The organism is Westiellopsis prolifica IICB1 (genome assembly GCF_004323185.1).
Lineage (GTDB): Bacteria > Cyanobacteriota > Cyanobacteriia > Cyanobacteriales > Nostocaceae > Pelatocladus > Pelatocladus prolificus_A.
Map to the genome: position 1 here is coordinate 234,515 of NZ_NAPS01000003.1, position 57,671 is coordinate 292,185.

At 36.4% G+C, this 57,671-nt stretch carries 28 protein-coding genes (2 of these 28 running past the window's edge); 8 read left to right on the forward strand and 20 right to left on the reverse strand.

Annotation, left to right across the window (positions count from 1 at the left end; all coding sequences use genetic code 11):
* The 7 genes from B4U84_RS26480 to B4U84_RS26510 form a co-directional block, all read left to right on the forward strand.
* A protein-coding gene (locus B4U84_RS26480; protein WP_131121167.1) for a type I polyketide synthase crosses the window boundary here: on the forward strand, positions 1-3,830 show its 3' portion. Its footprint begins 202 nt before the window's first position; only the last 3,830 of its 4,032 coding nucleotides appear in the window; its start codon lies off the left edge, out of view; it ends in the stop codon at positions 3,828-3,830.
* A gap of 216 nt (positions 3,831-4,046) precedes the next feature.
* Positions 4,047-4,856 carry an SDR family oxidoreductase gene (locus B4U84_RS26485; RefSeq protein ID WP_131121168.1) on the forward strand — a complete coding sequence of 270 codons (810 nt, stop codon included), beginning with the start codon at positions 4,047-4,049 and terminating at the stop codon, positions 4,854-4,856.
* A gap of 117 nt (positions 4,857-4,973) precedes the next feature.
* Positions 4,974-5,732, forward strand: coding sequence for a thioesterase II family protein (locus B4U84_RS26490; RefSeq protein ID WP_131121169.1), 759 nt, complete (start codon positions 4,974-4,976; stop codon positions 5,730-5,732).
* 133 nt (positions 5,733-5,865) lie between these two features.
* Entirely contained in the window at positions 5,866-7,203 is a 1,338-nt protein-coding gene (locus tag B4U84_RS26495; RefSeq protein ID WP_131121170.1) for a phthiocerol/phthiodiolone dimycocerosyl transferase family protein, read from the forward strand.
* Between the two features lie 585 nt (positions 7,204-7,788).
* Positions 7,789-9,162: a cytochrome P450 gene (locus B4U84_RS26500; RefSeq protein WP_131121313.1), complete on the forward strand. Its 1,374-nt coding sequence runs from the start codon at positions 7,789-7,791 to the stop codon at positions 9,160-9,162.
* 80 nt (positions 9,163-9,242) lie between these two features.
* Positions 9,243-9,560 carry an acyl carrier protein gene (locus tag B4U84_RS26505; protein WP_131121171.1) on the forward strand — a complete coding sequence of 106 codons (318 nt, stop codon included), beginning with the start codon at positions 9,243-9,245 and terminating at the stop codon, positions 9,558-9,560.
* A 286-nt stretch (positions 9,561-9,846) separates the two neighbouring features.
* On the forward strand, positions 9,847-11,241 hold the full coding sequence (locus tag B4U84_RS26510; RefSeq protein WP_131121172.1) for a hypothetical protein: 1,395 nt from the start codon (positions 9,847-9,849) through the stop codon (positions 11,239-11,241).
* A gap of 168 nt (positions 11,242-11,409) precedes the next feature.
* Here the strand turns inward: B4U84_RS26510 and B4U84_RS26515 are convergent, their stop codons facing one another.
* A complete protein-coding gene (locus tag B4U84_RS26515; protein WP_131121173.1) occupies positions 11,410-11,745 on the reverse strand; it encodes a transposase in 336 nt (111 codons plus the stop codon).
* 99 nt (positions 11,746-11,844) lie between these two features.
* Here B4U84_RS26515 and B4U84_RS26520 point away from each other — a divergent pair, with 99 nt between their 5' ends.
* Positions 11,845-13,653 (forward strand): fatty acyl-AMP ligase, encoded by a 1,809-nt coding sequence (locus tag B4U84_RS26520; protein WP_131121174.1) that lies wholly within the window; start codon positions 11,845-11,847, stop codon positions 13,651-13,653.
* A gap of 512 nt (positions 13,654-14,165) precedes the next feature.
* Here the strand turns inward: B4U84_RS26520 and B4U84_RS26525 are convergent.
* The 19 genes from B4U84_RS26525 to B4U84_RS26615 all read right to left on the reverse strand — a co-directional run.
* Complete coding sequence (locus B4U84_RS26525) at positions 14,166-15,041, reverse strand: oxidoreductase (RefSeq protein WP_026081710.1); 876 nt, start codon at positions 15,039-15,041, stop codon at positions 14,166-14,168.
* 17 nt (positions 15,042-15,058) lie between these two features.
* Positions 15,059-15,286 (reverse strand): MbtH family protein, encoded by a 228-nt coding sequence (locus B4U84_RS26530; protein ID WP_017308742.1) that lies wholly within the window; start codon positions 15,284-15,286, stop codon positions 15,059-15,061.
* A 38-nt stretch (positions 15,287-15,324) separates the two neighbouring features.
* Positions 15,325-16,698, reverse strand: a complete 1,374-nt coding sequence (locus B4U84_RS26535) for an MATE family efflux transporter (RefSeq protein WP_131121175.1) — start codon at positions 16,696-16,698, stop codon at positions 15,325-15,327.
* 52 nt (positions 16,699-16,750) lie between these two features.
* Entirely contained in the window at positions 16,751-17,638 is an 888-nt protein-coding gene (locus B4U84_RS26540) for an SDR family NAD(P)-dependent oxidoreductase (RefSeq protein WP_044448099.1), read from the reverse strand.
* A 171-nt stretch (positions 17,639-17,809) separates the two neighbouring features.
* Positions 17,810-19,162 carry a cytochrome P450 gene (locus B4U84_RS26545; RefSeq protein WP_131121176.1) on the reverse strand — a complete coding sequence of 451 codons (1,353 nt, stop codon included), beginning with the start codon at positions 19,160-19,162 and terminating at the stop codon, positions 17,810-17,812.
* Between the two features lie 74 nt (positions 19,163-19,236).
* Positions 19,237-20,616 (reverse strand): cytochrome P450, encoded by a 1,380-nt coding sequence (locus B4U84_RS26550; RefSeq protein ID WP_131121177.1) that lies wholly within the window; start codon positions 20,614-20,616, stop codon positions 19,237-19,239.
* Between the two features lie 18 nt (positions 20,617-20,634).
* Positions 20,635-24,741 (reverse strand): non-ribosomal peptide synthetase, encoded by a 4,107-nt coding sequence (locus B4U84_RS26555; protein WP_131121178.1) that lies wholly within the window; start codon positions 24,739-24,741, stop codon positions 20,635-20,637.
* Between the two features lie 150 nt (positions 24,742-24,891).
* Entirely contained in the window at positions 24,892-25,650 is a 759-nt protein-coding gene (locus tag B4U84_RS26560) for a class I SAM-dependent methyltransferase (protein ID WP_131121179.1), read from the reverse strand.
* Between the two features lie 56 nt (positions 25,651-25,706).
* A complete protein-coding gene (locus B4U84_RS26565; RefSeq protein ID WP_131121180.1) occupies positions 25,707-30,323 on the reverse strand; it encodes a type I polyketide synthase in 4,617 nt (1,538 codons plus the stop codon).
* A gap of 33 nt (positions 30,324-30,356) precedes the next feature.
* Positions 30,357-34,760, reverse strand: a complete 4,404-nt coding sequence (locus B4U84_RS26570) for a type I polyketide synthase (protein WP_131121181.1) — start codon at positions 34,758-34,760, stop codon at positions 30,357-30,359.
* A gap of 29 nt (positions 34,761-34,789) precedes the next feature.
* Positions 34,790-36,469: a pyridoxal-dependent aspartate 1-decarboxylase PanP gene (panP, locus tag B4U84_RS26575; RefSeq protein WP_131121182.1), complete on the reverse strand. Its 1,680-nt coding sequence runs from the start codon at positions 36,467-36,469 to the stop codon at positions 34,790-34,792.
* A 34-nt stretch (positions 36,470-36,503) separates the two neighbouring features.
* Positions 36,504-41,153 carry a type I polyketide synthase gene (locus tag B4U84_RS26580; RefSeq protein ID WP_131121183.1) on the reverse strand — a complete coding sequence of 1,550 codons (4,650 nt, stop codon included), beginning with the start codon at positions 41,151-41,153 and terminating at the stop codon, positions 36,504-36,506.
* 21 nt (positions 41,154-41,174) lie between these two features.
* Positions 41,175-43,940: a non-ribosomal peptide synthetase gene (locus B4U84_RS26585; RefSeq protein ID WP_131121184.1), complete on the reverse strand. Its 2,766-nt coding sequence runs from the start codon at positions 43,938-43,940 to the stop codon at positions 41,175-41,177.
* Between the two features lie 48 nt (positions 43,941-43,988).
* Positions 43,989-45,245: a diaminobutyrate--2-oxoglutarate transaminase gene (ectB, locus tag B4U84_RS26590; RefSeq protein ID WP_026081708.1), complete on the reverse strand. Its 1,257-nt coding sequence runs from the start codon at positions 45,243-45,245 to the stop codon at positions 43,989-43,991.
* A 59-nt stretch (positions 45,246-45,304) separates the two neighbouring features.
* Positions 45,305-46,186, reverse strand: a complete 882-nt coding sequence (locus B4U84_RS26595; protein ID WP_131121185.1) for a cupin-like domain-containing protein — start codon at positions 46,184-46,186, stop codon at positions 45,305-45,307.
* 11 nt (positions 46,187-46,197) lie between these two features.
* A complete protein-coding gene (locus tag B4U84_RS26600; RefSeq protein ID WP_131121186.1) occupies positions 46,198-47,607 on the reverse strand; it encodes a condensation domain-containing protein in 1,410 nt (469 codons plus the stop codon).
* A gap of 5 nt (positions 47,608-47,612) precedes the next feature.
* Positions 47,613-53,666, reverse strand: coding sequence for a type I polyketide synthase (locus B4U84_RS26605; protein ID WP_131121187.1), 6,054 nt, complete (start codon positions 53,664-53,666; stop codon positions 47,613-47,615).
* A gap of 13 nt (positions 53,667-53,679) precedes the next feature.
* Positions 53,680-56,904: a non-ribosomal peptide synthetase gene (locus B4U84_RS26610; protein ID WP_242677719.1), complete on the reverse strand. Its 3,225-nt coding sequence runs from the start codon at positions 56,902-56,904 to the stop codon at positions 53,680-53,682.
* Between the two features lie 115 nt (positions 56,905-57,019).
* On the reverse strand, positions 57,020-57,671 hold the 3' portion of the coding sequence (locus B4U84_RS26615) for a TauD/TfdA family dioxygenase (protein ID WP_131121189.1). Its footprint extends 365 nt past the window's final position; the window shows 652 of its 1,017 coding nt (coding positions 366-1,017); its start codon lies beyond the right edge, outside the window; its stop codon occupies positions 57,020-57,022.

A 57,671-nucleotide genomic window follows, 5' to 3' on the forward strand; every position in this document is an offset into this window, starting at 1 on the left:
TCAAAGCCAGCTCCATCTTGTCAGATATTGATCTGTTTGATGCTTCCTTCTTCGACTTCAATCCCAGAAAAGCTGAAATCATGGATCCTCAACATCGACTTTTTCTGGAGTGTGCTTGGGATGTGCTGGAAAATGCAGGTTACGACAGTGAAAATTACGAAGGAGCTATTGGTGTTTATGCTGGTGTAGGTATGAACACTTATTTACTTAACAATCTTTATCCAAACCGCAATTTGTTGGAGTCACTAGGCGATTTCCAGCTCATGATCGGGAATGATAAAGATTTTCTGGCTACTTGTGTCTCCTACAAGCTGAACTTAAAGGGACCAAGTATTAATGTTCAAACTGCCTGTTCTACTTCACTAGTAGCAGTTCATTTGGCTTGTCAAAGCTTACTGAATGGTGAATGTGATATGGCTTTAGCTGGTGGGGTTACAATTCGCGTTCCTGAAAAGGTTGGCTATTTTTATCGAGAGGGGATGATTTTTTCAGCCGATGGACACTGCCGTGCCTTTGATGCCCAAGCTCAGGGTACAGTTGGCGGCAGTGGTCTGGGTATTGTCGTCCTAAAAAGACTAGAAGATGCCTTGACAGATGGCGACTGCATTCACGCGGTCATCAAAGGTTCAGCTATCAATAACGACGGTTTGATCAAAGTAGGCTATACAGCACCTAGCGTAGATGGGCAGGCAGCAGTGATCGCCGAGGCTCAAGCTATAGCGGGGGTAGAGGCTGAGAAAATTTCCTATATAGAAACTCACGGCACCGGTACGTCTCTAGGAGACCCCATTGAAATTGCTGCCCTCACCCAAGCTTTTGAAGCAACAACTGATAAGAAGGGCTTCTGTGCGATCGGTTCTGTAAAAACCAATGTCGGTCATCTAGATACCGCAGCTGGGGTAGTGGGTCTAATCAAAACTGTCCTGGCACTTAAACATAAGTTAATACCACCAAGTTTACACTTTAAAAAGCCTAATCCCAAGATCGATTTTGTCAACAGTCCTTTCTACGTCAATACCAACCTCTCCGAATGGAAAACAGATGGAACTCCCCGTCGATCTGGAATTAGTTCTTTTGGGATTGGGGGTACTAATGCCCATGTTGTCCTAGAAGAAGCACCTGCTCTCGAACCCTCCGGATCATCTCGCCCTTGGCAATTGATCGTCCTCTCAGCCAAAACTAGCTCTGCCCTAGATGCTGCAACTGTCAATCTGGGCAAACATTTACAGCAGCATCCCAATCTTAACCTCGCTGATGTTGCTTACACGCTCAGTCAAGGGCGCAGAGCTTTCAACTGTCGCCGGATGCTGCTGTGCCAGAATCAAAATGAGGCAGCTGCTACCCTAAGTTCTTCTAGTTCGCCACAAGTTTTTACTAGCTATCGAGAGGCTGGAACACGGCCGATCACGTTTATGTTTTCCGGTCAAGGCGCGCAGTACGTAAATATGGCTCTGGAACTATACCAGACTGAGCCAGTATTTCGCGCACGGATTGACCAATGTGCGGAAATACTCAAACCCCTACTAGGACGAGACCTGCGTCACGTACTTTACCCTGATGCGGAAGGAGTTGCAGCAGCAACGCAGCAACTGCAAGAGACTGAAATTGCACAGCCGGCGCTTTTTGTCCTTGAATATGCTTTAGCCCAGTTATGGATGCACTGGGGAGTGCATCCCCAAACGATGATCGGTCACAGCATCGGCGAATATGTCGTCGCCTGTCTGGCTGGCGTATTCTCCCTGGAAGAAGCTCTGGCCTTAGTTGCCGCCCGAGGGCAGTTGATGCAGCAATTGCCGGTAGGAAAAATGCTAGCTGTTCCATTGTCAGCGACGGAAGTTCAATCTCTTCTAAGCCAAACACTCGATCTGGCAGCAATCAATGGACCATCCTTGTGTGTGGTTTCAGGTCTTGCAGAGGCAGTGGAAATGTTTCAGAAGCAACTGGCCGAGCAAGGCGTAGAGTGTCGGTACTTACATACTTCTCACGCCTTTCATTCCCACATGATGGAGCCGATTTTAATTCCGTTTGCCCAACGAGTCAAGCAAGTTAGCTTAAAACCTCCCCAAATTCCTTACTTGTCCAACGTCACCGGCACCTGGATTACGGCAGCTGAAGTTACCAGTTCAGAGTATTGGGTTAGGCATTTGCGTGAGACGGTGCATTTTTACGAGAGCCTACAGCAGTTATTAACAGATCCAGAACAAATTCTTCTCGAGGTGGGGCCAGGAGAGGCTTTGAGTACTTTAGCTAAACGCCATCCCGATAAGGTACCTGATCAGGTAGTATTATCTTCAATACGCCATCCGCAACAGAGCCAATCTGATGTAGCTTTTTTATTGACAACTTTGGGCCAGTTGTGGTTGACGGGAGTGGATGTGAATTGGGCGAAATTTTATGCTCAGGAGCAACGCTATCGCGTGCCTTTGCCGACTTATCCCTTTGAGCGCCAGCGTTACTGGATTGAACCAGCCAGGAGCGATCAGCAGCTATTACCAAACGACTTGCTTTCTCCGCAAGAAATCAGCGATCGCCTCGTATCCGAGTTAGATCGATTGACCAATCAGTATAATATTCGATATGTGGACAAGCCTGTCAGCGATCACCACTCCCAAAGTTCATCTTCGCAGACTTCTGAAGCTACAGAATGCTCTGAAAAATCTGAAAACAGCGATTCAAGCTGTCTCTACCCAAGACCAAATTTGCAGAATGGTTATGTTGCTCCTCGCAATCAGTTCGAACAAACTATTGCCGACATTTGGCAAAAATTCCTGGGTATCGAGCAGGTGGGAATCGAAGATGATTTCTTCGAGTTGGGGGGAGATTCTCTATTAGCGATTCAGCTCATTTCCAAGTTACGTGAAACTTTTCAAACTAACTTCTCTTCAGGCAACTTCTTGAAGAAACCTACTATTGCAGTACTGGCTACATCAATCGAAGAAACAATTTCGATTATCAAGCTTCCCAATCAAAAACTACAGTCAGTTCTCCCCTCCTCGCTCATAGAAATTCAGCCTGGTAGTAGTTTGAAAAAACCTTTGTTTCTGGTGCATCCGGCTGATGGACAAATTTATTTGTTTCGCGATCTTGTACGTCAGTTAGATTCAGATTTACCAATTTATGTGTTCCAAGATCCGGGTCTAGAAGGAGAAATCGAACCTTTTATCCGAGTTGAGGAAATGGCTGCTTACTACATCAAAGCCCTGCGTGTTCTTCAGCCTGAAGGTCCATATTTTTTGGGGGGGTCTTCCTTTGGAGGTTGTGTTGCTTTCGAGATATCACAACAACTTCACTCGCTGGGTCAAAAAGTGGCGTTTTTAGCCCTGATGGATACCCCAGGTCCAAACCAAATATCAGCACAAATGGTAGATAAGATAGTCATCCCTACTGACGCGAGCAACAGCCAGTTCAAAAACTATTCCATTTCTCTGGACGCCTTTCAGGATCTAAGTGCCGAAGCACAAATGATTAACGCTTTGAAACAAGTTAAGTTTGTTAATCGCCTCTTTTCTGAGATTGAGCAACGTCAAGCTCTCCAATTTCTCCGCGTCTTCAAAGCGAATTTGCAGGCTCTGTCTAACTATGTACCGCGGTCTTATCCTGGTCGAATAACTTTTTTCAAAGCCAGAGAACAGTGGATGGAATTCTCTCCATCAAATCCAGAATTACCCTGGATTGATGTAGCTGCTGGTGGGATAGAAATACACCTCGTCCCCGGAAACCACATTACTATGAACTTTGCTCCCCACGTTCAATTCTTAGCTGAACGGCTGAAAAATTGCATCGAAAAAGCGCAGGTAGAGGAAGAAAAAACTGTCAGGATGACAATATGAAATTTGAGTTAAAGTCGTGTTTTTTAATGTCAACCCACACAATCATTACATTATGTTTATTGAACCACATATTGCAACTTTGACCCAAAAATCGCAGCATTGATTGGATTGAGTTAATGAAAAAAATAGGTCTATCTAAATTTTTACTAATATGACCTCTCAAACTCAATTTTCGATCTCCGAATCGTGACTTAACAAAAAGAATGGAGGGAGAGTATGGCAGACACGTCACAGAAAACGGTTCTCATCACAGGGAGTAACAGTGGGATTGGTGCTGCGACGGCCAAGTTCTTTATCGATAAAGGCTGGAACGTAGCTGCCACAATGCGGAATCTCCAGAAAGCTCCGTCTTGGATGAATTGCGCAAACTGCGCGACTTTTCGTCTTGATGTCACTAATGAAACGAGCATCACTGAAGCCATTTCCCAAGTGATCGAGCGCTTCAGAAACATTGATGTCTTAGTGAACAATGCCGGCTATGGTCTCAAAGGTCCACTTGAGGGCATTACCCCTGAGCAACTTGAGCGCCAATTCGCAACTAATGTTTTTGGACTCATCAATGTTACCAAGCACGTAACCGCCATCATGCGCGAGCAAAAAGGTGGTACAATTGTTAATATTTCCTCTATTGGTGGACGCATTGCTTTTCCTTTTACTAGTGCGTATCATGCTACTAAATTTGCCATTGAAGGTCTATCTGAATCTCTGCGTTTCGAACTGAAGCCATTCAACATTCGGATCAAACTCATCGAGCCTGGCGGTATTAAGACGGATTTTGTAACGCGATCTCAGGAATGGGCGAAGCACCCTGCATATGAACCACAGCTGTCCAAGATGATCCATCTAACAACACGATTAAACAACACTCTCCCAGGACCGGAAGGTGTTGCTAAGGTCATCTACAAGGCAAGCACTGATTCTTCGAATAAGCTACGCTATTTGGTTAAAACGGGACCGTATTTAAAGGTGAATAGTGTTCTTCCTGACGCTATATGGCGATCGCTCGTGGGTTCTGTACTCAGGTGAACCGAGACTTCGTATTCTACAGGAGGTTTCATTTAACAATTATGGCATCTGATTGTAACCAAACAGTTCAAGCATTTGAGTACTTTGGTCTAAACATAATAATCTACTTATAAAATCATGCCAACTTTTCTCCACTCTGGAACTTGGGTAAGTTGCCCACTGCCCAATCCGCAAGCAAATCTGCGCCTTTTTTGCTTTCCTTACGCCGGAGCTAGCACCAGAGCATTTTTCTCATGGGCTGAACATCTGCCATCAACCGTGGAGCTTTGTCCGATTGAACTACCAGGACATGGCCCACGCTTAAAGGAAAAAGCCTTTACTCAACTGCAACCTTTAGTAGAGGCGATCGCCATGGCTATTTTACCTTACCTAGATAAACCTTTTGCCTGCTTTGGTCACAGCATGGGCGCACTACTCAGCTTTGAGCTAGCTCACTTTCTGCAAAATCGCTACAATCAAAGCCCAAGGCATTTACTCCTTTCCGGTCGCCGTGCGCCTCAAACACCCAGCCTAGCTGCGCCTATCCATGCTTTACCAGATGCCGCCTTTATTCAGGGGCTACGCCAATACAATGGTATGCCGGAAAAAGTCATACAAAATGTTCAACTTATGGAGTTACTGTTGCCTATGCTCAGAGCAGATTTTACCTTAATGGAAACCTATAATTATGTTCCGCATTCACCTCTAGACTGCCCCATGACAATTTTTGGCGGACTAAAGGATCTGACAGTAAGTTACGAAGCTCTGATATCTTGGCAATACCATACTCATGCTGAATTTACTGTCCAGATGTTTCCAGGCAATCACTTTTTTATTCATTCAGATCAGGAACTACTGCTGTTGTCACTCAGTAAAACTCTTGAAAGTATCTGTTAGAAAAATAATTAAAAAATTTTATTTTTAGAAGTTACTCTCTTCCTACTCAAAGATAACCCATCAAGGTAGCAGAGCAAGCAAGGGAGTAAAGGAGCTAGAAAATAAGAAATTTTACACATCTAATGGGGGTAATATGAAAAGAAAGTTAGGTATATCTGAAAAGGTTGTATGGCTTTTAGGTCAAGTGGGTTCAAATAACATTGTAATAATTACAGAAATCAGTGGTTCTTTGCCGGAAGAAGTTTTGCGCGAAGCCCTTGTACTCATCCAAAAAAAGCATTCACTTCTAAACGTCCATATTGAACTTACTAAAAATATTCCTATTTTTGTCACAGGAACTCAAAAAATTCCACTCCGTATTGTTGAACTAAATAGCCCCGAGCAGTGGATTCAAGAAACTAACGACGAAATGAACCTCCCTTTTTCTTGGGAAAAGGGTCCATTAGTGAGAGTTGTATGGTTAAGGTCAGAGAAAGTTCACATACTCCTGATTACACTTCACCATGTAATTAGTGATGGCAAATCTGGAGTTTATTTAGTGCGTGATTTGCTTTCTATAACTGCTGAACTTTTATCTAGAGGCGTAATCAAAAGTCATATTCCATTACCAGAAAGACCTTCTATTGATGAGATAATCCCAGCCAGTTTTTCTGGCTTTAAAGGCGTTTTGGGTATGTTAAAGACAGGATTAAGGCAGAATTTGATGCTTGCAAAGCAACCACAGACTTTTGCTATAGAGAAAGATGTACCACTACAGCAAATCAGAAGGTGTGTTATTCATCGAATTTTATCGGAAGAAACAACAAGATTGTTGACGGTCCGTTGTAGACAAGAAAAAACTTCTGTTCATGCCATTCTCTGTGCTATAATGATGAAAGCTTCAGCACAAAAAATTAATAAACAAAAAATTGTTAGGCTTTGTTGCTTGTCTGCCATTAATCTACGTCACTTACTTACACCTCCAATTAAAGATGAGATTGGCTTTTATGCTTCGGTACTCTCAACGTTTCATCAACTTGGAGTGGAAACTTCGCCATGGAATTTAGCACGGGAAGTGAAAACTAATCTTTCTAATTTACTTGAACAAGGACAAGTTTTGGCTACATTGATGTTGCAAAAAAATATCCTGTCCTTCAGATGTCCTAGTCCTATAAAGATGGCTCAGGAGGTGAATCAAGTTTTTAGAGCAACAACTGGTGTAAGCAACTTAGGGCTAATTGAGATTCCAGAAAATTACGGTTCTTTGGTAATACGTAAATTGCACTTTTGTGTTTCAGGAAATGCATTTCCACAAAAAAATATTGGTATTGCAGTAACTACTTTCCGAGGACAAATGGTGCTTAATTTTCTATTCAGTGTACCTCATATCTCTCTAAACAATGCGGAGAATTTTGTTAACTATGCAATTGAAACTTTAGAACAAGCACTAGAATTGCCAAAGGATAATTACTATCAAATAACACTGACTTAAGTAGGTCGGCGAGAAAAAACCAAACTATACTCTGAATAGTAATAATTAAAGATTTTTTGGAAGATTTATAACATTCAAATGCATCACAAATATTTTCTCACTTAAAATAGGATAAATGATGTTATAATTATTGTCTATTTGTTATTTTACAAGCACAAATAAATATTTTATTTGCTTAAGCAGCAAGTTTTGTTTTGCAAACAAGGCAAATTGATAGCTCAATACGGTTCAGTTAAGGATTTTTAGTAAAAAAAATTGGTTTGTAGAGACGCGCCACTTCTCGTCTCTAAAAAGAGTTGTGGGGTTATCACCAAGCGTATTAATTTATAGTTCAAATGAGAAAATTATAAATAAGTTTTAACTAATGCAATAGGCAGCATGGTTTTTGTAATTATTAATATAATGAGAAACATAATTTTTTCTCCTTTGCTTTTAGTTATCTATACTTCTCTACAGCTTACTGAGCTATTGCCTGTATTTTCTTAAGGAATTTATTCTCTGCATATGGCATTTCATTCAAATAAAACTGCTTCCACAAGCACAACTAGTAAACCTGGAACCTTTTCCAAAGAAAAAAATCACAATATGAAACTACCTGACGGACCTCAAATTCCTACCATTTTGCAATTAATAAAATGGATAGGCACACCTTTTAAGTATCTAGAAGATTGCTCTAAGCGCTATGGAGATATCTTTACTTTAAGGCTACTTGGCTTTCCACCATTGGTAGTTATCGGTAATCCACAAGGAATTGAGGATATTTTCAGCGCTGATGCTGAAGCTTTTGATGCAGGTCGTACAAATGAATATTTTCGTCCCTATTTTGGTGAGAACTGCCTATTATTAATCGATGGCGAGCGCCACAAACGCAAGCGAAAACTGATAATGCCTCCCTTCCATGGAGAAAAAGTCAAATCCTATGCTGAATCAATCTGTCAAATTGCCGAAAGAATAACAAGCCAGTGGCAAGTAAATAAGCCTTTTCTTGCTATGGACGCCATGAAAGACATGGCGCTAGAAACAATTTTACAGATATTATTTGGTTTAAATGAGGGCGATCGCTACCAAGAAATTAAATCACTCCTCATCCAAGGTCTGGATACAATTTTTTCTTGGCAATCAGGTCTTTTCTATTTTAAATTTCTTCAAAAGGATTGGGGTGAATGGAGTCCCTGGGGAAAATATCTACGATACTATCAAAAAATTCATGCTCTTTTACAGGATGAAATTGAAAGCAGACGCGCTAATCCACAACAACAAGGTAATGATTTTCTCAGTTTAATGTTATCTATGAGCGATGAAGATGGTCAGCCGATGACCGACGAAGAATTACGCGACGAAATCATCGCTCTTTTGATTGCAGGTCACGAAAGCACTACTGTTGCGTTAAGCTGGGCTATTTACTGGGTCAACAAGCTTCCTGAGGTCAAGGAAAGGCTTGTGCAAGAGATAGATAGCTTAGGAAAGAATCCAGATCCAATTGCTATCTCTCGATTGCCATATTTGACAGCAGTTTGTCAAGAAGCGTTGCGAATTTATCCAGTCTTTCCGATCACCTTTAAACGCATTACTAACTCAACTGCTGAAATTATGGGTCGTAAGTTTGAGCCGGGTACAGTGATGCTTCCCAGTATTTACTTAGCCCATCATCGAGAAGATATTTACCCAGAGCCAAAAAAATTTTTGCCCGAAAGATTTTTAGAGCGTAAGTACTCTGCATTCGAGTTTCTCCCTTTTGGCGGGGGTAATCGTATTTGTCCAGGTTACGCTTTAGTCATGTTGGAAATGAAACTGACGCTATCGACAATCTTATCTAGCTATGAGCTAGAACTAGCAAATGACGAACCAGTCAAAATCCAAAGTCGTGGTGTTAGTGTTTATCCGAGTAATGGAGTCCCTATGGTGGTGACAGGTAAGAAGGCAGAAGTACAAAGCCAGAAGGCGTCTGTATGTTTCTAGGCTTCAATGTATCCCTTGGGCGTCTCTGACAAAAATTGTACTTATCCACTGTCTGTACTTTCTTAAGGAATCACTTTCATATGTCATCTTCTTCAACTCAAGTTACGTCAACAAGCTCACCTAGCCCTCGCGAAACCTTTTCAAAGGAAAAAATTCAAAATTGGCTCAGATGTTATGTAGCTGATCTATTAAGTGTCAACGCAAACAAAATAGACATTACAGTTCCATTTGACCGTTATGGGCTAGACTCTTCTAGCACCATAGGTATGTTAGCTGACCTCGAAGATTGGTTAGCTCATAGATTGGAACCAACACTAGTGTATGATTATCCAACTATCCAAAGCTTGGCTAAACACTTAGATTCCGAACTAAACCAGGAAAGGCATGTAAGCAACTAGCTGGATGGATAAAATTCAACATAACAACGATAGCGGCATTATTGTTCCTTTGTGATTTCTGGTCAATTCTCACCAGTTATGTTGATTAGTCTCTACCTACTTCACTTTTTTCACATATGTGTTCGTTAGCTAAAATCCCACATATGTGAAAAATCACCAAAGGTATTGCTGAGTGTTTTCATCTCCTAACTGTTGCCATACTATCGGTCATGTACGTTAAATGGCATAAGTAAAATTTGAAGCAATTTTGTCCTAATTTATAGTCCAGTCTGAGGTAAAAAGCATTATGTCAGATATTACACAAGAACAAACAACAGAAAATCAATTTTTTGCATCTGAAAACAAAGAAAAGAGGCATCTCAAAGTTAATGACATTAATTACCGCAACAATATCGAATCTAATTACACTGAAATCATCGAAGAGCTAGATAAGAACTACGACTACGCTAGCAATAAAGATTACTACTGGAGCGAGGCAGAGCTTTCACTCCTGTATGGCACCCCACTCTATGAAGCAGCATCCCCTTCACAAAAATTGGCTCTCAATCATTTGTACTGGACTTCACAGTACGATCATATTGCTGCTAGTGAAGGAAGCACCATTCTTTACAACCAAGTAACTGCCGGTGTATTTGCTGCCGTTGGTGGTTATACAACTCTCTGTCAAGAGCTGGATCTTGAGACCGAGCAAGAACGATCTCATATCCATGCCTTTCAAAAAATTTGTTACAAAACAAAGGTTGCTTTGTTGGGAAAGTCCATGCTTGGCAATCATTCAAACAAGGCTTCTGGGCTAACAGATAAGAGCCTAGCTCAATACCTGATTCCCGACCAAATCCGTAAATTTCTCAGTTTTGACTGGACGAGTTCACCGTTCTCGAATTATGATGCCTTCCGCTTTGTCACTCAAACAATGATGAAAGAACAATCACATTCTTATTCTCTATATTTGAAACAGTTAGAGAAAAAAGGAGAGTTTGTTCCAGCTCCAACAAAAGGTTACTTTGGAGTTGCTTTACCTCGTCCTCTGCTTCAGTTCTTTACGTTTAACTGGGGAAGTTCAGCGTTTTTAGCTTGCCAGCACTATGCTTATCGCTTCTCTGGCAACATGGGACTCAAGAACTATGAATATAGTTACTCCAAATACTTTAAGGAGCTAGAGCGAAAGGGTGAGTTTATTCCCATTCCAACAGCTGTCTCACACTATCATTTGTTAGATGAGTCATTCCACACAACGACTTCTCAACTGATTTCTCGGGATATGTATAAAGATTTTCCCGAACCAACAATTTATGAGAAGTTTGTTGCTAATCAAATCATGTCTATGATGCAACGAGGTTTCTTGAATGAACTTTCTGCTGGTCTTCCAGCCACATTCCGCAGAGATGCATTTTTCATGCCTTTATACTATAAGTTGCTTCGTTCGCCTATCTTTGATATGTCCAAAGAAGAAGCTTTGAATTGGATGGAAAAATGTTTGTGTCAGGAACACGAAGGTTTCCACGTAAATCGCAAGTACTATGAGCGCCTGCATAGGGATCTTTGCCGATTCACTGAAAATTTAGATTATTTATCGCCGGTGAACCGTGAAATGCAGATTATGGCTTCTGGAGGTTCAATTCAAGGTGCAATTAAAAACAATATTAAAGAATTTAAGCGCTTTCGTGCATTTGTGAATTGACTTAGAAAATTTCAGTTTTTAAGTATCAATTTCTAGGCGTTCCTGAATCAAAGTATGAATCACGCGATTGGGCGGAGGGCAAAACCCTTACCGATAAACACTTAAAGCTTGCTGGCCCTACGGGACCACATCCCCAAGAAGCCATGTTTTAGATAGTGTATTAAGTAGCTAGGTGCAATTAAATATAAAACGTTCCACCGTGTATCCACCAGTTTGACTACGGGCTGTCATGCCCTCTATCACTGAGATCGCTAAGTCATACTCATTGTCAAACATTTGACCTGCAATTTCATGAGTTTTTAATTGATGCCATTGTGTTTCAATCGGATTCATTTGTGAACAGTAAGGGGGCAAAAAGAAAATGTATAGTCCAAGTTGCTGCCAACGCTGCCATTGTTGACGCACCAGCTTACTCTTGTGCAGAGAACCATTATCCTGTACAACTACAGTAATAATTCCGCGTTGGGCTAAAGTTTCAGCAGCTTTTTTTGCTTGTGAATCCATAATTGTAATATAGCTTTTCCCTTCAAATTCCCCTTGCGCTAATCCGTAATTAAAGCTTTTTCCCGGTTGCCATAATCCCAATATAGGGAATCAAAAACAATGACTTCTGTTCTTACACTTTCTCCCACTCTACCAAGTCATATAATTAGTTTAGTAGACCTTCTGTGTTACAGAGCGCAATATCAACCCGAACAGATAGCATATATTTTTTTACAGGATGAAGAAATAGAAGCTGCTCGACTGACTTATCAGGAGTTGGATAGGAAGGCTCGATCAATCGCGGCTCACTTGCAATTCTTAGGTGTTGCTCATGAACGGGCTCTATTGCTATATCCACCAGGCTTAGAATTTATAACTGCTTTCTTTGGATGTCTTTATGCTGATGTTATAGCTATCCCAGGTTATCCACCTCGACCAAATCGCTCTATGTCTAGATTGGAGGCAATTGTTGCTGATGCTGATGCATCGATTGTGTTGACGACTGCATCTCTATTAGAAAGTATAGAGCGTCGGTTTGCTGAAGTTCCTGGGTTAGCTGCATTGCGTTGGGTACCCACTTGTAAAATAGCGAATCATCTATCATCTGCTTGGCAGAAAGCAACCGTCAGCAGTGATAGTTTGGCGTTTCTTCAGTATACGTCCGGTTCCACGGGAAATCCAAAAGGTGTAATGGTCAGTCATGGTAATTTACTCTCTACCTCAGCAGATCTTGATCTGGGATGGGTGCATACCTCAGAGAGCATAATGGTGACATGGTTGCCGACCTTCCACGATATGGGATTAATCTATGGCGTACTCCAACCCTTGTATAAAGGCTTTCCAGCCTATATGATGGCACCCTTATCTTTCTTACAGAGACCATATCTTTGGCTAAAGGCGATTTCACGCTTGCGAGCAACCCACAGTGCTGCTCCTAACTTTGCCTATGATCTCTGCATTCGTAGGATCAGCCCGGAGCAGCGTGCCACTTTGGATCTTAGCAGCTGGTATATGGCTCTTAATGGTGCTGAACCAGTCAGAGCAGATGTCCTCGAACAGTTTGCTGAAACCTTCAAAACTTGCGGTTTTAACAGAACAGCCTTCTGTCCCGGCTATGGTTTAGCTGAAGCTTCATTGAAGGTGAGTGCTGTCCGAAAGGGAGATAGTCCAACGTTCTATGGAGTTGAGGCAGAAGCGCTAGAACAAAATCAAGTGGTAGAAGCTTCTAAATCCTACCAAAATGTGAAAACTCTAGTGGGATGTGGATATAGTGAGATTGATGCCAAAATTGCGATCATTAACCCTAAAACGTTGACGTGTTCTGCTCCCAAAGAAGTAGGTGAGATTTGGGTATCCAGTGCAAGTGTAGCCCAAGGCTACTGGAACCGCTCCAAGGAAACAGAACAAACCTTTCATGCTTATCTAAAAGATACTGGTGAGGGTCCATTCCTACGCACAGGAGATCTTGGTTTCTTAAAAGACGGTGAGCTTTTTGTTACGGGTCGAATCAAGGATATAATTATCATTCGAGGTCGTAACTATTATCCTCAAGATATTGAACTGACAATTGAACGAAGTCATCCAGCATTACGGCCAAGTTGTAGTATAGCTTTTACCATTGAGGCTCAGGGTCAGGAACGGCTAGTGGTTGTTCAGGAAGTAGAAAGAAGCTACCTACGTAAATTGGATATGGAAGAAGTTGTGGGAAATATATATCAAGCTCTTCAAGTTGAACATGAGTTAGAAGTTTTTGCGATCGTATTGCTTAAAACTGGAAATATTCCTAAAACTTCTAGTGGTAAAGTTCAGCGTCAAACTTGTAAAGCAATGTTTTTGGAAGGTAAGCTGGATGTTGTACATCTAGCATCTAGAGGAGAATTGCAAACCTCGGGAGTACAGCTTATTTATAACCCACATTCCGCATCCTAACTGTCACACATCAACAAAAAGTCGCTTGAGTAGTACATGGTAACTAAGATAGAAGTAAGAGAAAGTAGGCTTAATAAATAAGAATTAGCATGAAGCTGGAAATTGGATGAGAAAGTGAAGTTTTGTGACAAAGACAAAAGAAAGAGAAAACTTCATAGTTAAAAAATAATTGATAACAAAAATATAAATGATTTAATAACAACAGATGTCGATTAACAGGATAGTTGTCGTCGTTAACCCCACGAGATGTGCAACGCCTTAAATAAATAAGGATAGAAGAGATCAGTACTTGTGACAGGTTACTCGCGAACCGCTAGAGCGTCGAGCCAGTAATATATATTGACAAAAATATAATTATGTAATTGCGGTCAAAACGCCCATTTGTGGCTAAATTTTTAGGTCTGGTTAAGAGCGATCGCATTCAAACTGAGCACCCAAAAGTTCGATCTACGATGCAATGGGTTGCCAGAAAGATTACCCCAACCAGGATCACCAAAAGTGGGAAAGAACCGCTATATTATCTCATCAAAAGTAGTATCAACAGAGACTTCAGTCCAAGCATCTAATTCAGTTTTAACTGAATACAGCTTGGTATTAATAGCAGAAATTGCATCTTCTCCTAGTACTAATCTTAGTGGTGGGTGATCACTATCAACTGCTTTCATCATTGCTAGAGCTGCTTTTTTAGGATCACCTGGTTCGTTAAACTCCAATTTCATATTTAGGATATCTCGTGCATCTTGACGCATAGTACCAATCACTGTTTCATAGTCATCAATTTGCATATCACTTATGACCAGAGAACGTTTGACAAAATCTGTACGAAATGCACCAGGTTCAACAATTATGATTTTGATACCCAACGGTGTAACTTCCTGAGCTAATGCTTCAGAAATACCTTCAATTGCAAATTTAGTACCATTATAAATTCCTGTGCCAGCATAGGACACAAAACCACCCACTGATGAGATATTCATAATGTGTCCACTGCCTTGTTTTCGCATATGAGGTAGTACTGTTCGTAGCACTTCTAAAACAGCAAAAAAGTTTGTTTCAAACTGATGACGAACTTCTTCATTGCTGACTTCTTCTATTGCTCCTAAAACACCATATCCAGCATTATTAACAAGTACATCAATGCGCCCAAAATTGATAATTGCTTGTTTTACCGCTTCCCTTATCTGTTCAGATTTAGTGACATCAAGTTGCACCGCTAATGTTTGATTTGGAAAACTTGCTGCTAAATCTTCTATCTGCTCTAGATTCCTTGCGGTTAGCACCACAATCTCACCCCGATCAAGCACTGTTTCTGCTAATGCTCGACCTAAACCCTTTGAGCTACCAGTAATAAACCATACACGTTTTTGAGGAATTGAGGACGTCATCATAAAAATTATCCCTTTACTTATTGGTGGTTATCAGCCATTTCCTGCATCTTTTTGCGGAGACTAAGCGGTCTCATGTCAATCCATACTTCTTTGATATAGCTCAGACACTCTTGCTTCAAACCGTTTTTTCCCACATCTTTCCAACCAAGAGGATTTTCACGGTCAGATGGCCAAATAGAGTATTGTTCTTCGTGATTTATAACTACTTTGTAAATTGTTGTGTCTTCTTTATCGTCTTGATACATAATTGACCTGCTAATTTTGGTTAGTTATACTTTTATCGCTATTTGCTGTTTTTTACTCTGAGCAAATTTAAATTTTGAAATTCCAAAAATGTTAATACAATCACAAGTAACATAAACAAAATATCTGCAAGCAGCATCCCATAATATATACCTCTGATACCTAAGATTTTGGAAAATAAAATCACCATTGGCACAGTTAAAACTATGCTCCTTAACAATATTACTAATAGCACCATTTTACCTTTCCCTATAGATAAAAAAAGAGTATTGCTAAAGAATGCCAAAGGCCAGACAGGAATTAATATACTCAAGATAATAAAATTCAGTATATCATCTTGGGTAAAGTTAACATCTGGTAGAATCAGACCCAAAAATGTTTTTGGTAATAATTGTAAAGGCAACCAAATCAATATTGACAAAATAGTTCCAATGATTGCAAAAGTTAAATATGATTTTTTGACTCTTTGATAATTTTGTGCGCCATAATTCATCCCAATTATAGGTTGTAATGCTTGGGAAAAACCAATGATGGGAATAAATACAAAGGAAGATACTTTTACCGTTGCTCCAAAGAAGGCAATATCACTATTTGTACCATAATAAGAAATCAAGTTAAAAACTACGAAATCTTGAAGTAATATTGTGAATGGATAAAATAGTTCTGATATTCCTACTGATAAGATTGCACGCATTATATCTATGGCGATCGCTCTTTTTTGGAAAATGACAGAAACCGATGTTTTTCCAAAAATAAAATAGGCTAAATTAGTAATACTATAGATAATCATTGCTATAACCGTAGCAAGAGCTATTCCTTGTGTCTCCCAATTAAATAAACTGATAAATATATAATTCAGAAAAATATTAATAATAACAAACAGCCAATCAAATATTGTAGTTAACTTAATATTGCCTTCTGATTTAATGACCCGACTACAAGCTTCTGCTAATATCAAAAATACTGAGCCTAGTATATAAGTTTTAAAGTATTTTGTGCCTTCTAAAGCAACTTCACCTGTGCCTCCCATAAATAAAATTAATTCTTTTCCAAAACTGTAACCAATAATAGTAATTGAAAATGCGATCGCAACACTCATCACTATTAAATTAGTAAATATTTTAGATTGAGTTTTGGTATCTCTAGAACCAATCGCTCGACTGAGAACAGAAGCAGAGCCAACCCCAATAGAGAGAGCAAACCCATTTATTATACTTGTCAACGGCAATGCGAGTGAAATGCCAGCTAAAGCATTTTCACCAAGAAATCGTCCTGCAAATAAAGCATCAATAAAAGTATTTAAACTTAGCATCAATACTCCTAGTGTACTAGGAATTGAAAACTTAAACATCAATTTAACAAGATTAGCTTGCAGAATTTCATTGGTGATTTTATTTTGTTGATAGTCAGTCATATTTTATTGATCATATTTTATATTGCAATCAAATCAAATCAAAAATATATAATTAATCCAACCCCATTCCTTTTCGCATATTCTGATAAAAATTATCATAAAAATATTGATGCGGCACTAATCTTTTATACAAAGCATACAAATTAAGACGCCATGATGATTGCACGACGAAATATTGTCTTTTAGGTTTGGAAGCTGACAAAGCTTGCAAAATTGTATTTGCTACTTTTTCAGGTGGTAAACCTGCGCTACGATTGTCTTCTACCGAACCTTGCATATATATTTTGTAATTCTTGCCATAGATCGCTTTTATTTCCGGTGACATCTTTGCAAGTGTTTGCTGATAATTAGCTTCTACCTTATCAGCCTGTTCTGGGGTTACTATTCCTGCTGGTAATATGGAAATAACCTCAATTCCACTAGAATATAATTCCATTCGTAAAGAATCCGTAAGTGCTTCAATGGCAAATTTGGAAGCAGATAAAAGACTTCTATAAGGTAGAGCTAATCTGCCACAAATTGCACTGACATTGATGATACGACCTTTGGCTTTTCTTATTAATGGTAAGAATGCTTGTATGACTGCAATTTGTCCAATAACATTGACTTCAAAATTAAATCGAATATCATCTATAGGAATACATTCTAATGGTCCATCTACCGCTACAACTGCGTTATTAATTAATGCGAGTAATCCTTCATCACCAACCGCTAGTGAAACAAATCCCAATGCAGATTTAATTTCTTCGGCTTTTGTGATGTCCATGATTATGGGTGTTAAATCACCAAATGCAACCTGTTTTAGTGACTCTGCATCTTTTTGTGTGCGGACTCCAGCAAAAACGCGATATCCCTGCTTGGCAAGTGAAAGTGCGGTTACTCGACCTAAACCAGTGGATGTCCCTGTAATGACGACTGCACCTTTATGATTCTGATTCATACTGATTTCCTCCAAGACATAAGTAAACCGAACAAAAAACTAAATCAAGAAAAATATCTGGCGAATATAATTTCGCCGCTACACAAACATAGCCGACTACCTAGATTACAATAAGTCTGAGTTTGTGGGGATTGTAAACATTTGAGATGCTGCTAATTTTTGTGGCTTTCCTTAATGTTGACGCGCACCATGCATAATCATCTTCACACCACTTTTGGCATAACATTGATCATTGGAATGTTCTTGGCGTTCTGATCGCTTGTTAATCAGCATTAATTTATAGTTTGAAAGAATTGTTGCTAAGACAAGCTTCATTTGAAATATAGAAAAAGACCCTGCAATACAACTACGAGCGCCACTACCGAAGGGTATAAATTCATAAGGAGAGAATTTTTTTTCTAGAAAGCGCTCTGGCTTAAATTGTTTTGGCTCTGGGTATACATCTTCACGTTGATGTGTGGAATAAATATTGGTAATGAGTACTGTACCAGGAATTAACTCATAGCCCATAATTTCCACTGGGGAAACTACGACCCTTGGTAGTGAAAATATGGGACTGGGATAAATTCGTAAAGACTCATTACAAACAGCGTTGAGGTAAGGTAATGCAACAATACTCATAGGATCTGGATTTTCACCCAGGCTATCGAGTTCTTCAAGCAATTTTTCGCGAACATCTGGTAAACGGTGAACCCAGTATAAGAACCAGGTTAATGAATGTGTTGCACCATCTCGGCTTGCTAATATTGGCAAAAATAGGAGATCGCGTACCTCTTCATCACTAAATGGTTTACCTGTTTCATCACAAGCAAATATCAAATCGCAGAGCATATCATTGCGTAAAGGATCTGCTTGTTTGCGGCGTTCTTTGACTTCACTGTATAAAAATTGAAAAATTTCTTTGAGGAGATACCTATGGTATCCCCAGGGACTAAGACGACCTAAATCTACTTGTGTAAAAGGTAATTTTGTTGTGATATTAAATAGCCAAGATTTTTCATATTTAATGCAAGATCTATATAGATCGTTAATTTTTTCATAACGCTCTCCTTCTCGCAATCCAATCACAACTTCTATCGCTATTTGTAAGGTAATTCTTGATAAGATTTCATGGGCGATAAAAGTTTTTGCAGACGCCTGTTGACTAATAATTTTTTTGGTGAGTTCGCAAATACTTTTACCAGTAGCATTCATCCGTTCTCCGTGGTAAGCCTTCATTAACAGAGGACGACGATGTTTGTGAATTAAACCTTCAATATGAAGGATTCCTTGCTGTCCCATCTGTCCGACTGTAATTGGGGAATCTCCTGGAGGGAGACTAGAGATTGTAATTTCTTTGGTATTAGTTAAATATTGCTTTATTCCTAAAGGATTGCTGACGTAAACAATTGGTGTAAAACCAGACATTATAGTGACAATGTCGCCATAGCGTTTGTAAATAGTATCCAAACAGCCAAGGGGATTAGTATCGAGTTGCTGACGTAGCAGCCACAAGGGTATTTTCGGTCCTGGTGGTAGTGCCATAAATATTGTTTCATTCAATAATTGGGATCAGAAATATATATCAACAAAAGCAAGTAAAAAATTATATTCAAAAACTAAATCAAGCCAGAAACTAATGACTGAGACTGTTCTTGATCCTGACGGTGGTTACGCATAACCATTTTCACACCACTAGCAGGAGAACAAATCAAACCTGCAAATTTAGGACGTTCTGGGTGCCGATTGACTAGCTCTAATTGATAGCGTGAAAGAATAGTTGCTAATATAAGTTTCATTTCAAATAAGGCAAAATTCGCACCAATACACACACGAGAACCGCCACCAAATGGCAAAAATTCGTAGGGAGAAAATTGTTTTTCTAAAAAGCGTTCTGGTTGAAATTCTTTGGGATTTGGATATAAATCTTCACGCTGATGGGTTGCATAAATATTACCAATAACTATCGTACCGGGATGTAGTTTATAACCCATGATCTCAACCGTCGATTCTACTAATCTGGGAAATGTAAACAATTGAGTTGGGTAAATTCGCAGAACTTCATTACATACAGCACTTAAGTAGGGTAATGTAACAATACTCATAGGATCCGGATTTTCACCAAGACTATCAAGTTCTTTGAATAGTTTTTCTCGCACATCTCTTAAGCGATGAATCCAGTACAAAGACCAACTAATAGTAGTTCCAGAAGCATCAATAGCAGCAAACATCGGTGATAATAAAAGATCACGTACTTCTTGGGTGCTTAATTTTTCACCTGTTTCATCACAAGCAAAAATTAAATCCTCAAGTATATCACTGCGTGAACAATCTACTTGCTGACGACGTTCTTCTACCTCAGTAGATAGCAATTGAAAAAGTTCTTTTTGCAGGTGAAGGAGATATCCTTTTGGACTCCATCTACCTAAATCTTTTTCTCCAAAAATCTTGCTAAAAACTTTAACTATAAGAGATTGTCTATCTAGTTTCAACAAAGACGTAAATAAATATTTAATTTTGTCATAGCGTTCTCCTTCTTGTAAACCGATTACCCGTTCTATTCCCACTTTAAAAGTAATATCCTCAATGACCGAGTATGCTATAAAAGGTTTTCCAATAACTTGTTTATTCATTATCTTTTCTGTGAGTTCGCAAATACTCCGCCCACAAGCTTGCATCCGCGCTCCATGAAAAGCTTGCATTAAGAGTTTACGCCGATTTTTATGAATTAGACCATCAAGTTGTAGGACTCCTTGATTTCCTGTGACCAAAGCAAAATCTTGGTTTAATTCACCTCTAGCTATAATTTCTTTGGTATTTGTAAAAAATTCTTTTATACCTGAAGGATTGCTGATGTAGACAATTGGCGTAGAACCAGACATTATAGTAACAATATCACCATAACGTTGAGAAATAGTATCCAAATAACTAAAAGGATTAATCTCGAATTGCAGACCTAGTAGCCAAAATGGTATTTTCGGTCCAGGAGGTAGTTTCATCAGTTTCTTTTGCTCCCATTATTCAGATTGCACAACAGCATTATCGATACAAACTCTTAAGTTTCTGGCTAATTCCTGAATATGAGGTTCAATAAAAATTGAGAAATGATCACCAGGAATTTCCATCACTTGAATAGGTTGACTAGAACATTTACCCCAACCTAGTAAGGGATCATCAGTATGAAATTCTGGACTTTCAAAATCATGAATGATTTCTTCTTTCGCTCGAAATAAAGTTATAGACTGCTCATAAACAGTTGGTGTATAATTTCGCATGGCTTGAACATGAGCCTTGAACAATTTGTAGTAACGCATAAAATCTTTAATTTCCGTATCAGTAAAGATAAAATTCATTTTTTGATTAATCAAATCAAGTTGCTCATTCAGGGATAAATCTCGAAGTTCCTCAAAACAAAGCGAAAAATCTATATTACTATCAGTTTTTATCGATTCAGCCATGCGAAGTAAAAATTTTGCATCGTCATCTTTTGTAGATTCAATGCGTGTTTCTGAAAGTATGGCATCGATTATAATTAATAAATCTACTGTTTCACCTTCTCTTTGTAATTGCTGCGCCATTTCAAAAGCAAGTACACCGCCGTAACAATGACCACCTAAAAGATAAGGACCTTTTGGCTGCACTTTCCGAATTTCTTGTAAGTAATAATTTGCTGTTTCTTCTACTGTTATAATTTTCGGTTCTTCTTGGTTAGGATTATGTTCTAAGGCATAAAATGGATAATTTTCACCAAGTCTTCTGGATAAATTAATGTAGTGATTAATACCTCCACCAGCGCCATGTATACAAAAGAAAGGTATTTTAGAACCAGAAGAATTAATTTCTACTAAAGGAGAATTAGAACTCTCACGGAATGGCTGACTAACAATTACAGCTAGTTTCTCGATTGTAGGATTTTCAAAAAGAGTAGATAAAGTAAGATGATGTCCAAATCGATCTTGAATTTGAGCCATTAAGCGTACAGCTAAAAATGAGTGACCACCCAGATTAAAGAAATTATCTTTTACTCCAATCGGACTGGTATTGAGGAGATTACCCCAAAGTTTTACTAATGATAACTCTGTAAAATTACGAGGAGCAATTATGTTTTCATGAGTATTTGGTCGAATAAGCTTATCTTTAGGAAGCGCACGTTTATCTATTTTGCCATTGGGTGTTAGTGGAAATGCGTCTAAAACCACAAAGGCGGATGGAAGCATATAATTAGGTAATTTTTGTTGCAAATATGGCAAAAGTTGTGCAGCAATATTTTGTTTTTTTGTTACAATATAAGCTATTAAAATTTGATCTTCTTGTTCATCTTTTTCGGCAATTACAACCGATTCTTGTATATCTGGATGTTGTGTAATAACAGCTACAATTTCAGCTAACTCTACTCGAAAGCCTCTAATTTTTACTTGCTCATCACGACGACCCAAATACTCAAGATTTCCATCTTTGAGATAACGTACTAAATCACCTGTTTTATAAAGCTTAGTTTCGGGGATAAAGGGATTATCTATAAATTTTTCTTGAGTGAATTCGGGACGATGTAAATATCCCCTCGCTAATCCGTCTCCACCAATATAAAGTTCTCCGATAACTCCTACAGGTGTTGGTTGTAAATTGCGATTCAATACATAGATTTGAGTATTATCAATTGGACAACCAATAGGAACACTGTTTGCTTGGTCTGGTAATAAAGTGGTGTCGTAATAAGTGGCGTTAGCGGAAACTTCCGATGAACCATAAAGGTTAATTAATTTTGCAAATGGCAATAATTTTCGGAAACTTTTAACTAATTTAATAGATAGTGCTTCACCGCTAGTTATCCAAAGTTCTAGTTTTAATAGTTTCTGAGTCAGATGACTGTAATTATCTAAAAGTAAACGCAGAAGTGAGGGTACAAGTATAATACGAGTAACTTTGTGCTTAACTAAAGTTTCTATAAATAGCTGTGGATCTAATAAAGTTTCATTTTTGATAATTACTGTAGGGATTCCTTGGAGTAAAGGAGCAAAAATTTCCCATACCGAATCTACAAAACTAATAGCTGTTTTCTGACAACAAATTTCCTCTGGATTGAAAGGATAAGTTTTCCATAGCCAGTGTAAGCCATTTACGGTACCGCGATGAGTACCAAGAACACCTTTAGGAGTTCCAGTTGAGCCAGAGGTATAAATAATATAGGCGAGATGATCAGATTTTGAAATGTTAATCGGGTTTTCTGAACTTTCTTGATTGATAATTTCCCAGTCATTGTCTAGCAAAATTACCGTCATTTGTTCTTTATCATTTGTCATATGTCCAAACTTATTAACAAATAACGAATTACTAATAACCAATGACACTTGAGAATCAGAGAGCATAAATTTTAAACGCTCAACTGGATAACTTGGGTCGAGAGGAATGTATGCACCACCAGCTTTAAGGATGGCTAAAATTCCCACTATCATATCTGGGTCGCGTTCTAAACAGATAGCAACGAGGGTTTCTTGAGTTACACCTTGTTTTTGTAAATAGTGCGCTAGCTGATTGACTTTATGATTAAGTTGCCGATATGTTAGTTGTTCTGACTGACTAATTAATGCTAGAGAGTCAGGTGTTCGTTTCACTTGTTGTTCAAATAATTGATTTAAAGATGCATTCTGATAGTCTGAACTAGTTTGATTAACTTTAAATAATAGTTGCTCTTTTTCAAAGGTATTTAGTAGAGATAAATTACAGATGCGCTGCTCTGGATTAGTAATAATATTTGCTAACAAAGTCTGAAAGTGATTGAGAAATTGGCTAATAGTTGTCGCATCGAAAATATCTGTATTATACTCCAGACATCCTGTTAAACCCTCTTGCAATTCAAACATCGACAGAAAAATATCAAGTTGAGCTGTCCCGCTATCAAACTCTAAAGTACGTAAGGTTAACCCAGACACTTCCTGCACAGATGTGGGAGTGTTTTGCAAGACAAACATGACTTCATAAAGAGGATTTCGACTCAAATTTCGTTCGGGTTGCAACTCTTCTACAAGCATCTCAAAAGGTAAATCTTGATGTGCATAAGCATCGAGAGTTACCTCACGAACTCGATGTAGAAATTCGCAGAAGCTGGGATTACCACTGAGGTTATTGCGTAATACCAAAGTATTAACAAATAAACCCAGCATTCCTTCTAATTCGGCTCGGTTGCGATTAGCAATGGGAGAACCAATTAAGATATCTTCTTGGTCTGTATAGTGGTATAATAAGATGTTAAATCCTGCTAGCAAGCTCATAAATAAAGTAGCATCTTCTTGCAGGCTCAATTGTCTGAGTGCGTCAGTTAAGACTGTTGATAATGTAAAATATTGCTTGGCACCATTAAAAGATGTGACGGTTGGTCGGGGACGGTCTGTGGGTAATTGTAATATAGGAAGTTCACCGCTGAGTTGTTGCTTCCAATAATTTAATTTGGTTGCAAGGAATTCACCTTGGATGCGATCGCGTTGCCAAATGGTAAAATCTGCATATTGAACTGGCAGTGCGGGTAAGGGAGAAGGCTGATTTGTAGAAAAAGCTGCATATAAGGTTGATAACTCTCGCAAGAACACACCACAAGACCATCCATCGGTGATAATGTGATGCATGGTTACAAGCAAAACATGTTCTTGTTCATTTAATTTTAGTAAAGTTGCCCTAACTAAAAGTCCTTTGGCTAAATTAAACGGTTTTATTGCTTCCTTAGCTACAAGTTGTTTAACTTCTGCTTCCCAATCTTGTCCAGATAAATGCTCAAGATTAATTATAGGTATATTCCAAGTTAAATTCTGTGTAATCTCCTGTATTGGCTCTCCATTTACAAGTCTAAAATTCGTCCGCCAAATTTCGTGACGTTTGAGGATTTCATCCAGACTTTGCTGAAGCGCGGTAATATTTAGCTTTCCTTTAATATGAAAAGCAACGGGAATATTATAGAAAGAACTCCCGTGATAAAGTTGGTCAATAAACCAGAGTCTTTGTTGAGAAAAAGATAAAGAAATATTCTGAAATATTTGACGTTTAGGAATAGTATCAGCCTGAAATTTACCTCCCTTCCACTTTTCTAAAAGGGCTTTTTTTGCAGGTGATAAATTAGAAAGATATTTATCCATGGTTAATATATGGTGAAAAACTTTTGTGGTGATCGCAATCGTATTTAATTTATATGTGAATAAAATTAAAATCTGATAATTAGTTTGTAATAAGTGCTGGTTGTAGAGTAGCACCTATTACAAATATTGAATTTTATGCTGATTTATATATTACTTATGACAAGTTTTTTGACAAACGAAGCAAGCTATGTCTTCAGTTTCTCCAAATTCTCTGGTGTTATAGTAATTAAAATCTGTAAAGCCAACATTTTTCAAAGCGGACTGAACTTCTTCTAAAAAATGATCTTTTCTTAACCAAACTGTATCTGAACGCTGCCAAGTTTTTTCAATCAATTCAAATCCTGTGACTTTGATCTCCCACATCCTTTCTTCTGGTTTGTAGTAAAATAATTCTATTAAGGAACATTCATCATTAATACTCACAATATTAAAATTGTTTTTCTGAGCAGTTTCATGCAGCCAATCCGTTATAGGTATATTAAACACAAATACACCATTATCTCGAAGTGCAGCATATACGTTTTTAAATGCTACTGTTAAATCTTCATTGTTTTGGATAAAATGAAAAACATCGTTTGCCAAAACCGCATCAAAGATTGGTGGTAAATCAAACTGACGTATATCACTAAGGATAAATTCACTTTCAGGCGCGTTGTTTCTAGCGTAGTTTAGTAGTCCTTTAGAAGCATCGATTCCAGTAACTTTATATCCTCTAAAGTTAAGTTGTTGTGCTAAATGTCCGCAACCACAACCAAGTTCAAGAATATGCGCTCCCGCAGGAAGTTGAGATAACAATATTTGGTCTAAAGCAGGTATTATACCTTGCAATAAATCTTCTGGTGTATTCTTTAATTCGTTCTGTAAACGAGCAATAGATTCATAGTTGGGGATATTTGTTAGCAAAGACATAGACTATTTTTCCTGTTGTCAAATGAATGTTTGCAATCAAATAATTTAGATGTTAGTTATTTCGCTAAAAGAGCTTCTACTTCTTCTTCAGATAATTGTTCGATTTTTTCCAACAGAAGTTGTTCGATCATTTCTGCCTGTTTGGCTGGTATCATGGCTTTTAATAAAAGATCACGCAACGGTAAATCTATGGGAAATTTAGCTCGCAATCGAGAAACTAATTGAGTTGCAATGAGAGAGTCCCCTCCTAACTCATAAAAGTTGTCGTAAATACCAACCTCTGCAATCCCAAGTACATCTTGCCATATTTGCGTAATTTGTTTTTCCAACTCACTTGTCGGAGCAATATAGGAATTACTTAGTTGAGGTCTGGAATAGCGCGGGGATAAATATAATTGATTGGAATATTTTGAATTGGCTGGATAATCAAGGTTAAATGCATGATTATGTCTAGTCTTGATATCTACTGTAGAAACAACAATTTGAGTTTTTTGATCTAAAGAGAGTATTCTTTTAAATACCTCTATAGTTTCTGTTGGATTAATAGCCAATTTTTCTCCAGACGCTTGCTCAATGGTATCTGATTTTGGAGTAAAGTTTAATTGTATTTTATCACAATTTATAGTGTACCACGGTAAATAATTATTTTGATTGTGTTGGTTAATTAATGTATCTATTAAATGATTAGCTGCTGAATATAAACCTAATCCAAATCCTCCTAAAATAGAAGATAATGAAGAAAAAACAATACAAAAATCTAAATTTATATTTTCTAATAATTGGGCTAATACAGTAATCTGACGGCGTTGTAAATCAAATAATTTTTTTGACTCTATCTTGCCAATTTCTGGAATTGAACCAAATATTTTTTCACGTTTGATTCCAGTTGAAGAGATAACTCCGTTAATTTGTTCAATATTCTCAGATAAAAATATTTGACGAATTTGTTGATCATCAGTTTTATCTGCACGAATTACCAAAATATCTGCGCTTAAATTCTCCAAAACTTGCAATTGTTGAATTTTGCAACTTATTTCATCTTCTTGGTCGTGAGTTTTCAACCATTGCGAGAAATCATACTGTTCTGGGAAATCTAAATCTTCGATAAATATAAGTTTTGCTTGAAAATTTTTGATTAAATATTCTGCAAGCACAACTTCAATACTATCTAAACCACCAAAAAATAGATAAACACCGTGTTTTTTCAATGGTAGTTTTTCTTCAACCGCCGACGTTAGGTGGACTGGCTCGAATGTTTGTACCCAACGGTGGGAACCACGATAAGCAACAACTAAGTCTGAGGATACAGCCGTGAATTCATTTAAAAGTTGATCAATAATTTTACTTTCATAAACTTGGTGTTTTTTATCCTTTATATTCAAATAGTTAGTTAACGCAATATCAATACTCCGACAGGTTATCTGAGGATATTCTTGAGAAATTACCTGACATAAACCTAACACTGTCGCCTTTTCTGGATTTATAATTTCATTGCCATCGACTTCTTGAATATGATTAGAGACAACCCAGAGTTGTAAACTTTGATCAATTTTGAGTTTACTAAGGCTTTGTGATATGAATAATAAACTTTGAAATTCTAAGTAATTCTCTGAATGATAATTATTATAATTATTGAGACTCCAAAAATAAGCTATATTTTTGGGAAATTTACCTAAAGCAATTAACTCTTTAAAGAAAATATCATAGTCTTGATCTATGCATGGATTAATTGTGTAAATGCATTCGTCTTTTTTCTCAAATTTTTCTCCAGTCTTAACTATAATTATATTATTATCTTGATTTTCTAATGCTTTAATTAATTCCTCACTCACTCCCAAATCATCTACAAAAAATAACCATTTTGTTTGATTTGATTTTACTGGATCAGAGGATGAGTGAGTAAGTAAGGAGCGTTTCCAGGAAGGAATATAAAACCAATCGCTAATATCTTGTTTTTGACCTAATTTTGTTAATTTATTATTTAAAGAAGTTGATGAGGATTTGGCATCAATCCAATACCTTTGTCGTTCAAAAGGATAAGTCGGTAAAGGTAAACGATGACGTTGCTCGTGGGTATAAAATCCTGACCAATCTATATCTACACCAAAAAGCCACAACTGACCCAATGTTTTTAATAAAAAGCTTACATCTGATTGTTGTTCTTGCACACGACGTAAAGAAGTTAATATATGTTGTTTAGCATTAATACCTAAATGCTGTTTAGTTAATGTGCTTAAAGTTCGTCCTGGTCCAACCTCTAGAAAAATACCTGTAAACTGTTTTAAAATTTGCGATATTCCATCGGAAAATCTCACAGTTTGTCGTAAATGTTGACTCCAATAATTGGGATTTGTAGCTTGTGTATCTGTAATCCAACTACCACTTACATTGGAGATAAAGCGTATGTGTGGTGGATTCAGTTTGATTTTTTTGAAACATTGCACAAATTCCTCTAAGATTGGCGACATCATTTGTGAATGGAACGCGTGAGATGTATGCAACAGGCGACATTCCACACTTTGAGAAGATAATTGATTTTTTAGTGTGGCGATCGCTTCCTTTGTTCCAGAAACCACACATGAATTTTGGCTGTTAATCGCTGCGATTTCTACAGAGTTTAAAATCAGCGATCGCACTTCTTTTTCTGGAAGGGGGATTGCTAACATACTCCCTTGCGGTAACTGTTGCATCAGTTGCCCCCTTTTTGCGACAATGAATAGCGCATCTTCAAGGGAAAATACACCTGCAATGGTTGCAGCGACATATTCTCCAATACTGTGACCAATCATCGCCGCAGGTAGCACACCCCATGACATCAATAACTTAGCGAGTGCGTACTCAATTACAAATAATGCGCTTTGAGTAAAAGCTGTTTGTTGTAGTTTTTGGTTAGCTGTTTCCATTTTTTCTGAGTTTGGAAACAGTAAATCGCGGATATCAAAACCAAGGTGAGGTTGCAAAATTTCAGCACAAGTATCTACATATCTGCGAAATGTTACTTCAACTTCGTAGAGTTCTCGACCCATGTTTGCATATTGTGATCCTTGTCCAGAAAACATGAAAATAACAGGCTGTTCTCTATGTTCCTGATATACAGTAAAAATTTGTTCTTGGTCTTGTATCTCTAAGATATTTACAACATTTTGAACATTCTGACATACTAACACCCGGCGATAGTTAAAAGCCCTACGACCGACTTGTAAAGTATAAGCGACATTAGCTAAATTTATTTCTATATTTTGTTTAAAATATGCCAATAAATTTGTAGTTGCGACTTCTAAAGCTGTGCTAGTTTTGGCTGATAATAATATTAATTGCCAAGGGCGCGATTCTAGATACGTGTTATGGCACGTCTCTACAACTGGAGCTTCTTCCAAAATGACATGGGCGTTAGTTCCACCAAAACCCAATGAACTAATTCCCGCTCTCCGGGGAGTATTATTAGTTTCCCAATCGGTCAATTTAGTATTAACATAGAACGGACTATTTACAAAATCAATTTCAGGATTGGGAACTTCAAAATTGATGCTAGGAGGTATTTGTTTATGTTTTAACGCTTGTACAGTTTTTATGAGACTTGCTATACCAGCTGCTATATCTAGATGACCAATATTTGGTTTTACTGAACCAATTGCACAGAAGCCATTTCTTTGTGTAAAAGCACGAAAAGCTTTAGTCAACGCTGCAATTTCTACTGGATCTCCAGCAGCAGTTCCAGTTCCATGAGTTTCGATATAAGAAATATCATCAGCATCGATTCCTGCATTTGCTAAAGCTTCCACAATAACTTCAGCCTGACCATTTACACTAGGTGCGGTATAGCTAACTTTTAAAGAACCATCATTGTTAATTGCTGAACCTTTAATAACCGCATGAATATAATCTCGATCTGCTATTGCATCTTTTAATCTTTTTAAAACAACTATACCAAGCCCACTGCCAAAAATGGTACCTTGGGCTTTAGCATCAAAGGCTCGACAATGACCATCAGGAGATAAAATTCCATCCTGTTCATAGAAATAACCTGACTTTTGTGGAACTATAATTGTCACTCCACCAGCTAAAGCAATATCACACTCTTCATCAAGTAGACTTTTACAGGCTAAATGTAAAGCAACTAATGAAGTAGAGCAGTAAGTTTGAATACCTATACTTGGTCCTTTTAAATTTAATTTATATGAGACATTAGTTGCTAAAAAATCTTTGTTAAAAGTATAGTTGCTAGAAATATCTCTGGAATTAACGTTATTATATATATTATTAAAAAAGTAAGTATTTGTGCTAACACCAGCATAAACCCCTATTAAACCTTCATAGGTTTCTGGGTCATATCCAGCGTTTTCAAGAGCTGACCAGGCACATTCTATAAACAGGCGATGTTGGGGGTCAATTAGTTCAGCTTCTTTGGGAGTGTAACCAAAGAATCTAGCATCAAAATGTTGAATATCTGGTAATATAGGCGCTGCTTTCACATAATTCGGATCATTTAAAACGTTCTTTTCAAGATTTAAATCTGCTAAATCATGATTGGAAAAAAATGAAATAGACTCAACTTTATTTTGGATATTATGCCAAAATTCATCAACATTATTCGCACCAGGGAAACGACCAGACATCCCCACTATGGCTATATCTAAATTTGCTGTTGATTCTTGTGTTATTTCATTAATCATAACTTTCTTAACTAGATAAATTCAATTTTTATTTTAGTTGGATTGCATTTTTATCTGTCTTCTTCTTTGTCCTCGAATTAACCGTTGTTCAAAGGTATTTTTTTGAGGTTCTTCAGGAGTAAAAAGATTTGCCATTGAGCTTATATTTGGACATTCGTACAACTTGGCAACAGAAAGGTTTGAATTAAATTTCTGATTTAGAATAGTAATAAGTTGAATACCTATAAGAGAATCACCACCAAGTTCAAAGAAGTTATCATAAATACCAATTTTTTCAATTCCAATAACTTCTTGCCAAATCTTAACTAGCTTTTGCTCAATTTCATTGCGCGGAGCAACATAATCGTTACTTAATTCGGGTCTAGGATATTTTGACTTGGATGAATTAACAGTTTCTAAAAAATCTAGAGCTAATTTTCTATTGTCAGAATTGTATTCCTTAAGTACGTTTAATAAGTCAAAAGTAGATATGACAACTTGAGGTATTGTATTTGCCAGAATTCTCATAAATATATCTACACCTTCATCAGGTAATATACCTTGTTGAAGATTTTCCAATCGCATTTGTTGCAGTCTTTGGGGTAATTCTGTATTCACAGCCATCCCTACTTGTTGCCAAGTATCCCAGTTAATACTAGTAGTAAACCTACCATTTCGTGAAGTATTATAATGAGCAAAAGCGTCAAGGAAAGTATTCGCTGCACAATAATCTACCTGTCCAAATTCCGCGACAATTGAACTATTTGATGAGACTAAAATCATGAAATCTAATTCAATATTTTTGAGTATTGTATCAAGAACTATTGTTCCTTTTACCTTCGGAGCCAAAATACTTTCTGCTTCTACTGGAGTTTTTCGTTGAATTGCACCTCCTCCAGGAACTCCAGCAGCATGAATGACGCCATTTATTTGACCAAATTTTTGTTGAGCTTGAGCGATCGCACTTTGCATTTGTTCTATATTACTAACATCAGCAGCGATCGCTAAAACTTCTGCACCGAAGTCTTCAATTTCTTGAATTTCGCGAATCTTACAGCTAGTAATATCAGTTTGATCATGAGTGGATAACCATTGAGACCACTCATCTTTTCTGGGTAAAGTAGAACGTCCTACTAGCAGTAATTTTGCTTGTACAGTTCGAGCTAAGTATTCTGCTAAAACAAGTCCAATACCTCCGAGTCCACCTGTGATTAGATAGACTCCTTTTTCTCGTAATCGAGATTTTTCAGCTTTAACTTGATCAAAACGCACTGGCTCAAAACTCTGCACCCAACGATTTAAACCCCGATATGCAATTAATGTTTCGGAATTATCAACCGTCAATTCTATCAATAACTTTTCTATAAGTTGTCCTTCTTGCCAACTTCCGCTAGTAGGAAGAATCACATCAATACTACGACAACTGATATTTGTGTATTCTTGAGAAATAACTTTAACTGGACCAAGTAAAGTAGCTTTCTCTGGACAAAGCAATTCAGTTCCCGTCACTGGTTGTAGGTTATTAGAAATAACTGTGATTTGAAAATTATTCGTAGTTTCTTGTCTGCCTAAAGCTTGAACAATATATAATAAACTATAAAATCCTAAATTTTGAAGTTGTTCTAATTTATGTTCAATGACTGAAAGGGTGACATTCCATAAATGAATTATGTTTTTTGGTAACTGTTTTTTTCTCAATAATTCTTGAAATAAAATATCGTAATCATAATAATTACTCGGATTAATAGTATATTCATAATCGCTTATCTGTTTAAATTCATCACTAATTTTTACAGTAATTAAATTTTGGTTTTGGGTTTTTATTTGGTCAACCAATTTGATAGCCAATCCACAGTCATTGCTAAATACTAAAATGAAAGATTTTTCAGGTACTAATTCTTTGTTATCAAGTTGTACTGGAGGTAAGGAAGGCTTCCAAAAAGGAATGTAAAACCAGTCAGCTATATCAGGTTTCTTGATTGGTGATTCTGGAGAGTGATTATTATTTTTAAGTGGCTTTTTAGCTTCAATCCAGTATCTTTGTCGTTCAAAAGGATAGGTAGGTAAAGGTAGGCGGTGACGTTGTTCTTCAGTATAAAATTCTGACCAATCTATTTCAACACCAAAAAGCCACAATTTGCCTAAAGTCTCTAACAAAAAGCCTACATCTGATGGTTGTTTTTGAGATAAGCAAGTTAGGACATGTTGTTTAGCATTAATATCTAAGTTTTGCTTGGTGATTGCACTTAAATTTGATCCCACCCCCACCTCTAGAAAAACACCTTCAAGCTGCTCTAATGTTCGAGAAATACTCTCGGAAAAATTTCCGATTTTTTGTAAACTCTGGCTCCAATAGTTGAGATTTGTAGCTTGTGCATCTGTAATCCAACTACCAGTTACATGAGAAATAAAGCGAATACTTGGTGGATTGAATTGAACTTTTTTGAGCAACTGTAGTTGTCCTTGATTTGCTACCATTGCTAGCCCATCTTCAAGAGAAAATACACCTGCGATCGCAGCTGCAACATATTCCCCAATACCCTCACAAATCATTGCGTCTGGGCTTACTCCCCATGACATCAATAACTCAGCTAAGGCGTATTCAACTGCAAATAATACGCTTTGAGCGATATCTGGTTGCTTTAGTTTTTGGCTAGCTGTTTCCATTGCTTGTGATTGTGGAAACAGTAGTTCACGGATATCTAGACCGAGATGAGGTTGCAAAGTTTCCGCGCAACTATCTATATGTCTGCGATATATCGCTTCGATTTCGTATAATTCCCGACCTATGTTTGCATATTCTGATCCTTGTCCAGGAAACATGAAAATAACTGGGCAACGATTTTGCTGACAATGGTAACTAAAAATACTTTCTGAGTCTTGATTTTTCAGTAAATTAACTGCATTCTTCAGGTCTTTACAAACAATAATGCGCCGATGATCAAAAGCTCGACGACCTACTTGTAGGGTATAAGCTACATCAGGCAAGTTAATATTAGGATGTTGTTGAAGATAAGTAGCTAAATTTGCTGTTGCAGTTTCTAAGGCTGTGCTAGTTTTGGCTGATAATAATATCAATTGCCAAGGGCGAGATTGTAGAGACGTGCCATGGTAGGTCTCTACGGCTGGAGCTTCTTCCAAAATTATATGGGCGTTAGTTCCGCCAACACCAAAAGAACTTACACCTGCTCTACGAGGTAAACTGTTAGTTTTCCACTCTGATAATTTGGTGTTGACGTAGAAAGGACTGTTAGCAAAATCTATCTCTGGATTAGGTTTTTCAAAGTGTAAACTAGGGGGTATTTGTTTGTGTTTTAATGCCAGAACTGTTTTAATTAAACCTGTCACACCTGCTGCTGTATCCAAATGCCCAATATTAGTTTTTACTGAGCCAATAGCACAAAAACCTTTTTTATTTGTGCTAGCACGAAAAGCTTGTGTAAGAGCTTTGATTTCAATTGGATCTCCTAAAGGAGTTGCAGTTCCATGAGCTTCAATATAAGAAATCGTATCCGGTTCAACATCAGCTAAAGCAAGTGCTTCTAGAATTACTTCTCTTTGACCATTAACACTAGGTGCTGTATATCCAACTTTTAAAGAACCGTCATTATTGATAGCTGAGCCTTTAATTATAGCATGAATAAAGTCCCCATCATTAACAGCATCTTCTAATCTTTTTAACACAACAATTCCTAAACCATCGCCAAACACTGTTCCTTGAGCCTGAGCATCAAAAGTTCGACAATGTCCGTCAGGAGAATGCAGAACCCCCTCTTGATAGTGATAACCAGATTTTTGGGGTAGCTTGGCTATAGAAACACCACCAGCCAAAGCAATATCACTTTCTCCATTGAGCAAACTTTGACAAGCTAAGTGTACAGCTATTAATGATGTAGAACAATTATTCTGAACATTTATACTTGGACCAGTCAGATTTAATTTATAAGAAGTTTGTGTACTTAAATTATCTTTTTCATTACCAATAAAAATATTTAAAGCATCTACAGATTGTATTAAATCTTCATTGGAAAGTAAATTGTTAAATAAATAATTACTATTAGTTACACCCGCAAAAACCCCAATTTTACCATCGTATGATTCAGAATCATAACCCGCAGATTCCAAAGCTTCCCAGGCAGATTCTAAAAATAGACGATGCTGTGGATCTGTAATTTCAGCCTCTCTAGGAGTAAATCCAAAAAATGCAGCATCAAACAGTTCAATATCCTCTATTATACTTGCTGCCTTTATATAATTTGGGTTGTTGAGCAAATCTGGATTTATACCCGTAGCTAGCAATTCTTCATCTGTAAAATGAGAAATTGATTCTACTCCATTTCGCAAATTTTTCCAAAACTGTTCAATATTTTTTGCACCTGGAAAGCGTCCATTTATGCTAATAATGGCTATCTCATCGTTATCATCGAACTTATTCAATTCTTGTTCATTATTATTCATAAAAAATACCTAAATATACTTATCAGCATCTATGCTAAGCTCTGATTAGTATCTAATAAATTTGAAATTGATAAATCTAAAGCAATCTGAATTTGATCATTTAGAACTGCATCAATATCATCTTGAGTAGTAAGCGGATTAGCAATGACAGCACGCAATGCAGTCACTGAAATTCCTTTTTCTAAACAAGTGATTGTTTTTGTTGTCCTTGAAATGAAAGTACGACCAGCTTGACGTTGAGTTTTTTGCAAATTTTCATTAAATAGATTAATTTGTTGATTATCAGTTTCTGTCAATTCATTTTTCGCTGCAAGTTCTCTTAAAGGCTCCGGGATATAGCGATAAAGAAGTAAATTTATATCCGGTTGAGATAATAACTCAAATTCGGGCATAGAACTGATACGAGCAGCCATATATTGGGTTTTTTCAATTCCTGCATCAATCAAAAATTCATAACCTTTCAGCCCGATTAAATTTAGTCCAGCATGTAAAAATAATGCCATTCCCGGACGAGAACCTTCTAAAGCGCGTTTACCTAAATCGAATGAATTTTTACGCATAGTGTAGCTAGCATTTTTTTCAATTGCTGAAGCTAGCTTTGGCTCACGCATAAATACCATACCAATACCCATAGGTAAATACAGCTGTTTATGTCCATCAATTGTGACTGAATCAGCGCGTTCAATACCAATAAGTTTTTGTCGATGCTGTTCGGAAAATATGAGTGGACCACCCCAAGCAGCATCTACATGAAAATGAACATTTGCAGCTTGAGCAATATCTGCTATATCTGAAAGTGAATCTATGTTACCAGAATCTGTAGTCCCGGCAATTCCTGCGATCGCAATAATATGTAAATTTTTCGCCTGACAATCTGCAACAGCTTGACGTAATGCCGATAAGTCTACTTGATTATTAATATTAGTAGGAACTTTAATTAAACCATGCGTACCTATACCTAATAAATCTGCTGCTTTTTCAAAAGAATAATGCATCAATTCAGAGCCAATTACCACTGCTCCTTGATAACCATAGTAATCTAAAGCTGCTGCTAAACCTGCTTTTTCTACACCTGGAAAATTATTTTTTGCACCCAAAGATTTATTTCGAGCGCACCATAACGCAATGATGTTTGCTGCGGTTCCTCCAGAAACTAGTATCCCTAGAGTACTTTGGCTATTTTGAACATGCTCGCTATAAAATTCATCAGAAAAATTATAAATCAACCTATGCATCATTGCTAAAGCCTGACGTTCATATGGACTAAAAGCTTTAGCTGTTTCTATTTTGACAACATTTTGATTCATTGCTGTCATTAGTTTTGCAAGAGGTCGCACAAAACAGGGGAGCGCCGAGGTCATATGACCAATGAATCGCGGTGAAGATGTATGTATTGAATGATTAACAAGATTATTTGCTAAATATTCTAGGTATTTATCAAAATTAGCAGGATTAATAGGAACTTGGCTATCAGAAAAAGTTTCTATTAATACATTAAAATCAATCTCAGAATTAGTGTTAATGGCATTTACGAAATCATCAACTAACGCATCAGTTTTCACAGCCATATTAGCTTCTATAGAGACCAAGCTGTTCGATTGTGTAAATAATTGTATGACTTCATTTGCAACTGCATAGCGTGGTGTTAGTTCGTTTTCTAACAATAAATTCTGCTGATTTTTTTCTTGTCTTTGCTGACTCAATGCCATTTTGTACTCCACAAAGTATTTCTCTTTTGATTTTCTACTTTTTACTTTCTCTTCGCTGATTCTGTCTGGCTTCTTTGCGACGCTTCATGGAAGCAGATCTCGCTGGAGTTCGGTAAGAGTCTTTTTGCAAAGTAGCTTGTTCATCGCTACTTAAAAACTCAGCAAGCGAATTAATAGTTGGTCTTTCATAAATGCTGATTATCGGAATATGAATATTTAATTCTTTTTGTAACTGAGAGATCACTTCAACACCAATGAGAGAACTACCTCCCAAATCAAAAAAGTTATCATAAACACCAATCTTTTCAATTCCTAAAACCTTCTGCCAAGTTGCCGCAACTATTTGTTCTACATTATTGCGAACTGGAACATATTCACTTTGTAAGTTTGCTCTGGAATGAAGTGATAAAATATCTCTATTTTTTTGTAAAAATTCTCGTTTAATCCATTGGTCAATTCTGGGTTGTAATTCTCCCGCAGAAACAACAATTTGAGGAGTTTTATTTAGACATAACACACGCCTCAAAACATCTATACCTTCCTTCCATGTCATGCGTAATTTTTCTAAAGCGATTCCTACAGTCAGATCCTGTGTGTCGTTTTCTTGAGATTGCCAAGTATCCCAATTCACGCTTATACAAGGAAACGCATTTATCTGATTTTGTTTGTGAGCATAGGCATCCATAAAAATATTAGCAGCAGAATAGGAAGTTAATCCTAAACCACCTAAAACAGATGATGATGAGGATGTGAATAAACAAAAATCTAATTTTTGCGAGAGCAAAACTTTTTCTAAAACAAATAGTCCATATACTTTCGGATGAAATTGCGATTGACTTTGAGTTTTAGAACTTTCTTCGATAGTGTAATATGCATCATCGTTAATTCCTGCTGCGTGAATTATCCCATTAATTTCACCAAAGCGTTCTTCAGCTAATTTTATAGCTTTTTGCATTTGTTGTTCATTAGCTACATCAGCGCTAATCGTTAGAACTTCTGCACCTAATTCCTCAAGCTGATTCAGTTTTTTAAGCTTCTGACTGACTTCATTAGATTCATCATGCTTACTAAGCCATTCAGACCATTGATATTTTTCGGGGATGCTTTTTCTGCTAATTAAAATTAACTTAGCTTGCACTGTTTTTGCTAAGTATTCTGACATTGCTAAACCAAGGCGACCAAGCCCACCAGTGATTAGGTAAACACCCTGTTTTCTCAGTTTATTTTTGCTGATAATGCTTTCATTTAAGTTTACAGATTCATATGTTTTTATCCAGCGATGATTACCACGATAAGCAATTAAATTATCATCTGTTAATGTTGTAAACTCTGTTAGCAGTGAGTCTATCAGTAGTGGTGATAGTTTAGTTTTAGAGTCTGGAATTACAATATCAAAACAACAACAATTTATATTGAGATATTCTTGTGGAATGACATTGCATGATCCCAAAATAGTTGCTTTTTCAGGACATAAATTCTCGCTACCAGTGACATCATTTATATTACTAGTAACAACCATCAAATTTATTGGATCAATAATATTCTGTTTTGCTAAGGCTTGTGCCAAAAACAGCAGACTATAGAAACCGAGATTTTGACAATCTTCAAAAAATTGATATTGTGTTTGTGTGTCCAGTTCTTGATTGGGTAAAATATCGTTAGGAGTAACGCTCCAAAAATGTGCGATCGCTTGGGGAATCCAATTCTGTTCTTGTAGTGATTTAAATAAGGTATCATAGTCATCCCTTAGTTCAGGATTGATGGCATATGTACACTCATCAAATTTAGTAAATTTATCTCCAACTTCCACAAAAATCACATCTTGATTTTGTTGTGTAAGTCGTTCAGCAATTTCTGTTCCTACTCCATAGTTATCAATAAAAATTAACCAGCACAACTTTTGTTGTAGTAGTTTTTCCTGTTGAAAAAATGCAAGTGGTGTTGATTCTTTCCAACGAGGAACATAAAACCAATCAGCAATATCTGGTTTCTTATCTGAAGTTCTTGGAGACATCATTGCTAATGTCGCATTTCGATTTACCTCAAGCCAATACTTTTTTCGTTCAAAAGGATAAGTAGGTAATGGTATACGATGACGTTTTTCATTTAGATAAAAACCCGACCAATCAATTTGAATTCCTACTAGCCAAAGCCTACCCAAGGTATTAAGTAAATATTCTATATCTGATTGTTTTTCTTGCGGATGTCGTATCGAATTTAATGCGATAATATCTGTTTGATGTTGTTTAGCTAAACTACTGAGCGTCCGTCCCGGTCCAATTTCCAAAAATATTGGCTCTGGTTGTTTGAGCAACTCAGCAATTCCTAAATTAAATTGTACTGGTTGCCTTAAATGTCTTGCCCAATATTTAGGGTTTGTTGCTTCATTTGCAGTAATCCAAGTTCCACTGACATTGGAAATAAATGGTATTTTAGGGGGATTAAGTTTGACTTTTTCTAGTGACTGAGTAAAAGTCTCAATCATGGGTGACATCATCTGAGAATGAAAGGCATGAGATGTATGTAAACGTCTACAATTAACATCAATTTTTTGTAGTTTTTGTTGCAATTTATCTATTGCTTCTTCTGAACCCGAAACTACACAGGAAGAAGAGGAATTAATCGCTGCCAAAGAGATTTCTTTTTCTAAAATTTGTTGGATTTTTTGTTCTGGAAGCTGAACGGAAAGCATAGCACCACTAGGTAACTCCTGCATAAGTTTTCCCCGTGTTGCAATTATTGCTAAAGCATCTTCTAAACTGAAAACTCCCGCTATAGTTGCAGCTACATATTCCCCGATACTGTGACCAATCATCACTTCAGGTAGTACACCCCACGCCATCCATAACTTAGCTAAAGCGTATTCAATTACAAATAGCGCGGGTTGAGTAATTGCTGTTCGTTGCAACTTTTGTGTTGCTTTTAAAACTTCTTCTTCGCTGGGATAAAGAATTGTACGTAAGTCTATTTGCAAGTGAGGTTTTAGGAGTTCGCAGCAGTGATCAACTTGCTCTTGAAATATCGTTTCATTTTCGTACAATTCTCGACCCATATTTACATATTGCGAACCTTGTCCAGAAAACATAAACACAATCGAACGATTGCAAGGTTCTTGGTAATAAGTAAAAGTTCTTTGAGGATCTTGCAATGCATTAATTGCATCTTCTTGGTTTTGACAAACTACCATTCGCCGATGGTTGAAAGTCCAGCGACCCACTTGCAAGGTATGAGCCACATCAGCGAGATTTAAATCTGGATACTTTTGCAGATGATTAATAAAATTTTCTGTAGCAGTTTCTAGTGCTGTATTTGTCTTAGCTGAAAGTAATAATAATTGGCAATTGCGAGAATTATTAAAGGATTTAATTATCGGAGCTTCTTCTAAAATTACATGGGCATTTGTGCCGCCGAAACCAAAGGAACTAACACCCGCACGGCGAGGAATACCGTTAGTCTTCCATTCAGTTAATTGATTGTTGACATGAAAAGGACTATTGGCAAAATCAATTTGGGGTGATGGTTCTTCAAAGTTTAAACTGGGGGGAATTTGTTTATATTTTAGGGCTAAAATAGTTTTAATTAAACCCGCAACACCAGCAGTTGAATCTAAGTGGCCAATGTTAGTTTTGACAGAACCTATCCGACAAAATCCCTTTTGTTGAGTTTTAGTCCGAAAAGCTTGTGTTAAAGCAGCAATTTCAACGGGATCACCTAAGGAAGTTCCGGTTCCATGCGCTTCAATGTAGCTAATAGTATCAGGTTCGACCTCAGCCATCACCTGAGCAGCTCTAATTACTTTTGCTTGACCATTGACGCTGGGTGCGGTGTAGCTAACTTTATCTGAACCGTCATTATTAATCGCAGAACCTTTGATCACTGCATGGATGCAATCTCCATCTGCGATCGCTTCTTCTAAGCGTTTCAGAACTACAAGACCCAAACCTCTTCCTTTTACAGTTCCGGACGCCTTTGCATCAAAAGCACGACAGTGTCCATCAGGAGATTCAATTCCTCCCTCTTTATATAAATATCCAACTGCTGTGGATATTGAAACTCCTCCTGCTAAAGCAATATCACACTCACCACTGAGCAAACTTTGACAAGCTAAATGTACAGCAACCAATGAACTTGAGCAAGTAGTTTGAACCGCATAACTTGGTCCTTGCAAATTTAATTTATAAGAAACAAGTGTAGTAACATAATCTGGAGAAGTTGCCTTTTCGATCTGCTTATCACCGACAGAAGCTATCAGTTCATAATTAGAATAGATATTAAGTAGATAACTACCAAAACTCGTACCAGCGTAGACTCCAATAGGTTTTTTATATATCTGTGAACTATAACCAGCATCCTCAAGCGCTTTCCATGAATGTTCCAAGAAAAAACGGAGTGAAGGGTCCATAATTTCAGCTTCTCTGGGGCTGATATCAAAAAATAAAGCATCAAACAAGTCTATATCTTCGACTAGACCTTCTGCTTTCACATAATTTGGATCATTCAGTAAAGCAGCATCTACACCTAAATTTTTTAATTCTTGATCACTAAATCTATGTATTGACTCTACTCCATCTCGGAGATTTTGCCAAAATTGATCAATATTTGGAGCTTCTGGGAAACAGCCGCTCATACCAATTATAGCTATTTCCAGACCAGTTTTATGATTAAAATATTCTGCATTTTCCATAATTAATTGTATTGATATGTATTAAAAATTCTGTTGTTTATTTTGTAAAAAGCGTTGTTTTAATCTTGCTTTACCAGCCTCTAATTTTTCATTCAATTCATCACTCTGATTCTCAAAATCATCGTTTTCTTCTTGCTTTAAAAACCGGGCTATAGAACTAATCGTTGGATATTTAAATAAGTCAGTTATTGCTAAATCAGGTTTAAACATTTGCCGCAGTTTGCTGTAAACCTGAAGCACATTGAGTGAATGACCACCAAGATCAAAAAAGTTATCTTGAATACCGACTTTTTCTACCTTAAGTATTTTTTGCCAAATATCAGCTATTGTGTGTTCTATTTCATTTCGCGGTAACACGTAAGCTGTTTCTAGTATTGGCCGGAGATTATCTGGCTTAGGTAAAGCTTTACGATCTACCTTACCGCTTGGTGCTAGGGGTAAACTTTCTAGCATCACAAAACTAGAAGGTAACATATGGTCAGGTAATTTTTCTTTTAAAAAATTACGTAATTCACTAATACTAGGAACTGGTTCTGTTTTTGCAACCACATAAGCAACTAGTTGCAAGTTACCTGGTTGTTCTTGATGAACTATGACTATATTTTCACGTACATTTTGGTGTTGACTTAAAAATGTTTCAATTTCCCCCAGTTCAACTCGGAACCCTCGAATCTTCACTTGATGATCAATACGTCCTAAGAATTCTATATTTCCATTACTGAGCCACCTTCCTAAATCTCCTGTTTTATAAATTAAATCTCTACGATTTTCTGGTAACTTCTTCCTAGCATCTGGAAAGGGATTAGGAACAAAACTTAAATTAGTTTTTTCTTGATTTTTCCAATACCCTTCACCAACACCGATTCCCGATACACAAATTTCTCCAGGAACACCGATGGGTAATAGCTGCATTTGCTCATCGAGAATGTAGAGATTTAAATTTGCTAATGGTTTACCAATTGGTATTGTTCGCTGATTTTCATCAAAAGGCTTATTAACAATAAACTGAGTAATATCATCCGCTGCTTCGGTGGGACCATAGGCGTTAACAATTTTGATTTCAGGATATATTTGGAGCCACTTATTTACCCAACTTACAGATACTGGTTCCCCCACAACCATCATCCATTTCAAATCAGGTAATTCTCTGTCCTGAGTTCCTAGCCCCGAAGTATATTCAAGTAAGCCCCCAAATAATGCTGGTACTAATTCAACAACTGTAATTTTTTCTGATTTAAGTGATTTAAATAGTTTATCAGGAATCGCAACAGTTTCAATATCTACTATAACTGTCTTACCACCTATTAAAAGTGGTGCTAAAAATTGCCATACAGAAATATCTGTCGAGGAAGGGGCACTTTGCAGAAAACAAAATTCCTCAGTTAATTCTAATTCATCAAATTGAGCATAGATATGATTAATTGCGCCATCATGTCTAACTATTGCTCCCTTGGGTAGCCCTGTGGAACCTGAAGTATAGAGCATGTAAGCTGGATCAACGGCACGATTAATAGGTTCTATATTCTCATTAGGTAATTGTTCAAAATCTAATTTATTATATATATTTAAGCTTTTTCGATTAGCAAGCAATATATTTTCGGTACTTACATTATCTAAACAAATAATAGATGATAATTGTGAACAATCTCCTACTAAGCCTGATAGATTGTCTAAGAGCAGAGAATCTGTGAGTAAAAATCTCACTTCGCTATTAGATAACATATATTGAATTCGATTTGGTGGGTAAGTACTATCAATGGGTACATAGGCTCCACCGGCTTTGTATATAGCAAGGATCGCAATCAGGAAATTAATATCACGATCCTTGAAAATACCGACAAATTCCCCTTTAGTAACTCTTAATTTACGCAATAATCCAGCTAATTGGTTGGCTTTTTGATTTAGTTCTCGATAGGTTAACTTACTTTCTTGATGAATAACAGCTATATTATTTGGAGTTTGAGATACTTGATTTTCAAATAATTGATTTATTGTCTGATGAACTGGATATTCTTGAATATTATTATTAAACTCTTTTAACAATTGATTTTGTTCAAAATATTTCAAAAAGAGAATATCTAATATTTTGACATTAACATTATTAATAATATTCTCAATAATATTGATATAAGATCGGCTCATCAATTTGATATTGTCGTCTTGAAATAGATGCTGCTTATACTCTATATTGGCGCTAATAATTTCATCATCAACTGAAAAAGAAATTGTGATATCATTTTTTAAAAATTTTAAACTATTTTTAGAATGAATATTTTCTAGTAAAATGACTATATCAAAAATGGGACAGCGATTAGGAGATATTGGTATGTCTAGCAAGTTAATTAATTCATCAAAATTATAATTTTGATGAGTGTAAGCAGCGATAGTTGCATCTTTCACTTCTAAGAGAAAATCTTTAAATAGAAGCTGAGAGTTGACCTGATTCCGCAAAGGAATAACCTGATTATTTATGTTATCAATACCAATTTGGTCATATACTGGTATTCCGACAATAACATCATTATTTCTAGTATACTTTTGTAGCAATATATTCAATGCAGATAAAATTATCAAATAGATAGAAAAGTAAGAACCATTAGCTAGATTGATAATTTTTTGAGATAAATCATTTGATAAATCAAAGCGAAAAGATTTATTTTGATGACTGGGGAATAAAGGTCTTATATAATCCAGCATCAAATTTGTTTCTGGTAATTCTCCGGATAGTTTATTTATCCAATAAATTTTTTGAGAGAATAAGTCGTTAGAGTGTATATCCACAGCCATATTTTTAATTTGTAATCGGTTATTTGGTAAGTTAGCTAGTCTGTCAAGCTAGTTTGAAATGGAATCATTCAAAGCTTGTTTGATGATTAAACAACCTTTTTGCAAGGTAGGCATATCAATGATTAAAGGTGGTAAAAGTTTAATAACGGTATCATTTCTACCTGCTCGTTCAACAATTAATCCTAGTTCAAAACAACGTGATGTGATAGTTTTAGCTAAACTGCTACCGCCACAATCTTTTACATCTATTCCCCAAATCATTCCAATACCACGTATTAATATATTTTCACTAATTGATGCTATTTCTTGAGTTAGAAAATTTTTGATAAATAGCTCTTTGGCTTTAACATCCTGTTCAAAATCACAACTTTCTCTATATTCTAAAGCTGCTGTCGCGCCTACAAATGCTAGTTGATTACCTCTAAAAGTGCCATTATGTTCGCCCGGTTCCCATATATCTAAATCTGGTTTAATTAATAATAAAGACATGGGAAAGCCGTAGCCACTAATTGATTTAGAAAGGACTACAATATCAGGAACAATATCTGCTCTTTCAAAAGAAAAGAAAGAGCCTGTTCGACCACAGCCAACTTGAATATCATCGCATATTAATAAAATATCATGTTTATCACATAAATTTCTTAACTTTTGCATCCATTCAATCGGAGCGACAACAACTCCACCTTCTGCTTGGACGGTTTCAAATATAATTGCTGCTGGTTTTTCAACTCCAGAATTAACATCATTTAAAACCGATTCTATATATTTTATCGTGTCAAAACTTTCCATGAATCCATAAGGATAAGGCATGAATGTTACATTACTTGATGTCCCAATTGCGCCTGCTCGAATTCCAGTATTACCACTTATTGATAGGCTGCCCAAAGTCATTCCATGATATGCTCCCATAAAAGAGAATATACCGGATCTTTGTTTGACTTTTCTAGCTAATTTTAAAGCCGCCTCCACTGCGTTTGTTCCAGTAGAACCGCAAAATTGAATGCGATAATCTAGCTTTTTAGAACTGAGTACTACCTCATCAAACTTGGCTAAGAATTTTTCTTTAGCCGAAGTATACATATCCAAACCATGTGCAATACCATCAGCATCTAAGTATGACATAACCTTTTGTTTTATATAGTCATGATTATGTCCATAATTTAAAGCCCCTGCTCCTGCAAAAAAATCAATGTATTCTTTACCTGAGTCAGAATAAATCATCGAGCCTTTAGCTCTATGAAATATATCTGGAAAACTACGACAATAACTTCTGACATTGGATTCACACTTTTCAAATATATTCATAAGACTTTTGTGTTGCAATGATAAACTGATTATGTATAGTGCATCGTTTTTTAATATTACTAAGAAACATAGTTCAGATAAGATTTATAGAATTTAAAAATAATTTGAGGAGGAACTTTAAATAATAATCCCATTGTTAATAATAAGTTATAGTATAAATTTTGAACTGGCATTCCTTTAGTTATTGCACCTAAAGCTGTCAGTGAACTTTTTTGAGTATGCCAATCAATATTAAAAGATATAGAAGGGTCTAAACTTCTAACATGATGCAGCGTTCCCGGAGGCATGTATAGAATATCCCCAGGATTGACAATAAACCTAATTGGTCTAGCATTTTTATAATCAGGATATTTATTGAAATCTGGATTTTCTGGATTCACTAGAAACCATCGCCAGCCTTGGCGATAACAATATTTAGCATCTTCTGGTAGTAATATAGTAAATTGTTTACGTCCGACAATTTGAAAAAATATGTTATTAGTCAGAAGACAATCAAAATGTAATGGTGTAACGCTATGAGAAGAACCTAAGAAAAACTGACAGTAACGCCACCACTTGTACCAATACCATTTTGGTAAATAATCGAAAGGAAATGGTTGAACATCTTCTATTAAAGAGGGTATTAAGCTAAATAAAGGTAAGTCATGACAATATGGCGGTAGAGGATTCTTTTGAGGATCTTTTTGATAAGTCTCTATTAATTCTATATAACTTGCCATTGTCAAACGACATATCTCAATTTCCTTATTACTAAATTTCTTGGCGTAAATGTTTAGTGTGGGAGATAATTCTTTTAAATAACTTAATGACCATTTATCAGAGCCACGCCAATTAGAAATTAATCCAGAGATTATAACTGGTTTGCCTAGTTCAACATAATTTTTATGAAATTCATCACTTGATAGTTTATATTTTCTGTCTATTTCTGATGAAACGATCATACTTTATTCCCTTAAAATACTGAAGCGAGTTGCCAATTAAATGATGCTTCTTTTTCTAAAGTTGTTGATATTTGCTGTTGATGTGGTGTTGAAAATGATAAGTTCTTGATTTGAATATTAGGATTAGCGATTATTGCTTGTAGCAGAATTTGAAAATCACTTAAAATTCCGGTAATTGTAGTAATATCAAATCTAGAATAATCATAAGAAATTGCTACTATAATTTCTGATCCTGGATAAATAACTAAATTCAAAGGGTAGTTATTTCTGTAATAAATTCCAGTTGCTTCAAATGCTATATTACCTGTCCAATTTTCTGCAAATTCACTGACTGGAAAGTTTTCAACCACGACAATGGTTTCAAACAATAGTAAGTTTCGTGGTACTTCACTCCAACCTTGAATTTGTGTTAGTGGAGTGTATTCATGCTGACGCGTTTCTACTAATTGAACCTGAAAATCTTGTAACCATGACAACAAATGTTGCTCTGGATTTATTTTGACGTTGATTGGTAAAGTATTTATAAATACACCAACTATTGATTCTACTTCCGCTAAATCTACTGGCCTTCCTGTAACAGTACACCCATAAATTACATTATGGCGACAAGTATAACGACTCAGGAGAATAGACCAAATTCCATTAACTAATGTGGCAAGAGTAAAATGGTTTTGTGTAGCAAAAGATAGTAGTAATTTTGTAATTTCTTTTGAGAGTTTAATTCTCTCTTCATCGTATCTTTCTTTCTGCTTAGATGCTTGGTTTTGGTTATTTTCTAGATAAGTTAGAGGAGTTGGTACTTTTATTCCTTGTAGTTCTTGTCGCCAAAAGGTTTCAGTCTTACCTATATTTTGTTGCTGTAACCAGTCGATATAATTTCTAAAAGGACGAGCTGGCGGTAATTTTATTTCTTTGGATTCACAAAGTGCAGTGTAAATTTTTAAACATTCCTCTAATATTATCGGACCAGACCATCCATCAATGATTATATGGTGATTACTCCAAATAAATTCATAGCGATCGCCAGTAAAACGAATCAAAGTTAAACGCATTAAACATGGTTGCGAAAAATCAAAACATAATTGGCGATCGCTCTCTAGAAATGATTTTAATCGCTCTTGTTGTTCTGCTGGTTCAACACCACGCCAATCATATTGGTTCAGGTTAATTTTTACTCGTTTATAAACAACTTGTAAGGGGTTATCAATGTCTTCCCAATAAAATCCTGTACGTAATATTGTATGTCTATCTACTACTTTTTGCCATGCTTGTTCAAAAGCCTCTATATTTGGATGACCATGTAAAGTTAAGGTATGGTGAAAGAAGTATAATGCTGATTCAGTCGCATACAAACAGTGAAATAGCATACCCTTTTGGACGGGTGTAAGTTCATATATGTCTTCGATATTTTCTGTTTTCATTGTGCTTATTTACCACCTAATTGGTTAATTTTTGCTAGAAAATTATCTAAGTCTTGTTGGTTCAAGTTAGCTCTAGGAAAGTCGGAAGGTGTATATTTTTCTGCTGACAAATACTGACAATGAGCAATAATACTTCGTATAGCTTCAATAAAACTTAAAGCTAAAATTTCAATTGTTTCTCGCCGGTGAACTGCTGTGTTATAAATCCAATTAAGTTGCAGTTGTTCTTGAACAATAATTCCGTTTATTTCCAGTAAGTAAAATTTATTTTTATTTGTACTTTGACTGATTTTTAGAAACTGATCAGTGAAATTAAATAAAGATGAATGTGATATTACAGGGTCAAAATTACCTAAATAACTAAAACTAACTTGAGGCTGAGGGAAAGATTTTAACTTTGAACTTATTTCTGGATTATTGCTGATATAGCGAAGTGTATCATACCCAATACCTTTATTTGGAATATTACGTAAATACTCTTTGACTACGATTAACGCATTTCCTGGATCACAAGCTTCTGTGATATCTAAAATTACTGGAAAGCAAGTTGTAAATAAACCAACTGTACGAGATAAAGATATATATTTGGAATTTTTGAATACTATATTTCGACCATTATCTTCAACATCTATCCATAGTTGCTGCTCTCCCGTCCACTTTGCAAAAGCTTGGATTAAAGCTGTTAGTAGAACATCGTTTATTTCGGTATTATAAGCTTTGTTAACGTCTTTAATTAAGGCTTGAGTTGCTGTCTTATCTAGAGAGATTGATACTATGTCACTATTCGTTACTATATTTTCATTTGCAGAATAGTCAACAGGTAGACTATGGAAAGGTATTTGGGATTTTGCTAACCAGTAGTCCTGCTCCTTCACCATTTCGGAAGTTTGAGCATACTCTTGAATAGACTGTGTCCACTGCTGGAAAGAAGTGGTTTGATCAGATAATTTTATTCCTTCAGCTTGACTGAGTTGTTGGTAGACTGTTTGCAAATCTTCTAACAAAATCTGCCAGGAAACAGCATCTAATAAAAGATGATGGATGGTAATTAGTAGATAGTTGTTTTGCGGCGATCGCAATTCAATAAAAGCAACATTTACCAGTGAACCTTCACTAAGGTTGGACTTACTTTGTATTCCTGCAATTGTAGATTTCAAAGCATGTTGTTGCTCATTTTCTGAAAGTGCAGACAAATTCACATGCTCATATACCATTATATCATTAGTATGAACTTCTATTTGCTGCCATTTGGATTCTTTTTGAAGAAAACGCAGACGAAAAACATCATGATGTTCAATTACATATTTTATAGCCTCTTGTAATATTTTTGAATTGCATTTTTGTTGTATTTCCAGTAGTAAAGATTGGTTCAGGGAATTTATATTTGACTTGTTTTGAGTCAATAATCGATGCTGAACAGGTGTAAGGTAAACTTCTCCAGTTTTGGAACTATTTTCATTTGTTTCAATTACACCTGTGGCTGTCACTAATTCAGCAATAGTTTGGTGCATAAACATTTGCTGAGAAGTTAATTTTATGCCTAATGTGTTAGCCTTGGCAACAATTTGAATTGCAAGGATTGAATCTCCTGCTAATTCAAAGAAATTGTCATGAATACCAATTTTTTCAATACCTAGAAATTGTTGCCAAATGTCAGCTAGAGCCTGTTCAACTTCGTTACTAGGCGCAACATAAGCATTTGCTAAATTTGGACGTGGATGGCTGGATTTTGAAATATTTGTTTTTGATGTCTGTGATATTAATGCTAATTCTTGTTCGAGATAATTAAAAGAATTATTATGCTCAATTACTGCTTGAAAGTCTTGCGTTGACACAATAACATGAGGTAAGCTACTTAGCAAAATGCGATTAAAAGCTTCGGCACCTTCTTCAGATAATATTCCTTTTTTGAGTTCCTGTTCACGTTGGAGCTTTAATTGTTCAGGTAGCTCTGTTTCAACTGCCATTCCTACCTCTTGCCAAGAGCCCCAATTTATTGCCACTGTAAATTGGTCAGATTTAGAAGTACAATAATCTGCATAAACATCCAAAAATGCATTAGCGGCACAATAATCTACCTGTCCAAATTCACTTAAAATAGAACTTTGAGATGAACAAAGTACTAAAAAATCTAAATTAATATTTTTTGAATTTAAAATTTCTTTTAGTACTAATGTTCCTTGGATTTTTGGTGTAAATACACTATTTACTATATCCTCTGTTTTCAGTTGAATGATACCACCGCCAGCAATCCCTGCTGCATGGATAATACCATTGATTTGACCAAATTTTTCTAAAGCTTCAGTAACAACTAGCTGCATTTCTTCGTAGCTGGCGACATCGGCACTTTTAACCTCAACTTCTGATCCTAACTCTGTAAATTCAAGTATTTTGTTGATTTTGCGACTAACAGGATCTTTACTATCATGTTCTTCTAACCATTGTTGCCAGTGCGATCGCTCAGGTAATCCCTTTCTACCAATTAAAATTAACTTAGCTTGTACTGTCTTTACTAAATGTTCTGCTAGCACCAAACCTATACCACCAAGTCCACCAGTAATTAAGTAAATTCCTCCTTTTTTTAAATTAGTTTTACCTAAAATATTTTTATCTAAACGGATAGATTCAAAGCTTTGAATCCAGCGATGATGTCCACGATAAGCAACTATATTTTCAGTTTGCTGTGTTGTCAGTTCTCTAATTAGATAGTCTATCAATTTCTCTGTTGGTGTAATATTCGTACTAGGGATTACTACATCAATCAGACAAGAATTAACATTTGGATATTCCTTGGGAATTATTTTACAAGGTCCCAATATAGTTGCTTTCTCTGGACATAACTTTTCATCACCGATAACATTATGCACATTATTAGTGACAACTCTCAGTTTCAGAAAATCACTGATATTTTGCTTTCCAAATGCCTGTATTAAATACAATAAACTCCAAAAACCGAGATTTTGGCAATTTTCAAAACTTTGTGCTAATCCATTACAAAGTAAAATATCATTTGGTGTAATGCTCCAAAAATGAGCAATAGCATTTGGTATTAAACTTTGTTTGTAGAGTTCTTGCAGCAAAGTATCGTAGTCATTTTTTTGCTGGGGGTTAATAGTATATGTATATTTGTTCAGTTGAGTAAATTTCTCTGCAACTCTAACTGTAACAATATCTTGACTCTGCTGTGCTAGTCGTTTTGCAACTGCATCTCCTACACCATAATCATCTACAAAAACTAACCAACGACTGTTTTTTTCAGTTACGAATTCTCTTTGTTGGAAAAACTCAAGAGGTGTAGATTGTTTCCAGATTGGGATATAAAACCAATCAGAAATATTTGGTTTTTTACCTAATGAGTTTTGAGATTTCGTTGATAAAGAAGTTTCAGAATTAGCCTCAATCCAATAACGCTGACGCTCAAAAGGATAGGTAGGTAAACTCACATGTCTGCGTTTCTCATGAGCATAAAAGCCTGTCCAGTTAATTTGCAACCCTGTGAGCCAAAGCCGAGAAAGAGTATTGAGCAAAAATGCCACATCAGAAACTTGTTCCTGGGGATGTCGCAGCGAAGTTAGCACCACAGTCTGTGAAAGCAACTGTCGTTTGGCTAGGGTAGTTAATGTTCGTCCTGGGCCAACTTCCAAAAGTATTTGCTCCGACTGTTGTAGCAGTTCGGCGATTCCCTCTTTAAACAATACGGGTTGGCGTAGATGTCTAGCCCAGTAATCAGGGTCAGTCGCCTGATCTGCTGTCATCCAAGTTCCGGTAACGTTAGAAATAAAAGGTATTTGAGGTGGTTTTAGGTTAATTTTTCTAACATGCCGTACAAATGGCTCTAAAATCGACTCCATCATCTGGGAATGAAAAGCATGAGATGTATGCAGTCGCCGACAATCCACGCCTTGCTCAATCAAACGATTTTGTAATGCTTCTATCGCATTGGTAGCACCAGAAACCACACAAAGCGACGGAGCATTGCTTGCTGCTAAAGAAAGTTCTGAACCCAACATTGGTTGGATTTCTTGAGCAGAAATAGAAACAGAAAGCATCGATCCAGATTCAATTTGTTGCATTAGTCGTCCACGAATTACGACTAAATTCAACGCTTCTTCTAAAGAAAAAACACCCGAAATACAAGCAGCTACATATTCGCCAATGCTGTGACCAATCATTGCTTGTGGATGCACACCCCACGCCATCCAAAGTTTAGCCAGAGCATATTCAATCACAAATAATGCAGGTTGCGTTAAGAAAGTTTGTTGAAGTTCTGTTTGTGTAGTGTCTAAATTTGAGGGATAAATTATATCTTTGAGGTCTAACTTTAAATGTGGTTTTAGTAATTTACAGCAATCGTCAATTTGTTGCCGAAAAATCAGTTCTGTTTCATATAATTCCCGCCCCATATTTACATACTGCGCTCCCTGTCCGGGAAACATAAATATGATTTGATGGTTACGAATTTCGGAAAAATTACTCAAAACTCCTTGTTGTTCTGGCTCTGCAAGTGTTGTTATAGCATCTTCAGTATTTCGACATAGCAACACTCGACGATAGTTAAAATTTCGCCGACCAACTTGCAAAGTATAAGCAATATCAGCCAGGTTAATATCAGAATGCTGTGCTAAATAATTCGCAAGATTATTTGTAGCAGATTCCAAAGCCGTTGGAGTTTTTGCAGAAATAAATAATAACTGCCAAGAGCGAGATTGTAGAGACGCACCATGTGATGTCTCTACAACGATCGCTTCTTCTAAAATTACATGGGCATTAGTACCGCCAATACCAAAAGAGCTAACTCCTGCACGTCTAGGATGTTTGTCTGTTTTCCATTCAGAGAGTTTATTATTAACATAAAATGGGCTGTTGGCAAAATCAATCTGAGGATTTGGCTGCTCAAAATGTAGACTGGGAGGAATTTGTTTATGTTTTAGAGCTAAGACTGTTTTAATTAAACCTGCAATACCAGCAGCTGCATCTAAATGCCCAATATTTGTTTTTAGAGAACCAATTGCACAGAAGTTTTTCTTTTTTGTACTTCTTTGAAATGCCTGTGTCAACGCAGCAATTTCAATCGGATCTCCTAAAGAAGTTCCGGTTCCGTGAGCTTCAAGATAAGTTATTGTTTCTGCGTCTACCTCTGCAACAACTTGAGCAGTTTTAATAACTTTCGCTTGACTTTCGATGCGGGGAGCTGTGTAGCTAACTTTGTTTGATCCGTCATTATTAATAGCAGAACCTTTAATTACAGCATGGATAACATCTCTATCATGTAAGGTATCTTCTAATCTTTTCAAAACAATAATTCCGACACCTTCTCCAGTCACAGTTCCCTGTGCTTTAGCATCAAAAGCACGACAATGTCCATCAGGAGAATTAATACCTCCTTCGTTATAAATATAGCCAGATTTTCTGAAGGCGCTAATAGAAACACCACCAACTAAAGCCATATCACATTCACCATTTAGCAAACTTTGGCAAGCTAAATGTACGGCTACTAATGAAGTTGAGCAAGCTGTTTGAACTGTATAGCTAGGTCCTGTTAAATTAAGTTTGTAAGAAGTACGTGTAGCTAGGTAATCTTTATCTCCAGCAATTGTTATCTGACGTTTGTCTGTAGAGTTTCTAATATTTTGATTTAAATAAATATTTAGTAAATAACCGCTTAAGCTAGAACCAGCAAAAACACCTATAGAACCATTGTATGTTTCAGAGTTATACCCTGCATTTTCCAAAGCTTCCCAAGCACATTCTAAAAAAACCCGGTGTTGGGGATCAGTCATTTCTGCATCTCTAGGATTAAAACCAAAAAAAGCAGCATCAAACAATTCTGCATCTTCTATAACAGCATTGGCTTTAACATAATTGGGTTGACTGATAAGTTCTGGATCTATTCCTGATGCCAATAATTCTTCATCACTAAAAAAAGATATTGATTCTATACCATTTTGTAAATTATGCCAAAATTCATCAATATTTTTCGCTCCTGGAAATCTTCCTGCTAACCCAATAATTGCTATTTCTGAGCCGTTGGTAAAATATGGTTCATTTGGAATATTCATTATTGATTAATCCTTAATTATTTTCAACTGATTTCATTTTTTGGAGACGTTTCTTCTGTTGCACTTTACCAGCTGAAATTTTCTCTGTTGGAATATCGGTTTCCTGTAAAGAAGCTGTTTGATTTTGAGATTGACTTAAATACTCTGCCAAATCATAAATCGTAGGATATCTAAATAAATCAAGAGTCGATAATTCCAATTTTAATATTTTCTGCAATTGGCTGTGAACTGTAACTAAAAGTAATGAATGACCACCAATTTCAAAGAAATTATCATGAATACCTATCTTTTCCAGATTCAAAGCTTTTTGCCAAACTGAAGCTATTGTTTTTTCTAACTGAGTTTGTGGTACTAGATAAGCAACTTCTAATTCTGGACGCAGAGCATTTGGTGTCGGCAATGCTCGACGATCTACTTTGCCATTAGATGTTAAAGGTAACGCTTCTAATATCATAAATGCTGTTGGTAGCATATAGTCAAGCAATTTATTTTGTAAGAAGCGCCTTAGTTCAGTAATTGTTAGTGTTTTGTGTGGATAGAGAGTTATGTAAGCTATTAAATTTTGATTTCCGGGTTGCTCTTCTCGAACAATAACTACACTTGCAGATACTGATGGATGTTGATTGATAACCGCTTCTATTTCTCCTAATTCAACACGGAAACCTCGGATTTTGATTTGATTGTCAATTCTACCGATATACTCAATATCTCCACTTGGTAGAAAGCGAACTAAATCGCCTGTTTTGTAAAGGCGATCGCCCTCTTGTTTACTAAAAGGATTGGGAATAAATTTAACGGCTGTTAATTCTGGTTTGTTTAAATAACCTCTAGCTAATCCAATTCCACCAATGTGCAATTCACCTGCTACACCTGTTGGTACTGGTTGTAAATATTGGTCTAGAATGTATAATTGGGTATTAGCAATTGGTTTACCAATAGGTATAGAACCCGAATCATGCTTTCCAATTGGAACTTGATAAATACAGCAGCCTACCACTGTTTCTGTTGGACCATATTCGTTTACTAATATTGTATCTGGAGCTACATCTTGCCAGAAGGTAATACTTTCAGATAATAAATTTTCTCCACCAATAATAAACGCTCTGGTTTTATTTGCGATCTCTTCTTTAGATAACTGCTGTTTCAACAAATCTAAGTGAGCGGGGGTGATTTTCACTAAACTTAAATTTGAGCTTTTCTTTAAAGCTTGAGAAAGGGTTTCAATACCTTGCTCTTCTGATAGTAATTCTGCTGTGCGACCAACTAATAAAGGTGAGAAAAGACTAGTGATTGTTAAATCAAAACCCAAAGGAGAGTGAACTAAAGTTCCGACTCCTTGTTCTACTGCATATCTTTGGGTACACCAACTTAGGTAGTTAACTAATCCTTGATGAGGAATTAATGTTCCTTTGGGTTTACCAGTGGAACCAGAAGTGTAAATAACGTAGGCTAAATTTAAGGCGGTTGTTGTAGTAATTAAATTCTCATTTTTTTGTTGATTGATAATTTCCCAATCATCATCTATACAAATAACTTGAATTTGATTTGTAGAAAAATCTGTCATTAAATGCTGTTGCGTCACCAGCACAGACATTTGAGAGTCATCTAGTATAAAGCTTTTTCTTTCTAAGGGGTAGTTAGGTTCAATCGGTACATAAGCACCACCCGCTTTTAAGATACCTAAAAGTGCAATTAACATTAAAGGTGTACGTTCAACACAAATTCCTACCAATACTTCTGGTTTGACGCCTAATTTTTGTAGGTAGTGAGCTAGCTGGTTTGCACGGGTATTTAATTCTTGGTAGGTTAATTGCTGATTTTGATAAATCGCAGCAATGTTATCTGGAGTGCGATCGCACTGTTCTTCAAACCAATGATGGATGCATTTGTGCTGTAGCTCTTCTGTTTTAGTATTATTAAATGCAATTAATAATTTTTCTCGCTCTTCTTCACTGAATATATCCAACCGTGCGATCGCTAAGGAAGGGTTATTAATAACGCTTGTTAACAAACTTTCCCACTGACTTGCCAAACGTTGAATATCTTCTTTACAGAAAAGTTTAGCATCATAGTGAAATTCTACTTTAATTAGATCATTTTGTGTATGGATACAAGAAAGTTTGATTTTAAATCTATCAGAGCAGACATAATGCTGATAAATTTTAAATACTACTTTATTATCATCATAATTATCAACTAGTTTTTCAAAATCAAAACAGAATGGTAAAAATAATTCTTCCTCTTCATTTGCATTTGTTTTTTTCAATAAATTCCAATTAAAGCTGTCTTGCCATTCCAGCATCTCATCTGTTAACTTATTAACCTCCATTAAAGTTTCAGTAAATGTATGATTTGCCTGCATTTGGTAGACAAACGGTAAATATTTAGCGAATAAACCTAGTGCTGTTTTTAATTCTTCATAGTTGCGACCATCACAGCCTAAACCTAAAATTAAATTTGATTGTCCAATCAGACGCCAAAGTAAGATTTGCCAGCAAGTAAGAAAAAATTTATCTATCGAAATTTGATATTGTTGGACAATTTCTTCAATCTTAGTTAGTAAATCTCTGCAAATTACTAATTTAACAACTTTAGGGTCAAATTCTGATTCCTGAAAGAAAGAATCCTCAAAAGGAAGCTTTAATTTATCCAGTACCGAAAAATCTATTTGTTGCCAGTAACTTGTTCTAATTGTAGTCTCTTCTGCCTCAAGTAATTCATTTTGCCACGTAGCGACATCAGCATATTGTAGTGGTTCTTCATCTAGTTCTATATTTTGCAAACAGACACTATAATACTGACTAATTTCATCAACCAGATTATTTAGTGTTTTAAAATCAGCACAAAGTGATGGTAAATTTACAAATAAAATGTATTTTTTTGAAGAAATATTTATCAATTCATATTTTACTTCTTGCCCGATAGACTGTTCCTTAAATTTGTCAAATAAATTTTCTACCTCTTCCATTTGAGAATATTTATTTCTTAAACTATCCTCATTTAAATATATATCTCTCTTAGTATTTATCACCTGTATAGGTATCTTTAAACCAGGTGGGCGATAAAAAGTTGTGCGAAGAATTTCATTTCTAGCAATAACTTGGTCTAAAGCTTTTTGTAATACCTCAATTTTTACATCTCCTTCTATAACAATTGCACATTGAGTCCGATAAAAATTACCACCTTGCTGTACTAACCAAAGATGTTTTTGTTGAGGAGATAGTGGAAAACCCTGCATTTTTTCTTGCATTATTGTTATTAACAGAAAAATTATTAAGTAAATTTACATCAAAAAAGATTGCAGATGACTAATAATTAATTACCAACCACTAGTTAGCTTTATCTGTGGCGACTCAATTAAAACTGATCAATTCCCCCATCGCCACAAAAAGCTTACGTTCTCCCACATAAGGATTACGCCCATGAGCAGTTAAAACATTATCCAATAATAATATGTCTCCTCGTTCCCAAGGGAAAGAAATTTCTAATTTCTGATATAGTTCACATATTTCTAACATTGTAGAGTCTTCAATGGGAGTACCATCTCCGTAATAACAATTTCGCGGTAAATCTTCTATTTTAAAAGTTGATAATAGTGATTCGCGAGTTTGTTTTTTTAAACAAGCTAAATGCCAATGCTGTGCTTGATTAAACCACGAATTTTCACCAGTTTTAGGATGTTGAATTACAGATGGACGAATAGAAATAGTTCTCAATCCACCATCTTTTTTCCATTCAAAATCAATTAGATTTCTTTGACAAATGTTTTCTACATCTGCTCTATTTTGAGTTTGAAAAACCGTTTGCCAATCAAGCCCTAAACCATTTCCATAATTACGAACATACATAACTTGCTTTTCAATAAATTCCTCTCTAATTTTGGATTCTAGAAGTTGAAATACCTTACGACTATCAACGATTGGAGTTTCTCCTCCTTGCTGTGCAGGTTGACGACACCCGAACAAAATTTTTCTGGGCCATTGATGATTAAAAGAATTCTCATTA

Coding starts and splice junctions, on each gene's coding strand:
- B4U84_RS26485 (WP_131121168.1), top strand. CDS start 4,047: ATGGCAGACACGTCACAGAAAACGGTTCTCATCACAGGGAGTAACAGT.
- B4U84_RS26490 (WP_131121169.1), top strand. CDS start 4,974: ATGCCAACTTTTCTCCACTCTGGAACTTGGGTAAGTTGCCCACTGCCC.
- B4U84_RS26495 (WP_131121170.1), top strand. CDS start 5,866: ATGAAAAGAAAGTTAGGTATATCTGAAAAGGTTGTATGGCTTTTAGGT.
- B4U84_RS26500 (WP_131121313.1), top strand. CDS start 7,789: ATGAAACTACCTGACGGACCTCAAATTCCTACCATTTTGCAATTAATA.
- B4U84_RS26505 (WP_131121171.1), top strand. CDS start 9,243: ATGTCATCTTCTTCAACTCAAGTTACGTCAACAAGCTCACCTAGCCCT.
- B4U84_RS26510 (WP_131121172.1), top strand. CDS start 9,847: ATGTCAGATATTACACAAGAACAAACAACAGAAAATCAATTTTTTGCA.
- B4U84_RS26515 (WP_131121173.1), bottom strand. CDS start 11,745: ATGGATTCACAAGCAAAAAAAGCTGCTGAAACTTTAGCCCAACGCGGA.
- B4U84_RS26520 (WP_131121174.1), top strand. CDS start 11,845: ATGACTTCTGTTCTTACACTTTCTCCCACTCTACCAAGTCATATAATT.
- B4U84_RS26525 (WP_026081710.1), bottom strand. CDS start 15,041: ATGATGACGTCCTCAATTCCTCAAAAACGTGTATGGTTTATTACTGGT.
- B4U84_RS26530 (WP_017308742.1), bottom strand. CDS start 15,286: ATGTATCAAGACGATAAAGAAGACACAACAATTTACAAAGTAGTTATA.
- B4U84_RS26535 (WP_131121175.1), bottom strand. CDS start 16,698: ATGACTGACTATCAACAAAATAAAATCACCAATGAAATTCTGCAAGCT.
- B4U84_RS26540 (WP_044448099.1), bottom strand. CDS start 17,638: ATGAATCAGAATCATAAAGGTGCAGTCGTCATTACAGGGACATCCACT.
- B4U84_RS26545 (WP_131121176.1), bottom strand. CDS start 19,162: ATGGCACTACCACCAGGACCGAAAATACCCTTGTGGCTGCTACGTCAG.
- B4U84_RS26550 (WP_131121177.1), bottom strand. CDS start 20,616: ATGAAACTACCTCCTGGACCGAAAATACCATTTTGGCTACTAGGTCTG.
- B4U84_RS26555 (WP_131121178.1), bottom strand. CDS start 24,741: ATGGATAAATATCTTTCTAATTTATCACCTGCAAAAAAAGCCCTTTTA.
- B4U84_RS26560 (WP_131121179.1), bottom strand. CDS start 25,650: ATGTCTTTGCTAACAAATATCCCCAACTATGAATCTATTGCTCGTTTA.
- B4U84_RS26565 (WP_131121180.1), bottom strand. CDS start 30,323: ATGATTAATGAAATAACACAAGAATCAACAGCAAATTTAGATATAGCC.
- B4U84_RS26570 (WP_131121181.1), bottom strand. CDS start 34,760: ATGAATAATAATGAACAAGAATTGAATAAGTTCGATGATAACGATGAG.
- panP (WP_131121182.1), bottom strand. CDS start 36,469: ATGGCATTGAGTCAGCAAAGACAAGAAAAAAATCAGCAGAATTTATTG.
- B4U84_RS26580 (WP_131121183.1), bottom strand. CDS start 41,153: ATGGAAAATGCAGAATATTTTAATCATAAAACTGGTCTGGAAATAGCT.
- B4U84_RS26585 (WP_131121184.1), bottom strand. CDS start 43,940: ATGGCTGTGGATATACACTCTAACGACTTATTCTCTCAAAAAATTTAT.
- ectB (WP_026081708.1), bottom strand. CDS start 45,245: ATGAATATATTTGAAAAGTGTGAATCCAATGTCAGAAGTTATTGTCGT.
- B4U84_RS26595 (WP_131121185.1), bottom strand. CDS start 46,186: ATGATCGTTTCATCAGAAATAGACAGAAAATATAAACTATCAAGTGAT.
- B4U84_RS26600 (WP_131121186.1), bottom strand. CDS start 47,607: ATGAAAACAGAAAATATCGAAGACATATATGAACTTACACCCGTCCAA.
- B4U84_RS26605 (WP_131121187.1), bottom strand. CDS start 53,666: ATGAATATTCCAAATGAACCATATTTTACCAACGGCTCAGAAATAGCA.
- B4U84_RS26610 (WP_242677719.1), bottom strand. CDS start 56,904: ATGCAGGGTTTTCCACTATCTCCTCAACAAAAACATCTTTGGTTAGTA.